This is a genomic window from Mesorhizobium sp. P2_B5 (assembly GCF_056404775.1).
Genome location: NZ_JBFUDJ010000003.1, coordinates 53,293 through 108,885, shown reverse-complemented (window position 1 = coordinate 108,885; position 55,593 = coordinate 53,293). Strand labels below are relative to the sequence as shown.

At 62.0% G+C, this 55,593-nt stretch carries 58 protein-coding genes, 1 tRNA gene and 2 pseudogenes (2 of these 61 cut by a window edge); 18 read left to right on the top strand and 43 right to left on the bottom strand.

From position 1 onward, the window contains the following. The 9 genes and pseudogenes from AC1D1N_RS13245 to AC1D1N_RS13205 all read right to left on the bottom strand — a co-directional run. On the bottom strand, positions 1–615 hold the 5' portion of the coding sequence (locus tag AC1D1N_RS13245) for a TerC family protein (protein ID WP_112561742.1). 45 nt of this gene lie to the left of the window's left edge; 615 of the gene's 660 nt are visible here — the first part of the coding sequence; the start codon lies at positions 613–615; the stop codon falls past the left edge of the window. A 163-nt stretch (positions 616–778) separates the two neighbouring features. Beyond that, positions 779–1,186, bottom strand: a complete 408-nt coding sequence (locus tag AC1D1N_RS13240; protein ID WP_192254106.1) for a DUF930 domain-containing protein — start codon at positions 1,184–1,186, stop codon at positions 779–781. Positions 1,187–1,333: 147 nt separating this feature from the next. Continuing rightward, the gene (locus AC1D1N_RS13235) at positions 1,334–1,780 is read right to left on the bottom strand and encodes a hypothetical protein (protein ID WP_477348993.1); all 447 of its coding nucleotides are present in this window, start codon (positions 1,778–1,780) and stop codon (positions 1,334–1,336) included. A gap of 106 nt (positions 1,781–1,886) precedes the next feature. Next, positions 1,887–2,576 carry a hypothetical protein gene (locus tag AC1D1N_RS13230; protein WP_477348991.1) on the bottom strand — a complete coding sequence of 230 codons (690 nt, stop codon included), beginning with the start codon at positions 2,574–2,576 and terminating at the stop codon, positions 1,887–1,889. Between the two features lie 439 nt (positions 2,577–3,015). Then, positions 3,016–3,225 (bottom strand): Flp family type IVb pilin, encoded by a 210-nt coding sequence (locus AC1D1N_RS13225; protein WP_436260011.1) that lies wholly within the window; start codon positions 3,223–3,225, stop codon positions 3,016–3,018. Between the two features lie 268 nt (positions 3,226–3,493). Beyond that, positions 3,494–3,694, bottom strand: a complete 201-nt coding sequence (locus AC1D1N_RS13220) for a hypothetical protein (RefSeq protein ID WP_436260012.1) — start codon at positions 3,692–3,694, stop codon at positions 3,494–3,496. Positions 3,695–4,589: 895 nt separating this feature from the next. Continuing rightward, a pseudogene (locus AC1D1N_RS13215) lies at positions 4,590–4,978 on the bottom strand (sunset domain-containing protein). Between the two features lie 1,034 nt (positions 4,979–6,012). Then, positions 6,013–6,312, bottom strand: a complete 300-nt coding sequence (locus AC1D1N_RS13210; RefSeq protein WP_477348989.1) for a DUF1330 domain-containing protein — start codon at positions 6,310–6,312, stop codon at positions 6,013–6,015. Positions 6,313–6,329: 17 nt separating this feature from the next. Next, a complete protein-coding gene (locus tag AC1D1N_RS13205) occupies positions 6,330–6,512 on the bottom strand; it encodes a hypothetical protein (protein ID WP_436260014.1) in 183 nt (60 codons plus the stop codon). A 1,745-nt stretch (positions 6,513–8,257) separates the two neighbouring features. On the opposite strand from AC1D1N_RS13205, the gene AC1D1N_RS13200 reads away from it, so the two are divergent. Continuing rightward, complete coding sequence (locus AC1D1N_RS13200) at positions 8,258–8,518, top strand: hypothetical protein (protein WP_436260015.1); 261 nt, start codon at positions 8,258–8,260, stop codon at positions 8,516–8,518. Positions 8,519–8,806: 288 nt separating this feature from the next. On the opposite strand, the gene AC1D1N_RS13195 is transcribed toward AC1D1N_RS13200, so the two are convergent. Continuing rightward, positions 8,807–8,896, bottom strand: a tRNA-Ser gene (locus AC1D1N_RS13195). Between the two features lie 253 nt (positions 8,897–9,149). Between AC1D1N_RS13195 and AC1D1N_RS13190 the strand changes: the two genes are divergently transcribed. From AC1D1N_RS13190 to AC1D1N_RS13155, 8 genes are all read left to right on the top strand, one after another. Beyond that, the gene (locus AC1D1N_RS13190) at positions 9,150–9,242 is read left to right on the top strand and encodes a putative RiPP precursor (RefSeq protein ID WP_352558939.1); all 93 of its coding nucleotides are present in this window, start codon (positions 9,150–9,152) and stop codon (positions 9,240–9,242) included. 201 nt (positions 9,243–9,443) lie between these two features. Beyond that, positions 9,444–10,649, top strand: a complete 1,206-nt coding sequence (locus AC1D1N_RS13185) for a septal ring lytic transglycosylase RlpA family protein (RefSeq protein WP_477348986.1) — start codon at positions 9,444–9,446, stop codon at positions 10,647–10,649. A 93-nt stretch (positions 10,650–10,742) separates the two neighbouring features. Further along, on the top strand, positions 10,743–11,909 hold the full coding sequence (locus AC1D1N_RS13180; protein WP_477348984.1) for a D-alanyl-D-alanine carboxypeptidase family protein: 1,167 nt from the start codon (positions 10,743–10,745) through the stop codon (positions 11,907–11,909). 76 nt (positions 11,910–11,985) lie between these two features. Next, positions 11,986–12,660 carry a dTMP kinase gene (gene tmk / locus AC1D1N_RS13175; RefSeq protein ID WP_436260018.1) on the top strand — a complete coding sequence of 225 codons (675 nt, stop codon included), beginning with the start codon at positions 11,986–11,988 and terminating at the stop codon, positions 12,658–12,660. Next, on the top strand, positions 12,657–13,712 hold the full coding sequence (locus AC1D1N_RS13170) for a DNA polymerase III subunit delta' (protein ID WP_436260019.1): 1,056 nt from the start codon (positions 12,657–12,659) through the stop codon (positions 13,710–13,712). Before tmk ends, AC1D1N_RS13170 begins: the two co-directional genes overlap by 4 nt. A 90-nt stretch (positions 13,713–13,802) precedes the next feature. Continuing rightward, a complete protein-coding gene (gene metG / locus AC1D1N_RS13165) occupies positions 13,803–15,356 on the top strand; it encodes a methionine--tRNA ligase (protein WP_477348982.1) in 1,554 nt (517 codons plus the stop codon). Then, positions 15,356–16,144: a TatD family hydrolase gene (locus AC1D1N_RS13160; RefSeq protein ID WP_477348980.1), complete on the top strand. Its 789-nt coding sequence runs from the start codon at positions 15,356–15,358 to the stop codon at positions 16,142–16,144. Before metG ends, AC1D1N_RS13160 begins: the two co-directional genes overlap by 1 nt. Positions 16,145–16,147: 3 nt before the next feature. Next, positions 16,148–16,966: an MBL fold metallo-hydrolase gene (locus tag AC1D1N_RS13155; protein ID WP_477348978.1), complete on the top strand. Its 819-nt coding sequence runs from the start codon at positions 16,148–16,150 to the stop codon at positions 16,964–16,966. Between the two features lie 13 nt (positions 16,967–16,979). On the opposite strand, the gene AC1D1N_RS13150 is transcribed toward AC1D1N_RS13155, so the two are convergent. Both AC1D1N_RS13150 and AC1D1N_RS13145 read right to left on the bottom strand, forming a co-directional pair. Beyond that, positions 16,980–17,741 carry a GNAT family N-acetyltransferase gene (locus AC1D1N_RS13150; RefSeq protein ID WP_477348976.1) on the bottom strand — a complete coding sequence of 254 codons (762 nt, stop codon included), beginning with the start codon at positions 17,739–17,741 and terminating at the stop codon, positions 16,980–16,982. Between the two features lie 206 nt (positions 17,742–17,947). After that, positions 17,948–18,424 carry a RidA family protein gene (locus tag AC1D1N_RS13145; RefSeq protein ID WP_477348974.1) on the bottom strand — a complete coding sequence of 159 codons (477 nt, stop codon included), beginning with the start codon at positions 18,422–18,424 and terminating at the stop codon, positions 17,948–17,950. Positions 18,425–18,623: 199 nt separating this feature from the next. Here AC1D1N_RS13145 and AC1D1N_RS13140 point away from each other — a divergent pair, with 199 nt between their 5' ends. Then, a complete protein-coding gene (locus tag AC1D1N_RS13140) occupies positions 18,624–19,313 on the top strand; it encodes a TetR/AcrR family transcriptional regulator (RefSeq protein WP_477348972.1) in 690 nt (229 codons plus the stop codon). Positions 19,314–19,338: 25 nt separating this feature from the next. Here the strand turns inward: AC1D1N_RS13140 and AC1D1N_RS13135 are convergent, their stop codons facing one another. The 8 genes and pseudogenes from AC1D1N_RS13135 to AC1D1N_RS13100 all read right to left on the bottom strand — a co-directional run bounded on the left by AC1D1N_RS13135 (position 19,339) and on the right by AC1D1N_RS13100 (position 25,856). Next, positions 19,339–19,665 carry a hypothetical protein gene (locus AC1D1N_RS13135; protein ID WP_477348970.1) on the bottom strand — a complete coding sequence of 109 codons (327 nt, stop codon included), beginning with the start codon at positions 19,663–19,665 and terminating at the stop codon, positions 19,339–19,341. A gap of 92 nt (positions 19,666–19,757) precedes the next feature. After that, positions 19,758–20,537, bottom strand: a complete 780-nt coding sequence (locus tag AC1D1N_RS13130) for a DUF2066 domain-containing protein (RefSeq protein ID WP_477349501.1) — start codon at positions 20,535–20,537, stop codon at positions 19,758–19,760. Between the two features lie 67 nt (positions 20,538–20,604). Further along, positions 20,605–21,507 carry an aldose 1-epimerase family protein gene (locus AC1D1N_RS13125; protein WP_477348968.1) on the bottom strand — a complete coding sequence of 301 codons (903 nt, stop codon included), beginning with the start codon at positions 21,505–21,507 and terminating at the stop codon, positions 20,605–20,607. 180 nt (positions 21,508–21,687) lie between these two features. Next, positions 21,688–22,404: a Bax inhibitor-1/YccA family protein gene (locus AC1D1N_RS13120; protein WP_112561756.1), complete on the bottom strand. Its 717-nt coding sequence runs from the start codon at positions 22,402–22,404 to the stop codon at positions 21,688–21,690. Positions 22,405–22,427: 23 nt separating this feature from the next. Continuing rightward, positions 22,428–23,204 (bottom strand): anti-sigma factor family protein, encoded by a 777-nt coding sequence (locus tag AC1D1N_RS13115; RefSeq protein ID WP_477348965.1) that lies wholly within the window; start codon positions 23,202–23,204, stop codon positions 22,428–22,430. Continuing rightward, the gene (locus AC1D1N_RS13110; RefSeq protein ID WP_477348963.1) at positions 23,201–23,734 is read right to left on the bottom strand and encodes a sigma-70 family RNA polymerase sigma factor; all 534 of its coding nucleotides are present in this window, start codon (positions 23,732–23,734) and stop codon (positions 23,201–23,203) included. Before AC1D1N_RS13110 ends, AC1D1N_RS13115 begins: the two co-directional genes overlap by 4 nt. A gap of 148 nt (positions 23,735–23,882) precedes the next feature. After that, a pseudogene (phnX, locus tag AC1D1N_RS13105) lies at positions 23,883–24,696 on the bottom strand (phosphonoacetaldehyde hydrolase). After that, entirely contained in the window at positions 24,696–25,856 is a 1,161-nt protein-coding gene (locus AC1D1N_RS13100) for a TIGR03364 family FAD-dependent oxidoreductase (protein WP_477348961.1), read from the bottom strand. Before AC1D1N_RS13100 ends, phnX begins: the two are co-directional and overlap by 1 nt. A gap of 191 nt (positions 25,857–26,047) precedes the next feature. Between AC1D1N_RS13100 and AC1D1N_RS13095 the strand changes: the two genes are divergently transcribed. Both AC1D1N_RS13095 and mazG read left to right on the top strand, forming a co-directional pair. Next, positions 26,048–27,232 (top strand): amino acid aminotransferase, encoded by a 1,185-nt coding sequence (locus AC1D1N_RS13095; protein ID WP_477348959.1) that lies wholly within the window; start codon positions 26,048–26,050, stop codon positions 27,230–27,232. An 80-nt stretch (positions 27,233–27,312) separates the two neighbouring features. After that, positions 27,313–28,137, top strand: a complete 825-nt coding sequence (gene mazG / locus AC1D1N_RS13090; protein ID WP_112561764.1) for a nucleoside triphosphate pyrophosphohydrolase — start codon at positions 27,313–27,315, stop codon at positions 28,135–28,137. 6 nt (positions 28,138–28,143) lie between these two features. On the opposite strand, the gene hflX is transcribed toward mazG, so the two are convergent. From hflX to dusB, 8 genes are all read right to left on the bottom strand, one after another. Then, positions 28,144–29,535: a GTPase HflX gene (gene hflX, locus AC1D1N_RS13085; protein WP_477348956.1), complete on the bottom strand. Its 1,392-nt coding sequence runs from the start codon at positions 29,533–29,535 to the stop codon at positions 28,144–28,146. Continuing rightward, positions 29,536–29,781, bottom strand: coding sequence for an RNA chaperone Hfq (hfq, locus tag AC1D1N_RS13080; RefSeq protein ID WP_006202172.1), 246 nt, complete (start codon positions 29,779–29,781; stop codon positions 29,536–29,538). It lies immediately after the preceding gene. Between the two features lie 145 nt (positions 29,782–29,926). Beyond that, positions 29,927–30,787: a D-amino-acid transaminase gene (locus AC1D1N_RS13075; protein WP_477344355.1), complete on the bottom strand. Its 861-nt coding sequence runs from the start codon at positions 30,785–30,787 to the stop codon at positions 29,927–29,929. 103 nt (positions 30,788–30,890) lie between these two features. Next, on the bottom strand, positions 30,891–32,252 hold the full coding sequence (gene ntrX / locus AC1D1N_RS13070) for a nitrogen assimilation response regulator NtrX (protein WP_477348954.1): 1,362 nt from the start codon (positions 32,250–32,252) through the stop codon (positions 30,891–30,893). Next, on the bottom strand, positions 32,242–34,530 hold the full coding sequence (locus tag AC1D1N_RS13065) for a sensor histidine kinase NtrY-like (RefSeq protein ID WP_477348952.1): 2,289 nt from the start codon (positions 34,528–34,530) through the stop codon (positions 32,242–32,244). The genes ntrX and AC1D1N_RS13065 overlap by 11 nt, the downstream gene beginning before the upstream one ends. 143 nt (positions 34,531–34,673) lie before the next feature. Then, on the bottom strand, positions 34,674–36,131 hold the full coding sequence (ntrC, locus tag AC1D1N_RS13060) for a nitrogen regulation protein NR(I) (protein WP_112561769.1): 1,458 nt from the start codon (positions 36,129–36,131) through the stop codon (positions 34,674–34,676). Next, positions 36,128–37,270, bottom strand: a complete 1,143-nt coding sequence (locus AC1D1N_RS13055) for a two-component system sensor histidine kinase NtrB (protein ID WP_112561770.1) — start codon at positions 37,268–37,270, stop codon at positions 36,128–36,130. The genes ntrC and AC1D1N_RS13055 overlap by 4 nt, the downstream gene beginning before the upstream one ends. Continuing rightward, complete coding sequence (dusB, locus tag AC1D1N_RS13050) at positions 37,267–38,295, bottom strand: tRNA dihydrouridine synthase DusB (RefSeq protein WP_477348948.1); 1,029 nt, start codon at positions 38,293–38,295, stop codon at positions 37,267–37,269. The genes AC1D1N_RS13055 and dusB overlap by 4 nt, the downstream gene beginning before the upstream one ends. Before the next feature lie 139 nt (positions 38,296–38,434). Here dusB and AC1D1N_RS13045 point away from each other — a divergent pair, with 139 nt between their 5' ends. After that, positions 38,435–39,658, top strand: a complete 1,224-nt coding sequence (locus tag AC1D1N_RS13045) for a bifunctional 2-C-methyl-D-erythritol 4-phosphate cytidylyltransferase/2-C-methyl-D-erythritol 2,4-cyclodiphosphate synthase (RefSeq protein ID WP_477348946.1) — start codon at positions 38,435–38,437, stop codon at positions 39,656–39,658. Further along, positions 39,655–40,164 (top strand): CinA family protein, encoded by a 510-nt coding sequence (locus tag AC1D1N_RS13040; protein WP_477348944.1) that lies wholly within the window; start codon positions 39,655–39,657, stop codon positions 40,162–40,164. Before AC1D1N_RS13045 ends, AC1D1N_RS13040 begins: the two co-directional genes overlap by 4 nt. Here AC1D1N_RS13040 and AC1D1N_RS13035 read toward each other — a convergent pair. The 10 genes from AC1D1N_RS13035 to AC1D1N_RS12990 all read right to left on the bottom strand — a co-directional run bounded on the left by AC1D1N_RS13035 (position 40,140) and on the right by AC1D1N_RS12990 (position 49,058). Beyond that, on the bottom strand, positions 40,140–40,598 hold the full coding sequence (locus tag AC1D1N_RS13035) for a type II toxin-antitoxin system RatA family toxin (protein WP_112561774.1): 459 nt from the start codon (positions 40,596–40,598) through the stop codon (positions 40,140–40,142). The genes AC1D1N_RS13040 and AC1D1N_RS13035 overlap by 25 nt on opposite strands. Before the next feature lie 10 nt (positions 40,599–40,608). Further along, positions 40,609–41,574 (bottom strand): lipoyl synthase, encoded by a 966-nt coding sequence (gene lipA / locus AC1D1N_RS13030; RefSeq protein ID WP_477348942.1) that lies wholly within the window; start codon positions 41,572–41,574, stop codon positions 40,609–40,611. A gap of 208 nt (positions 41,575–41,782) precedes the next feature. Next, a complete protein-coding gene (locus AC1D1N_RS13025) occupies positions 41,783–42,040 on the bottom strand; it encodes a GlsB/YeaQ/YmgE family stress response membrane protein (protein WP_181056890.1) in 258 nt (85 codons plus the stop codon). A 102-nt stretch (positions 42,041–42,142) separates the two neighbouring features. Then, complete coding sequence (lpdA, locus tag AC1D1N_RS13020; RefSeq protein WP_477348940.1) at positions 42,143–43,591, bottom strand: dihydrolipoyl dehydrogenase; 1,449 nt, start codon at positions 43,589–43,591, stop codon at positions 42,143–42,145. 25 nt (positions 43,592–43,616) lie between these two features. Beyond that, positions 43,617–44,258, bottom strand: coding sequence for an SGNH/GDSL hydrolase family protein (locus tag AC1D1N_RS13015; protein ID WP_477348938.1), 642 nt, complete (start codon positions 44,256–44,258; stop codon positions 43,617–43,619). Then, the gene (locus AC1D1N_RS13010; protein WP_477348936.1) at positions 44,255–44,680 is read right to left on the bottom strand and encodes a hypothetical protein; all 426 of its coding nucleotides are present in this window, start codon (positions 44,678–44,680) and stop codon (positions 44,255–44,257) included. Before AC1D1N_RS13010 ends, AC1D1N_RS13015 begins: the two co-directional genes overlap by 4 nt. 15 nt (positions 44,681–44,695) lie before the next feature. Next, positions 44,696–46,069, bottom strand: coding sequence for a pyruvate dehydrogenase complex dihydrolipoamide acetyltransferase (locus AC1D1N_RS13005; RefSeq protein WP_436260043.1), 1,374 nt, complete (start codon positions 46,067–46,069; stop codon positions 44,696–44,698). Positions 46,070–46,090: 21 nt separating this feature from the next. Further along, complete coding sequence (locus AC1D1N_RS13000; RefSeq protein WP_477348933.1) at positions 46,091–47,476, bottom strand: pyruvate dehydrogenase complex E1 component subunit beta; 1,386 nt, start codon at positions 47,474–47,476, stop codon at positions 46,091–46,093. A gap of 15 nt (positions 47,477–47,491) precedes the next feature. Next, complete coding sequence (pdhA, locus tag AC1D1N_RS12995) at positions 47,492–48,538, bottom strand: pyruvate dehydrogenase (acetyl-transferring) E1 component subunit alpha (protein WP_112561782.1); 1,047 nt, start codon at positions 48,536–48,538, stop codon at positions 47,492–47,494. Between the two features lie 196 nt (positions 48,539–48,734). Beyond that, on the bottom strand, positions 48,735–49,058 hold the full coding sequence (locus AC1D1N_RS12990; protein ID WP_112561783.1) for an FtsB family cell division protein: 324 nt from the start codon (positions 49,056–49,058) through the stop codon (positions 48,735–48,737). Positions 49,059–49,257: 199 nt separating this feature from the next. Here AC1D1N_RS12990 and AC1D1N_RS12985 point away from each other — a divergent pair, with 199 nt between their 5' ends. Both AC1D1N_RS12985 and AC1D1N_RS12980 read left to right on the top strand, forming a co-directional pair. Beyond that, on the top strand, positions 49,258–49,776 hold the full coding sequence (locus tag AC1D1N_RS12985) for a MarR family winged helix-turn-helix transcriptional regulator (RefSeq protein WP_477348931.1): 519 nt from the start codon (positions 49,258–49,260) through the stop codon (positions 49,774–49,776). Then, a complete protein-coding gene (locus tag AC1D1N_RS12980; protein WP_477348929.1) occupies positions 49,773–50,369 on the top strand; it encodes a gamma carbonic anhydrase family protein in 597 nt (198 codons plus the stop codon). Before AC1D1N_RS12985 ends, AC1D1N_RS12980 begins: the two co-directional genes overlap by 4 nt. Positions 50,370–50,462: 93 nt before the next feature. Here the strand turns inward: AC1D1N_RS12980 and eno are convergent, their stop codons facing one another. Next, on the bottom strand, positions 50,463–51,737 hold the full coding sequence (eno, locus tag AC1D1N_RS12975) for a phosphopyruvate hydratase (protein ID WP_112561786.1): 1,275 nt from the start codon (positions 51,735–51,737) through the stop codon (positions 50,463–50,465). Between the two features lie 519 nt (positions 51,738–52,256). On the opposite strand from eno, the gene AC1D1N_RS12970 reads away from it, so the two are divergent. Both AC1D1N_RS12970 and AC1D1N_RS12965 read left to right on the top strand, forming a co-directional pair. After that, the gene (locus AC1D1N_RS12970; RefSeq protein WP_477348927.1) at positions 52,257–53,405 is read left to right on the top strand and encodes a glycoside hydrolase family 19 protein; all 1,149 of its coding nucleotides are present in this window, start codon (positions 52,257–52,259) and stop codon (positions 53,403–53,405) included. Between the two features lie 108 nt (positions 53,406–53,513). Then, positions 53,514–53,636 (top strand): hypothetical protein, encoded by a 123-nt coding sequence (locus AC1D1N_RS12965; protein WP_477348925.1) that lies wholly within the window; start codon positions 53,514–53,516, stop codon positions 53,634–53,636. Between the two features lie 71 nt (positions 53,637–53,707). Here the strand turns inward: AC1D1N_RS12965 and AC1D1N_RS12960 are convergent, their stop codons facing one another. The 4 genes from AC1D1N_RS12960 to AC1D1N_RS12945 form a co-directional block, all read right to left on the bottom strand. Continuing rightward, positions 53,708–54,073, bottom strand: a complete 366-nt coding sequence (locus AC1D1N_RS12960) for a PRC-barrel domain-containing protein (RefSeq protein WP_112562323.1) — start codon at positions 54,071–54,073, stop codon at positions 53,708–53,710. A gap of 86 nt (positions 54,074–54,159) precedes the next feature. Next, on the bottom strand, positions 54,160–54,363 hold the full coding sequence (locus AC1D1N_RS12955) for a dodecin family protein (RefSeq protein WP_436260047.1): 204 nt from the start codon (positions 54,361–54,363) through the stop codon (positions 54,160–54,162). Positions 54,364–54,447: 84 nt separating this feature from the next. Continuing rightward, complete coding sequence (gene kdsA, locus AC1D1N_RS12950) at positions 54,448–55,296, bottom strand: 3-deoxy-8-phosphooctulonate synthase (RefSeq protein ID WP_112562324.1); 849 nt, start codon at positions 55,294–55,296, stop codon at positions 54,448–54,450. Then, positions 55,293–55,593, bottom strand: the end of a protein-coding gene (locus AC1D1N_RS12945) for a VOC family protein (protein ID WP_436260048.1). 572 nt of this gene lie beyond the right edge of the window; 301 of the gene's 873 nt are visible here — the last part of the coding sequence; its start codon lies off the right edge, out of view; the stop codon is at positions 55,293–55,295. Before AC1D1N_RS12945 ends, kdsA begins: the two co-directional genes overlap by 4 nt.

Here is a 55,593-nt window from a genome sequence, read left to right as displayed (position 1 = left end):
GCGATAGACCATGTCGAGCGCGACGTAGAGGATGATCAGCAGGCCGATATAGGCGATCCAGCGATAGCGGTGCAGCAGCCTGGCGATGAAGCTCGCGGCAAGGCCCATCAGCGCAATCGACAGCACGAGGCCGATGACCAGCACCGGGAAATGATCGCGCGCCGCACCGGCGACCGCCAGCACATTGTCGAGCGACATCGAGACATCGGCGACGACGATCTGCAGCGCTGCCTGGCCGAGCGTCTTGCGCGCCTTGCCGGTCGCAATCGTCATGTCGCCGTCGAGATCGGCATCGGCCAGCGCCTCGGTCGCCTCCTGCTCGTCGGCATGGGACGTCCGCAGCTCGCGCCACATCTTCCAGCACACCCACAACAAAAGGATGCCGCCGGCCAGCAGCAGGCCGACGATTGCCAACAGCTTGACGGTGACGGCGGCAAACAGGATGCGCAGCACTGTTGCCGCCAGGACGCCGATGAGGATGGCCTTCTTGCGCTGCTCGACCGGCAGGCCGGCTGCGGCAAGGCCAATGACGATGGCGTTGTCGCCGGCAAGCACCAGATCGATGGCGATGACCTGGAGGAGGGCGGTCATGCTTGCGGCGCTGAAAATGTCCATCGACCGGAGGCCCCTTTTTGTTCGCCGCGTGTTCGTCGTCGGATATGCCGACGCCCTAACGTGTATGCTTCCCGCGCGTCAAGAGAACGCTACGGGTAAGGCCAAAAAACCACAGGGATAGCGAAAGCTCGTTCTGCCAGAGAGAATTGTGGTTTTGGAAAATTCAGTCGTAGAGATTGTACTTCGCCCAGTCGGCTTCCGGGATCTCGTCACCGATGCGGTAACGGAACTGCAGGACCTCCATATGGTCCGGCGCCGTCTCACATTTGAATTTCAGCCGGTACCATTGCCCCTTGCTGCGGAAGGCCGCACCCGGGCTGCGGATGGCATCGGCTTTCATTTCCGGCGTCGCAAAGGCGTAGGCGACGACGCGGTCGGCCTTGTACTTGTGGTCGTCATGGCTGATGCGGTCGAGAACCTCTGCGTCGCATCGCTGTTCCAGCCGCGTCTGCGGATCGAGTTTCAGCAGGCCGGCGCGCAAAGCGGCGTCCATCGCGTGGGCAGGCCAGGCCAGCGTCAGGGACGCCAGGGCCGCAAGGAATAGTTTTTTCATGGGCGGGAGAACCAGCATATTTCGGTTCAAAAATCAACCGGAGTGCCGACCCGGCCGCGTCCAGCCGGACTGGCAATTGAAACCAGAAACGGCGCGCAACGGTGCGACGTTGAAGGCGTAATCTTCCGGCTGGAGCTGCGAGAACCAAGACAAAACGGCATCGCGTTACGGCCCTCGCGCAGACAGCCAGACAGACAGCAGTCCGGTGAGCGAGCCGATGACCCCGATGATCACGCCAGCCCACGTAATGGCGGATTCACGTCGGTCTCTGCGCTCCAGCCGGATCGCTTTTCGAACTTCGGAATAACCGATCGTCGTCAGGTGCCAGGTATGCAGCTGGCGCGACCGTTCCCAAATGGAGCTGGCCTCGCTCGGATATTCATAAGGAACGTCAAGGCTATTCGCTTTGCGCAGGAGCCTCCGCGTTTTGATCGCCTCGATCGCGTCAACGTGTAGCGAAGTTTCCCAGTGACGACCGTTTTCAGCATTCTGGCGGTCGTTTGCAGTTGTGGCCTTTGCCAATTCGACATCGTAAGCGCGGTCGATGCGCCTGATAGCTCGCCGGTTTCTGGCAATTTCGACAGCCTCTGTAATCCGGAGTGGCATCCACATGGTTTGCCTCCTTGGAAGTTGTCAGCGTGAACTTTTCTCGACAGGCGCCGCTCGAAAATCAACATCTTAGGTCCAAGTTAATCGCAGAGTTTTATGGCGAAGAGATTCACCGCCGGGCCTTAGTTTGCGGCTCTAGCGGGTTCGGGATCACTTCTCTGCCTGTAGCAAGCATCGCCAAACCGACAGCATGTTCGAGTTCCCAAACCGTCTGTTCGAGGGCGTTCATGGTCGGTGGCCGGACGAGCTTGTTGCCATCAAGATTCTCCAAAGAGATGTCGTAGCGAACATGAACGTAATCATTTGCCAGGGTGCGAGACCGGATGAATTTCTCGGCATCCTTTGAGACGCGCAGCCCGTGAACTTTGCTCTCGTCGAGCAAGACAGCGAAGTTATGATTGTTGGAGCGAATATCCTCCAGCGTCTTGCGGTCATCAATCAGGAGAAAACAGCGAAGGAAATGCTCCAACGCTTGGAAGTAGTGGAGCCTTCTCGGGTGGTCCGAAAAGCGCGTATGCATTTGGACGGCTTTCTCTAGGGCGTCAGCATTTGCGCGATAGCATTGAGCCAGAAGATAGACCCCAAACGGCGTCACGTCTTTGCCAGGGGCCTTCTTGGTCAAAAGGGTCCTCAGCACCCTTTGCATCTCCAAATGCTCAGGGCTTTTAGTCTGCACCTCCCAAGCCGAGTTTTGGCTGTGCCAGTCGAACTGCTCGGCCCTAAGGGCTTGCCGAAATGCTCTGGGTTTGATGCCTACTGCGTCGGCCATTTCTGTTGCAGTCGTGACCTTGCCGTTCATCTTTTCGCCTTCCGCCATCCGGCCGCGCGAGCCAAGTACGCATTGAGGAGATTACGTCGAGGGTGAAGCGATAGCTTGTGACAGTCTAGCCAATTGGTCGAGAGCCCAAATTGAGGACGTCGAAGTCAAGACCCGCCAGTTGCGCGTAACATTTTACGGTGCTGTATGAGTGCGGATGGCGAGTACAATCTAAACGCATAGCCCGCCGAAGCCAAACTCAGGGCCATCTTAACTGCCGATCAAGGGCGTTACAGGTTTCGGCTATTTAGACGGGAAGGATGTGCGTGTTACGGCGAACGTAGCGCATACCTACAGCTGAAAGCGGCTGCTCTGATTTTTTCGAGCTGACCGTAGGCTGTGTCGTTCGAGGAAGCAAAGGGCCGGCGCTACGAACGCCGGCCCTTCTCAACGATCGAAAGATTTGTGGCCCGCTGACTTATCAGGTGCCGACGCCCGTTCCACCGTTGCAGGTGCCGATCGGCGAGTTGTCCAGCGCGGTGCAGAGACCGGTAAAGCGGCCCGTAACCCAGCCGCCGATAGCCAGAATTGCCATGATCGCAAGCGCGGCGATGATGCCGACCAGGATAGAATATTCAACCATCGCGGCGCCATTCTCGTCGTCGCGGAACTGCTTCAAGAGATTCTTCATGTGATTACCCCTGTTACCCCTACTAACCCAGACAGAGGAGGTTCATAAGCTCATCCCCGGTCCTGAATGATCCTGTGCCAAGGCGGGATGGGGAGTCAACAAATCACTTAACCCGTTGTTAACCTTCGGGAATGAGGTCGCCCGCAATAGTTCGTCGCCAGCTAATATAAGCCAATGATTATATTCGCATATTTCGCGCGCTAACCATCTTGGACGATCGCAAGGACTCGACCTAGCTAACATATAGCCGGCTATATCGGCGAACCCCCTACCGATCAACGACGATGAATCTCGGGCACCCGGCCACCGCATAAGACGGCGTCGTGAACGTCCCTGTTCCGGTGAAATAGCGGCAGGCATAGCCGTCTGCCGCCTTCTCTTGATCAACCAGAACGGCGCTCGACGTCGCGATCAGGGCGCCAGTGGAGAGAAGGCCAAGTAGGCACAGGCCGGCGAGCACTATCCGCATTTTTTCGACCGCTGCTCAGTTCAACGTGACGAGCCCATGAAAGTTCTCAGTTTGCGCAATCGTGTGCGTAAGCTGAGTCGTATAGGCGCCCTTGTTTGCCAGGTTGTCCCAAGTGAAGAACGCGACAACTGCGACGACGATCAACAGAACTGTCCGCATCGGATCACCTGTCAGCCTAAGCCGGCTGAAGCGTTCCGATTGAGTCTTCGCGCATCCTCGATATGAGCAGGCGCGTAGCCACGACCAGGCCCATCACGTTCAGCGCCATCGCTACGTAGACGCAGACCGACAAGAGACAGACATCGCTGTAAGCGCAAACGGATTCCATGACATACCCCTTTCAACCACCCTTACAGGTGGCCTCCTCCGCCCGCTTCCTAAGCATGATCCTGCTTTGGCTCAAACGCAAGCAGTTGCTAATGGAAGAAGGGGAGGTCGGGGGACGACGTCGCGAGCGTCCCGCCAACGACCATGGCGGAAGAGACCGCGATCACCAGTAGGATCAACGCGCACGTCTCGATCGCTCTATGTGACCAAGGCGCGGGCGGCGGTGGGGGTGCAGGAGCCCATAGCCGCTCGCCAAATGGTAACTCCGCAGCGAGCCGCGCAGCCTTTCGCTCTCGTTTCATATCCAGCCTTTGCTGAGTGAATTGCTGCCGGGTCTGTTCGGATGACGAGAGCGAGTTGTCCTGGAGCCAAGCTTTGAATTTGCCGGCGTGAACGCTCACTCTGATAGCGGGAAAGCCTTGGCGGCGTTGCTCAGATTCAGACGCTTTGAAATTCTCCCACCACTCCTCCCACGTGGGCGGCAGATCACCAACTTCCGAAAGCTTGAGTATGAGAGCGTAATCACGAGGGCTGTAGACCGGGGCGGCCGGCCACTGACTGGTGTCCGTCATCGCCTCGCCTTGCGCCAACCTGCCGCGCGTGCCTCTTTCTCGCTGCAAAACCACCGCTCCCGTACTGAGGGCTGATTTTCGTCTCCCAGTAATGCTCCTGGCCAGGCACGTGATAAATCCGCTCTCCGGTGTTGATCGAGATGTTGCCTTTGATGTCGCAACTACCTGCGCTGCCGGCCGCGCTGCTGCCGCTGACAGAGCGCAAAAATCCCGCGACATTGTCGAGGATTTGTGGATTCACTGTGAAAAACGCGGCCAGGGGGACCATCACCAATGAGGCGAACAGAGGTCGCCACAACAAAGCCCGCCGACGCTTCCTTGCGTTCTTACGCCAGCGGTCAGCCTGGTCGGCGCCAATATTCAGCTGCAGACGGTTTTTGCCCACGTCCCTCGCTCCCCGAGGGAGAATGCTTCCAAAGCGGCAGTGATGCGAGGGCTCAAGCGTCCTTACGGTCAGCAGACCGTGTGCGCGGAATATAAGCAGGCTGGAGCCTATCGACCGAGCCTGACATTGCTATCAACCGTGAAGCGGCAAACGCGGCCAAAATTGTGAAAGTTGCCGTCACGCTCATGAAGGCAGACGCCGCAACAATGCTTGCGCTCTGGTCATAACAGCTTGCGAATTCCATGACGCTTTTACCCCTTACCCCTTCTAAACCCACTGCATCATGATCCTGCTGCAGAAGGAATTCAAGCAGTTGCTAAAATACAGGTAAATGTTGACGGGGATTGGCTAACCGGCGATCGCCATTCCGATGCCAACGCCAAGGCCGACTCCAGGGCGGCCCGGCACCCTGGCCGAGGAAGCCAAGTACGCGCCGGGCCTGGCCGGGGTATGGACCTCAAAACCGGCTTGGAATCTATAACGCGCCCAAGCGGGTATGGGCGAAACATACAAACGAAGGACGCGATCTAGCCCGCTATAGCCACGCCGCGCGGCTTGCCAGCGCTGCCACAGGCGGGGCGCCAGGACGCGCGGCAAGCATCGTCGGGCGTAGGAGAGCGGCCGGCAAGAACGCGTGTTGGCACCGCGCTCAAAGTTGCCTGGGGCGGCCATGACGGCTACTGTGGCCTCGCTTTCGGTCGGCGGCCAGGCACCAGCATGACATCCGTGCTAAGTGCCCCAATTCGGAGGAAAAGATGCGACTATTTTTGGTGTTGATTTTGATGGCGCTGGGCGGCTGCGTATCCAATGCTTCCCCGGATAGTGATGGTATACCACGCCGCGCGTCCTGGGCTGGCTTCCGTTAGCCCGCTTAGTTCACGCCGACGCCGCGCTATATCGGCGCAATGGCAAAGGGCTGTCTCTGATCGATGACAGGATGACAGTGACGGCTCACTGTCACAATTTCGCGTGCCACCATAGCCAGGCGCTCGACCTCGCCAAGCTTGGCGCACGGTAAATAGCGCTAGAAAGAGCTATACGCCTTCGACGATAACTGAATCATAATCCGGGGCCGAAGTGCCTCGCGTGTGCCGCAAGGCTAAGTAACCCGCTGCTGCGGCGCGTGCCGCTTCGATGCTCTCGAACTCAATGACCACAATGCGGTTGTGGAACGTGCCTTCGATGGCTTCAGTCCGGCCGCCGTTCACAAGCAACGTGCCGCCGGCCTCCTTCCTAACTTTCACTGCCGCGTTCTTGTATTCCTTCGAAACCGTCTGGATCGGTGACGTTGATACTCGCGACGATGTATGCCTTGGGCATTGTTCGCTCCCCACCCGCGTGATTTTGGGCTTTAGCTGCCACCTGCTTTGCTGAATACAACCGTGCCGTCGTCTTTGCGAACTTCCACCGCCACGATACCGGACTTTCGATCTGAAAAGGTCGACAACGCGTGGTCCCGGGCCGCTTTCTCGGTATCGAAAGGCGTCTTCTCCACGATGCCCTTTTTACCGTACCAAATCACCGTGTAGGTCACAGCCGCGGCGCTCCTTCAACAAGTGGTTTGATCTTGCTGGCAAGCACTTCAATGCAAGCGTCTAAGTCCTTGAGCGAAGCGAAAAGGGCAGCAGTAGCGGGCCGCCAGATGGTCTTCAGGTGTGCCATTGTCGTTCGCTAGATCCGTGCGCTTAGGCAGCGACATGATGAAACGAACTATGCGCCTTGCGGCGTCGTTGTGTCTATCGGGGATATTTGTTCGCCGTATTTATTGAGCCAAACGGTCGACGGCTTGCAGGAAAACTGAAACGTATCAGCCCGCCAGCGCGTGACCGACGACAATGGCGGGCTTCCCGGTGGTTGCGGTGCCGTTAATTCGGCGGATCGGTCCTTTCCACCTTAAAGGCCAAGGGGTGCAATTCTTGGTCGTGTGAAAGCGCCGCCACACAGTCTTCCAGAATTGCCAGGCGAAGCCGAAGCCACTTTAATTCTTGGCCGACTTGCGCCAGCTTTAACATGCCTGCCGAGCACGCAACTCTTCGCCTCTGCTCCTCTTCCAAGGATGCTATCTTCGCGCGCAGTTCCAAGGCTTCCGTGGCCCTCGAGTTCCTAACCAAAGTCCGGGTTCGCATTTCCAACCCCACAGCAAAACGTCGCCATCAATTGCACGACTGCGTTAAACTCTGGCTTTCAAATCATTGAGAAATTTAGCGACTGCTAAAATAGCAGGCGATAGCGAGAAGGAGGGGAGCCGGCGGCGGCTCTCCTTTGTCAGGCCGGCGAAAAAAAGGCCGGCGCCGCTCGCTGGAGGTTGCCTGAAGGCGCCGGCCGGGCGGGATAGAGGGCCGCCGCGGTCAGTAATAGCCGAGTCTTGACGGTAACGTCATGTGTGGGCCTAGCCCGCAAGCGCGCGCCAGACCGCGATGCCAATTCCAATCGCTAATCCCGTCGCGAGCTTTCCGCCAAGATCAACGGCAAACGCACTGACCAAGCCGCGCCAATCCCTGCGGGGCGCCAAGGCCCTGGCGAGTTCATCGAAGGTACGGTCGTGTTTCATGGACGCAGCCCTGTATGCTCAGATGCGTATGGATTCCACAAAATAACAGTGGAGTCCATACGGATTCTTACAAGTACTCTTAGGAATTTTCGCACAATCTAGCTTGACACTAAGGCTATTTCGCCTCGGCCTTGAAGTTGCGTAGACGCCTATTTCTTGAACAAAAAGTGTGAAAACGCCTAGTTGCTTAGGCGAAAGCGCCTTGCCGAGTGGATGGTGAAAATAAATATTGTAAGGGTTCTTGCAGCCCGTCCGATTCTCGGCCATGCTTTAGGGCAAGGGTAAAGGGGTTATCTGGAAAAGGTTGAAGCAGCAGCGGACCAAGATTCCTCTTGGCCGGGGTGGCAAGCCATGTCCAAGGCTAAGCGCCCAAGCGATCTCCAGTCGCCTCTCTCCCCCGGCTGCCGGACCATCCGGCGTGGGCCTGGAGAGGCCAAACTGGAGAAGTGAAATGAACGCTATTGCAGAGGCAGACGGAACCACAGGCTGGCGCTTCAAACTAGGCCAGTGCATTTCACACAAAGACCAGAGCATGCCGTCGCTAGTGATGGGACGGGTCAGGACGACCAAAGGGCGCGAAGTGTACGGACTGCGGTCGTTTATGAACGTGGATCCGAATAGGGGCAGATCCTGGCGGATAGCCTGGTCGACGTCGTGCCAGGCAGCGGGCCATGTCTAGCTTGTTGCATCAGACCGGCTTGTGTCCCGGCGAACGGCGAGACGCTTGAATGAGCGACGAAAACCAAGTGCTGCAGGCCATGATTGAAACCTACACCGAGGCGTCAGAAGACCTAGCGTCGATGGCAAGTCATGTTCGATCAGGGATAGACGCTCACCAAGGAGAGTCTAGCGACGAAGCCCTTGCAACGCTTACGATGACAACAGGCGATTGGAATACACTTATAGGCGTTATGGATGCCTCGGCAGAGCAGTTTCGAGAGTTGGTAGGACTCATCGAGATAGGCATCGTCACCACGATCGGAAGCTGAAGGTGGTGGCAGGAGGGAAAAAACCCGCTGCCTGGGGGAGGGAGGCAGCGGGTTGATTTCAAGCTCCAAGGGGGTGAGCTTGGTACCGCCATCGCTTGGGAGGGAGGAGATGGCTGACAGTCAATAAAATATCGACTGCAGTGCCGCGCCGCAATTGTGCGAAGGTGTCGTCGGACTAAACGAAGGCGCTACCGGATCACATGAAGGTTTAGCCCGCTTCGGCGGGCTTTTCTCTTGGTTATGGCAAGCGGATAAAAAAGCCAAAAAACATAGTAAAATCAACGATTATGGCGGAGGGAGTGGGATTCGAACCCACGGTGGGCTTGCACCCACGCCGGTTTTCAAGACCGGTGCCTTAAACCGCTCGGCCATCCCTCCGTCGTGATTTTTCAATCACTTGGGCGCTCGTCCTGATCGCCGTTCCTAGCTGCCGGAAGCAGCAGCGAAAGGAGATCATGCGCGTTTCATTGCTCTAGTGCGCGCTGCAAAGGCCTGTCAACAGCGCAAAATTGTCGGCATCGAATATCTGCCGAAACATGACAGTGAGCCGCTTGTTCTGACCCGAACATTGACAATGCGGCGAAACACCGGCCAATCTGTGCTTGCCAAATACAGGAGCAAGTGGGGAAACATGAAAAAGACCTACGAGAAGCCGATCCTGGTAAAGCGCCAGAGGCTGTCGCATGTGACAGCGCAGGAAATCCCCTCCATCGAGCCGCAATGACGGATACTGCCTGACATTGACAGCGGTGCAGCCACCGCCACAATCCTGCCCGGTTCCGGACACAATCGATTAATACGCTGATAAACAATTCCTGCGCAAAAAGGGGATGGGGATTGGGCGCGTCGCAGGCATTGCAGTTCTGGCTTCGCCGAAATTCTAAAAGCGGCGCCTGTGTCGACACGGTAGGGGACATCTGAAAACATGCAGACCACGACGCATCGGCGTCTTCGTCGCGCTCCTGCTTTGGTCTTGTGCGCTCTTTCGGCTGCGTTGCTGGCCGCGTGCGCGGCGCCGCAGCCGAAGGCCATGGTCGACACCCGAAAGGCTCGCTCCAAGGAATATTTTGCCGAGACCGAGTATGGCGTGAAGGCCAGCCCGCGCGTCCAATACATGCGGCGCGGCGGCGGCCGCGACCAATTGGGCAAGCCCTATCAGGTGCGCGGCAAGTGGTATTACCCCAAGGAAGACAAGCGCTACGCCAAGGTCGGTCTCGCCTCCTGGTATGGCGACGCCTTCCACGGCCGTCTCACCGCCAATGGCGAAGTGTACGACATGACGCATCTGACGGCAGCGCATCCGACCATGCCGCTGCCGAGCTATGCCCGCGTCACCAACCTCGAAACCGGCAGTTCGGTTATCGTGCGCGTGAACGACCGCGGCCCGTACCATGAAGGCCGCATCATCGACGTCTCGGAGCGTGCCGCGCAGATGCTCGACTACGCCAAGGTCGGCACCGCCAAGGTCAAGGTCGAATATGTCGGCCGCGCGCCGCTCGACGGCGACGATGACCAGTATCTGATGGCTTCCTACCATCCTGGCAACCGCATACCGGACCCGTCGGATGGTTTGCCGGCCGGCGTCATGGTTGCCATGAACGGACCTTCGCCAAGCCTGCCAGTCGGCGCCGCCGCCGTGCCGTTCCCCGGCCAGCTGACCAATTCCGGCACCGAGGCGCAGCCCGTAATGTCGGTGCAGGCGCCGGCTTTCGGCGGCATCACGCTGCCCGAATTCGGGCCGATCGTGCCTCAGCGACCCGAGTCGCCGTTTGCGGTGGCCTCGCTGTCCTACGCGGATGAACGGGTGCAGCGCGCCGACGTGTTTGCAGCGCTGGGCGACCAGGGCATGTCGCCGGCCGACATCCTGCAATCGTGGAAAAAATCCAATCCACAGGCCGCACCGGCAACGTCCGATTATGTCGCCGCCGGCTCCTTCGACGACGCCGCCGAGGCGAGGCGGGTGGCTGAAGCCCTCAAACCCTTCGGCAGAACCGAAATCCAGAGCACCGAACTCGACGGCAATGACTGGTACGCGGTCAATCTCTATCCGGATGGCCACGGCAATGTCGACGACCTCCTGCGCGCGGCATGGTCGCATGGCGCGCCGGATGCGCTGGCTGTGCGCGACTGATCAACAAGCTTTGCCATTGCGCGGTTGATCCGCCGGGAAGAAGCCTGATAGCGTTGCGGCACGTTTCCTGCAGGCCAATGGGTCGAGCCTCTCATGCGATTTCGCCTTGTCCACCCTTTTGCCGGGCTTTTGGGTCTTGGCCTTTTGTTGGCCGCACTGGTTCCGGCCAACGCGCAGCTTTTTGAGACCAAGGCCACGCAGGCTTTCATGATCGATGCCGAAACCGGCACGGTGCTGTTTTCCAAGGATGCCGACCAACCGATCCCGCCGGCCTCGATGGCCAAGCTGATGACCATGGAAATGGTCTTCAACGCCATCAAGTCGAAGCGCATGACCCTCGACGACACCTTCGTGGTCTCGGAAAATGCCTGGCGCAAGGGCGGCGCCCCGTCGGGAACGTCGACCATGTTCGCCAAGCTCAAATCGGCGGTCCGGGTCGAGGACCTCATCCAGGGCGTCACCATACAGGCCGCCAATGACGGCTGCATGGTGCTGGCCGAGGGTATGGCGGGCTCCGAAGAGAATTTCGCCGCGCAGATGAACGATCGCGCCCGCCAGATCGGGCTGGCGAAATCGACATTCGTCAATTCGACCGGCCTGCCGGCCGACGGACAGCAGACGACGGTGCGCGAGCTGGCGCAGCTTGGCTTGCATCTGTGGCGCGAATACCCTGATCTCTACCTCTATTATGGCCGGCCCGATTTCACCTGGAACAAGATAGCGCAAAGGAACCGCAACCCGTTGCTGGCCATGGGCATCGGCGCCGACGGGCTGGCGGTCGGTGCAAGCGAGGCGGGCGGTTTCGGCATTGTCGGCTCTATCAGCCATGACGGCACGCGGGTGATCGCTGCGATGAGCGGATTGGCGAACGATCGCGAGCGCGCCGAGGAAGCGCGAAAGCTGCTCGAATGGGGCGTCCGGTCCTTCGAGAAGACCGAGATTTTCGCCAGCAATGAAGTGGTCGGCGAGGCCCAGGTGTTCGGCGGCGCCAAATCCGGCGTGGCGCTGAAGGCAAAGGCGCCGATCAACGTGCTGTTGCCGATCGCCAACCGCGACAAGCTGACCGCAAAGATTGTCTATCAGGGACCGGTGTCGGCGCCGGTGGAGGAAGGCCAGCCCGTCGGTACGCTGCGCGTCTGGATCGGCGACACGCTGAGCCAGGAGACGCCGCTGTTCGCCGCCGAATCGGTCGGCGTCGGCACGCTGCCGCAACGCGCGTTCGATGCCGCCAAGGAACTGGCCGTCGGCTGGTTGCGTTAAAGCAGCGTCAGAATCGTGGACCTTTGATAAGGTCCGGACTATGACGTCAGCGCAAAACAGGACAAAGGCCTTTCGGTTGGCGCGCGGATTTTTCATCACCTTCGAAGGCGGCGAGGGCGCAGGCAAGTCGACGCAGATCGAGCGGCTGGCCAGGAAGATGCGCGCCAAGAAATATGATGTTCTCGTCACCCGCGAACCCGGGGGATCACCCGGCGCCGAGGCGGTAAGACATGTCCTGCTTTCAGGCGCCGCCGAGCCATTCGGGCCGAAGATGGAGGCGCTGCTGTTCGCCGCCGCGCGTTCCGATCATGTCGAGCAGGTCATCCGGCCGGCGGTCGAGCGCGGCTCCATCGTGCTGTGCGACCGTTTCCTGGATTCGTCCCGCGTCTACCAGGGCGTCACCGGCGGCCTCGATCCGGCCTTCATGGAAGCGCTGGAAGAGGTCGCCATCAACGGCATGATGCCTGACATGACGCTGATCCTCGATATCGATCCCACTGAGGGCTTGCGGCGCGCCACCGCGCGGCGTGGCGCCGGCGACGGCCCGGACCGCTTCGAAAAGGAGACGCTGGAGATCCACCAGCGCCGCCGCGACGCCTTCCTGGCGATTGCCGCCGCAGAGCCGGACCGCTGCATCGTCATCGACGCGTCGGCGCCTCCCGATACGGTGGAGGATGTCATCACCGCGGCCGTGTTCGCCGCACTTGAGCCGAGGGCGCCCGCGCGCAACAGACAGGCGGCGCCCGCATGATCTTCGAACGCATTGCTCCCGAACAGCACGACACGCTGGACGGCGTGCCGGAGCCATCCGAGACGCTGCGCCTGGTCGGCCATGAGCAGGCGGCCGCGATGCTAGCCGCCGCTTATCGCTCGGGAAAACTGCCGCATGCGCTGATCTTTGCCGGACCGGTCGGCATCGGCAAGGCAACGCTCGCCTTTCACCTTGCGCATCATCTGTTGAAGCATCCCGCCTTCGAAACGGCGCCGGAAATATTTGCCGTTCCCGACCCGGCCTCATCGCTGTTTCGCCAGATCGCCACCGGGGCGCATCCCGGCGTGCTGCATCTGACGCGGCCGCTGAACGACAAGACCAAGAGCTTCAAGACGGTCGTCACCGTCGATGAGATACGTAAGGTCAACCGCTTCTTGTCGCTGACCTCGCATGACGGCAGCTACCGGGTGGTGATCGTCGATCCGGCCGACGACATGAACACCAACGCCGCCAATGCCTTGCTGAAGAATCTCGAGGAGCCGCCGACCCGCACACTGTTCATCCTCATCGTCCATGCGCCGGGCAGCCTGTTGCCGACGATCCGTTCGCGCTGCCAGATGGTGCGGTTGGCGCCACTCGATGCCGGCAGCCTGATGACCGTTCTGGAAACTGTGGAGCCGCCGCCGCCAGCCGATCCGGCGGCGCGCGCGGCACTGGCCGAACGGGCAGGGGGCAGCGCCCGCAATGCGATCCTGTTGACACAATATGGCGGGCTTGAGATTGCAAGCACGCTCGACGCCCTGGTGACCGCAGGCAAGACCGACGTCGCCGGCGCCTATCGCCTTGCCGAGGCTGTCGCCGGCCGCGACCAGGCGATCCAGTTCGACATCTTCAACCGCCGCGCGCTGGATCTGCTCTCGGCGGGCGCCAGCGAAGCAGCGCTCGCCGGCGACCTCAAGCGGGCGAAAACGCTGTCCGACACTTGGCACGAGGCGCTGAACGCGATATCTGAGACCGATACCTACAATCTCGACAAGAAGCAGCACGCCTTGACCATGATCGACCGCCTGAATTCCGCAATGCGAATGTGACCGGATCCGGCCTCGGGTCGGGATGGCAATCGCCGTCTCGATGCGATATCCACCCTCACATTCAATTCGGACATTCATGACGGTTCATTCATGTCACGCGACACATTCTACATCACGACCGCGATTTCCTATCCGAACGGCAAGCCGCATATCGGCCATGCCTACGAGGTGATCGCCACCGACGCGCTCGCCCGCTTCCAGCGGCTCGACGGCAAGGATGTTTTTTTCCTGACCGGCACCGACGAGCACGGCATCAAGATGCTGCAGACGGCCAGGCGCGAGGGCATTTCGGCGCGCGAGCTCGCCGACCGCAACGCGGCCGAATTCAGGAAGATGGCGACCGCGCTCAACGCTTCCAATGACGATTTCATCCGCACCACCGAAGAGCGGCATTACGCGTCCTCGCAGGCCATCTGGAAGGCGATGGACGCCAATGGCGACATCTACAAGGGCGGCTACGCCGGCTGGTACTCGGTGCGCGACGAAGCCTATTACGGTGAGGAAGAAACCGAAGTCCGCCCCGACGACATCCGCTACGGGCCGCAGGGAACGCCGGTGGAATGGGTCGAGGAGGAGAGCTATTTCTTCCGCCTCTCGGCCTATCAGGACAAGCTTATCGCGCTCTACGAAAGCCAGCCCGATTTCATCGGACCGGCCGAACGGCGCAATGAGGTGATGAGCTTCGTCAAATCCGGGCTGAAGGATTTGTCGATCTCGCGCACCACCTTCGACTGGGGCGTGCCGGTGCCGGGCGACGAAAAGCATGTGATGTATGTCTGGGTCGACGCCCTGACCAATTACATCACCGGCGTCGGCTATCCCGATGAAAAGGATGAGAAATGGAAGTTCTGGCCAGCCGATGTCCACATCATCGGCAAGGACATTGTGCGCTTCCACGCCATCTATTGGCCGGCCTTCCTGATGTCGGCGGGCATCCCGCTGCCGAAGCGTGTTTTCGGCCACGGCTTCCTGTTCAACCGCGGCGAGAAAATGTCGAAGTCGGTCGGCAACGTCGTCGACCCGTTCACCATGGTCGAGCATTACGGCGTCGACCAGGTGCGATATTTCTTCCTGCGCGAGGTGCCGTTCGGCCAGGACGGCAGCTACAGCCATGAAGCGATCGTCAACCGCACCAATGCCGACCTCGCCAATGGCCTTGGCAATCTGGCGCAGCGCTCGCTGTCGATGATCGCCAAGAACTGCGGCGGCGTGGTGCCACAGCGCGGCGAGCTGACCGAAGCCGACAGCGCGATCCTCGACCAGGCGGTGGAAGCGCTTGGGACGGCGCGCAAGGCGATGGCGGAGCAGGGCATTCATCTGGCGCTGGCCGCGATCTTCGGCGTGGTGGCTGAAGCCGATCGTTACTTCGCCGCGCAGGCGCCATGGGCGCTGAAGAAGACCGATCCGGCGCGCATGGAAACGGTGCTGTGGACGACCGCCGAGATCGTGCGTCGCGTGGCGCTGCTGAGCCAGCCCTACATTCCAGGGTCGGCAACGAAGCTGCTCGACCTGCTGGCGGTGCCGGCGGACACGCGCCAGTTCGCGCATGTCCATGCCGACTATGCCCTTGTTTCTGGCATGGCACTGCCCGTGCCAGAGGGCGTCTTTCCGCGCTACGTCGAAAAGCCGGAGGCGAGCGCCTGATGCTCGTCGACAGCCATTGCCATCTCGACTTTCCGGACTTCGCCGAGGAGCGGGCGGCCATCGTCGCCCGCGCCAAGACCGCCGGCATTGGCCGCATGGTGACCATCTCGACACGTGTGAAGCGATTTCAGCAAGTGCTTGAGATCGCGGAGAGTTTCGAAGAGGTCTACTGCTCGGTCGGCACCCATCCGCACAATGCCGGCGAAGAGCTGGATGTGACGGCCGAGGAGCTTGTGCGCCTGTCCGCGCATCCCAAAGTGGTGGCGATCGGTGAGGCCGGGCTCGACTATTTCTACGACAAGGCGCCGCGCGATGCGCAAGCGCAGGGCTTTCGCACCCACATATCTGCCGCGCGCGAGACGGGCCTGCCGCTGGTCATCCATTCGCGCGATGCCGATGACGACATGGCAGCCATCCTCGAGGACGAAACAGGGAAGGGCGCCTTCCCCTTCATCCTGCATTGTTTTTCCTCCGGACGCCGGCTGGCCGAAGTGGGCGTGGCGCTTGGCGGTTATGTATCCTTCTCGGGCATCCTGACCTTCAAGAACTCGGCCGAATTGCGCGCCATCGCAGCCGATGTGCCGCATGACCGGCTGCTGGTCGAGACCGACGCGCCCTATCTGGCGCCGGTGCCGTTTCGCGGCAAGCGCAACGAGCCGGCCTACGTCGCACATACCGCCAAGGTGCTGGCCGAAACGATCGGCGTTGACGAGGCCGAGATCGCGACGCTGACGACCGCGAATTTCTTCCGGCTGTTCGGCAAGATGCCGCGGCCTGCCGGCCTCTGACGCATGAGCGACCGGCTGCGCCTCACCATTCTCGGCTGCGGCTCGTCGCCCGGCACGCCGCGCATCACCGGCGACTGGGGCAATTGCGACCCCGCCAATCCGAAGAACCGGCGCACACGCTCGGCGGCACTGGTCGAGCGAATTGCGGCAAATGGATCCAAAACCACCGTCGTCATCGACACCGGGCCTGATTTTCGCGAGCAGATGCTGATGGCGGCGGTCAAGCGCATCGACGCCGTCGTCTACACGCATCCGCATGCCGATCACATCCACGGCATCGACGACCTGCGCGGCTACGTGCTCGAACAGCGCCATCTGATCGATGTCCACGCCGACCAGCCGACGATGCTTAGGCTGCGCGAGGCCTTCGGTTACTGCTTCGAGACGCCGCTGGGCAGCTCCTATCCGCCGATCGTCAGGCCGCACATCATCGATCATGCAAGGCCGGTGACGATCGAGGGCGAGGGCGGTGCCCTCACCCTCGAGCCGCTGCCGCAGTTCCATGGCGACATTATTTCGCTCGGCTTTCGCATCGGTGAGCTCGCCTATTGCCCTGATATCAGCGACTTCCCCGACACTACTGCCGAGCGGCTGCGCGGCCTGGAAATGCTGGTCATCGATGCATTGCAGTACAACACCCATCCCAGCCATTTGTCGCTTGGCCAAGCGCTCGGCTGGATTGAAAAACTGGCCCCGAAACAGGCCGTGCTGACGCATATGCATGTGCCGCTCGACTATGCCACGATGATGGCCGAGATGCCGGACACCGTGGTGCCCGCCTATGATGGCATGGTGATTGAAATTCCTTATGAATCAGCGTGATGCGAATAGCCGTTCATGAGGGCGTTCGGCTCTTTGGTCCGAATATCAGCAGCGTTCCAATCCGCTCATAGCCCATGCGGGGATAAAGCAGCGCTCCGGCATGCGTCGCCAACAGCATCGAGCACCGCGATCCGCGCGCCCGGTCGTCATGCAGCATTTTTGACATCAGCGCCTGGCCAATGCCGCGGCGCCGGTGCGAGGGCTCGACATACATGGCCGCGCACCAGGTGGCGCCGACGGCGTCTATGCTGCGCACGCGCCCGACGATAGCGTCACCATCGAGCGCCACATACTGGCGGAACGGCGCCCTGTCGCCGAGCAGATCGGCCGCGATCGGCCGCCTGCGCACGATCTTTGCCAGCTGCGCCGCCCGTTCGACAGTCCGCACACGCTCGATCGAGACAGCAACTGGCGGATCCGGGATCTGACGCAATGGCTGGACGAAGAAACCTTCCGTCCGCAGCAGCCGGTAGCCGAGAGCCTTGTAGGTGGTTCGCACCGGCTGATCCGGTTCGTCACTGGCGATCACGACCGAAACAGCAAAGCTTGACCGCGCGTGCTGCCGCACGATCGCATCGGCTTCCTCGGCAGCGACATCATGGACGACCCATTCTTCGCCGCGATAGTCGCGAGGATTCTTGCGCTCGGCATCGCGCATCAGCCACAACGGTCCGACGCGGCTGGCCTCGTACGGAAAGCTGCCGCTTTTGTCGGTGCTGAAGCCATGCACGAACACTTCGATCGCCGCCTCGATGTCACGCTTTGCTGTTGTCATCCATGCAGCGTAGCGTTGGCCATCAGCTCAAGGCAACACGGATCGATCGTGCCAAGCCTATGAAAATCAGCGGCAATTTCCACCCACAGTCTAACGCATAAGTTCCATAATCTATCTTATGCGACTTTCTGACGTGCGGTTGCTGTAGAGCCGCGGCTGCCTGGTCTCATTCCAATTTGAGCAATAGGCCGGAGCGCCGACCCGCTCTAATCAAGCACGACCACGGCCTCCACCTCGAACAGCATCGGGTCGATCGCAAGCTTGGGAACGGGAACCAGCGTCTGCGCCGGCAGCGCGTCACCGAACATCTCCTTGACGTTGCTGGTCAGCACTTCGAGCTTGGACATGTCGTGGTCGACCACGAAGACGGTGAGCTTGGCGACCTGATCGAGTTTCGCACCGATACCTTCGAGCGCTGCGCGCAGGTTCGCATAGGCCTGCTTCACCTGGACGGCGAAGTCGAGCGACAAGCCTCCCATGCTGTCCTGGCCGCCCTGCCCGGAAATATATGCCACCCGGGCTCCGGGCGGCGTGATCACCGCCGTGCTGTAGCCGTTCGGCGACGGGTCATAGAGGGTCTGCGGATTGACGATGGTCAGCTTGTTCTCGGTGGCCGTCGTCGCTGTGGGAATGTTCATGATGATTAGGCCTCCGATAAGCAGATGCTTGATTGCGCGTGACATGATTTCTTTTGGCTCCGCGGACTGCGAGCGACCCTCGCAACCGGCATGATTGAACTTTGGCCATATTGGCCATATCAGCCATAGCATGACTCATACGATGTACGAGTCATGCTATGGTACAACGTACCAGTCAAGCGGCCAGCGTCGACATTCCTGACGGTGCCTGCCAAAATCGACGCTCAGTCAGCGAGGAAGACGAATGCCAGCCAAACGCGGCGGCGCCCGAAGCAAGCGCTCTGACAGGACAAGCCTTCGGCCCGTGCAGGAGCAGGCCAGCGAACCGCCTCTCTCCCGGGACCGTATCGTCGCGACCGCAGTAGAATTGCTGGACGCTCATGGGCTGGACGGATTGACGATGCGCCGGCTAGCAGATCGCCTCGGCGCTGGCGTGATGAGCCTGTATTGGCACGTCGACAACAAAGAGGATGTCCTGGATCTGGCCCTCGATGCGGTGCTCGACTATCGCGGGCCGCCGCAGTCGGACGATCCTCAAGACTGGCGCACGGAAATCGTTCATATGCTTCAGGACTGGCGTGCCAGCATGCTCCGCCATCCCTGGTCGACATCGCTGTTGCCGCGCCGGGCGCTCGGCCAAAACATCCTCAGTCGCCTGGAACGCATGAGCAAGACCTTGTCCAGGGCCGGCGTCGCGGACGCGGATCTGAACGCGGCAATATGGTCGCTCTGGAACTATGTGATGGGTGCCACCATCACCCGGGCGAGCTTCGACGTCTCGGAGGAAGACAGGGCCGCCGCGCAGCAGCGGCTTGAGCATCTTAGCGGCCCCTACCCGACGATCGGGCGCTCCCACCTGCTGCTGGACGACGATTGGGATGGCGCCTTCCGCAAGGGCCTCGGCTTCCTGCTTGATGGCCTCGCGCCGGGATAAGCGGCCATCGCGAAAGTTGGCGATTTCATCCCGAAAAACTCGCTAGAGTCCCGCTGAAGGCGGCTGCGATTGCAACAAGATGAAAGACACCAAGGGCCAGCCATCTGGAGCTGCTGGCGCCCGCAACAAATGCCCCATAGGCAGGAAACTGCAGCGCAGCCAATCCGATGGAAAGGCCGGTGATGGTTGTGTCGGTCAAAAGCGTTGCCAGCATGGGAATCGGATAGAGAAGTCGCGCCAGCACATAGTCTCCATGCCCTGAGCCGGCTGAATAGAGTGCCAGGAAGAAGGCGATGGGCGTGATGCCGAGGCCGACAAGGAACCCTGCCCGCGAGGAGAATTTCGGCAGCATTGTTCCTCCAGAAGGCAATGCAAGAACCAAATGTGCACTGGCTAACTCATGTCCGCAATGGACCGCCCTTCGCACCGAGGAAAGCGCGTCGATCAGTGCGGCGTGACGGCCTCCGGCTCTCCGTTGCTCGACAGGATTTGCAGCGTCCCGCGCACGGCGTTGCGGAACGCGTCGTCGAAGCTGACGCCGCGCACATGCCAGCGATACTCCTTGCCTTTGAAGCCGAGCCGCCAGTCGCCGACCCAGCCCAGCGCTTCCTGGCGCCATGCCAAAGTGCCGGCAAGCACAGCATCGCCGCCCAGTGTTTGCGTCACGTCGGCAAGCACGACGTCCTGCGGTTTGGGAAGTTCCAGCGGCAAGCCGGTCCGGTTTGCGGCGGCCGCCAGTGCGCCGCGCATATCCGCCTCGAGCTCGCCGCCGCCGTCGCGCGCCAGCGTGAAGCCGTCGCCTTTCATCGGCTTTACGTCGAGCCTTGCGACGATTGCCGGCCGCGGCAACGGCCACGGTTTGCGCCCGAGCGACGCCAGCAAGGCATCGATCTTGTCCGGAGCGAAATCGGCGGTGATGTATTTTGGCCGGTCATGGGTGCCCTGCTCGTCATGTAGCGGACGGTTGTTGAGAAGGTCCCGGTAGTCGATATCAGTGACATAGTCGGCTGCGTGCCGGCTGATCTCCGTCACACGCGGATCACCGATCAGCCGCGGGTCGCCGGAAACCTTGACCAGCACCTCTTCAAGGCACGGCGCCAGGCCCCAGGCCCGGTTCTCCTCGCCAGTGCCGCTGGTCACCGATTGCGCGCGATAAAGGCTGGCCCGATCGATATCGGCTGCTGCAACAGGAAAGACAAACAGCACGGCCAGCGTCGCTGCCACCAACTTCAAGCATCCAGGCATCCGCCGGCCCTCCCGAACGGACTATCCGTCGGAGCTATACTCCTGATCATTCAGGGAATTTCAAGGCGCCTGGAGGCAAGGTAGATGTCAGCTTTACCTGGTAGCTCAGCACACGCTTCTCTCCAGGCGCGATCAGCATCACGCCCGGCTTGTCGGCGAACTCGCCGTCAAAATCGACGGGGCTGGCAAGGCCGTGCCAGGGTTCGATGCACAGAAACGGCGCGCCGCCCGGTTTCGACCAAATGCCCAACTCCTTAAAGCCTTGCCACGCCACCTCGATCGCCGGACCGTGCGCGGCGGCATAATGCACGCTCGCGCTGGCCGGCCGGTCGAGGATCACGGCGTCTGCATCGAACAGCCGTTCGGAGAGCGCCAGCGTCTTGCCTTCGATGGGCGTCGGCTGGGGTGCTGCCAGCATCAGGCCATCCTTCAGCCGGCGGATCGGCGCCGGCTCGTCCTGGGCGAAGGTCAGGTGGTAGTCGGTCTTGGCGAGGTCCGCCTGCAGTGGCCAGTTGAAGGCAGGGTGCGCCCCGACCGAGGCCGGCAGCGTCTCGTCGCCGGTGTTAGTAATGTCGAAGGAAATATCGAGCCGCCGGCGCTCCATCGTGTAGGTGACCGCCAGGCGAAACGCGAAGGGATAGCGCGCACGGGTGTCGGCATCGTCGGTCAGCACCAGGGTGCAAGACCGGGGACCCGTCTCAGCCCAAGCAAACGGCTTGTCTCGAGCGAAGCCGTGCTGGCTCAGCGGATAGAACTGGCCGCGATGGCGCAGTTGGTCGCCCTTCAGCCGGCCGACGATCGGAAACAGCACCGGCGAATGCCGCCGCCATTCCGGTCCGGCCTGCCACAAAAGCTCCAGGCCCTCGGCGTTGCGCAAGGAGACCAGTTCAGCCCCCTGCCCGACGATGGTTGCCGAGATGCCATCGCCGTGAAGCGTTGCTTGTTCCATGCGTCCCCGCGGAGAGCTGCGTGCAGCCGGCAGGCTAGCAAAAGCCCGCGTGGACTCAAAGGGCGGCAGGAACACTGCACTCTTCACAGAGCCGCGATGAATGACTCTACGCAAAACAACAGTGGCCGGAGGGTTCCCCGGCCACTGCGAGATCGAGATTGTTGCCTGCTACGGTCCGGACTATTCGCGTTCGCCGGTGAAATTCAGCAACAGCTGGAAAATGTTGACGAAGTTCAGGTAGAGCGACAGCGCGCCGAAGACGGCGAGTTTCTGCTGCGACTCCGCATCGAAATTCTCCGCATACTGTTCCTTGATCGTCTGCGTGTCCCAGGCGGTCAGGCCGACGAACACGGCGATACCGATCACCGAGATGGCGAACTGCAGCGCAGTCGAGCCGAGGAAGATGTTGACGACGCTGGCGATCACCACGCCGATCAGGCCCATGATCAGGAACGACGAGAACTGGGTCAGGTCACGCTTGGTCGTGTAGCCGTAGAGGCTGGTGGCGCCGAACATGGTGGCGGTGATGAAGAAGGTGCGCGCGATGCTGGTGCCGGTGAAAACCAGGAACACCGAAGCCAGCGACAGGCCCATCACGGCGCAGAAGGCCCAGAACATCGCCTGGGCGCTGGCCGCCGACATCGTCTGCATCTTGAACGAGAACAGCAGCACGAAGGCGAGCGGCGCCAGCATCACCACCCATTTCAACGGGCTGGAAAAGATCGGCACGTAGAGAGCCGGCGTCGAGGCGACCATGAAGGCGACGAGGCCGGTAACGACGAGGCCGATACCCATATAGTTGTAGACGCGCAGCATGTGGCTGCGCAGGCCTTCGTCATAGACGGCGCCGGCGCGGGCGCCAGCGCCCATGCGATAGCCGAGATCAGGGGTATTCATGCGGGTTCTCCTTATATGAAGTCTCAGTAAAGCGTTTTGGCGAGCGTTTCGGCGGCACGGTCGAGGTCATGGACATCGCTGCGCGCAACGACCGCGTAGGCGACCTCGCCGATCTGGAAATAGGCCGAGGAAATGTCGCCCGAGGGCGCTATTGCCGGCTTGACCACGTCGAAGGTTCCGGGACGGATCGCAAACAGCGAGACCAGCCCCATGTCCTTCGTCTCCAGCGCCACCTCGACGCTTGGCCCGAACCGCGACGGATAGATCTGCACGTCGCGGATCTTCCAGTCTTTCGGCAGCGACGGCATGACGATCGCGGTCGCGGCGCGAATCTCATCGGCATTGTAGTTCGGCGCCTCGAGCTGCGAGGGCATCGCCTCGCGCATGAGTGTCGTCCTGTGCGCCCGGATCGCTTCTTCGACATAGGCGGGCGGCGTCGGCGAAGCTACCACCTTGGTCACCAGCAGCGGCCCGAACAGCCCGTTCGCCAGCCAGCCGGCGCCGACAAAGACGGCGACCGCGGCCGCTCGTTGCAGCACGGCGAAGACGCGGCGACTGGCCAGCCCCCTACCCAGCCGGCGCGCGACTTCAGTCGTCGCCGGCCGCGCCATCCCTGTGGAAGCGGCCAGCGCGAGGCGCAACTCGTCGCGCGTCCTCAAATCGGACATCACCCGCGCCGCTGCCTCCGGACGAGCCGACAGAAACGCTTCGACCTCGATGCGGCGGCCGACATCGAGCTGGTCGTCGACATAGGCGTCGAGATCGGTATCGGTCACCGGGTCCCGCAACAGATCGGTCATGACGGGTCTCCCACGATTCTCAGATGGTTCTTGGCCGGCGAAGGGAGAGCGCTCTCCATCGAGCGCAGCGCCGCGCGCGCCCTGCCGATGCGCGACATCAGCGTGCCCAGCGGCACCCCGCTGGCGTCGGCAGCCTCCTGGTAGGAAAGGCCCTCGATGGCGACCAGATGTAGTGCCGAACGCTGTTCTTCCGGCAGGCCGAAAAAAGCTTCGCGCACCTGCGCCAGACGCACGGAATGTTCCTGCGGCGCCGGCGTGCTGGCATCGGTGAGATAGCCGGCCTGCTCGACGCGCGCCGCTTCCGAACGGCGCGAGCGCATCTTGTCGATGAAGGCGTTGTGGACGATCGACAGCAGCCATGCCCGCAAATTGCCGCCGGAACGGAATGTGCCGCGCCGCTCATAGGCGCGCACCAGCGCGTCATGCACCAGGTCCTCGGCGTCACTGCTGTCGCGCGTCAGCGAACGTGCATAGCGCCGCAGCGAACCCAGCTGTCCAACTATATCGAAGCGTGGCATCGATCGTTTCATGCCCTGTTTACGGAACAGGCGCGAACTTTAATCCATTGCCGCAAAAAAACTTTTGGTTGGTCGCATGGGTGCCAAAGTCCGGCCTCGCAACGCCCATCTCCCGACGTCCGCCTGCTGGCGACGGATTGACTGCTTGGCGGCTGCTCCGTCAGGGCCGTTCGCCGCGCCGAAGCCTGCCCTCGATTACCGCAATGACCGGCAGCAGATCGGCAACCCCGTTTACGACATAGTGTGCGCCTGCGGCACTGAGCCTGGCCGAGGCTTCGGCGCGCTTGGTGCGGAAAACTTCCGGCGCCATTGCCTGCGTTTCCGCCAGTGTGTGGCCGAAGACGTTGCCGGTGACCGACACGCCGACTGTCCAGGCTCCGGCGTTGATGCCTTCGGCAATGCCGACCTCGGTGTCGTCGACCTTGACGCTGAGCCATGGGGGATAGACGCCGAGTTCGGTCAGCGCCTTCCACAGCATGAACGGCGTCGGCCTGCCGTCCGGCGTATCGCCGGTGCAAACCAGGCAATCCGGCGCAAAACCGTGCGCGGCCGCCCCCGGCAGGATCTCGGCCATTATGTCGCGTGTGTAGCCGGTGGTCGAGCCGATCTTGAGGCCGTGCGCGCGCAGCGTGGCGACCACGTCGGCGACGCCGGGAATGACATCGGAAAAGCGAGCCGCGACCGCCCGGTTTTTCGGCACGAAGACGTCGTAGACGGCGTCGATGTCGGCCTCGGTCGGCGCATGCCCTTGCTGTTTGGCCCAGGCGGCCGAGATCCTCGGCAGCGCCATCAGCGTGGCAATGTGCGGGCGCTTGGCCATGCCCATCGGTCCGCGCGCCTCCCTCGATACTGATGGCAACGCCGAATTCCTGGAACGATTCGACGAAGACGCCCATCGGCGCCAGCGAGCCATGATCGACAACGGTGCCGGCCCAGTCGAAAACGACGGCGCGAAGCAGGTGCTGGGGGGTCATCAGGCGATCTTTCTGGCGTCTGCAGTGGTTGAACCGAAGAGTTCGTCGATCACCTCTTCGGCGATGGCGAACGACGTCGAGGCGCCGGTGCCGCTGGTGATCATCACCATGCGCACATTCTCCTGTGGACAGTCGGCAAACATCGTTTGGTCGGCGGCCGAGGCATAGATGCCGGTCCAGCGTTCCAGCACCCGCGGCGGCGTACCGCCGAAGACAGCGCTGAACTCTTCCAGGATGATTTCGTCGACCCGCTCCGAGGCGAACGGGTCGGGCGTCGCCGCGTAATGGTGCGAATCGCCGACCACCAAAGTGCCGTCGGCGCTCTGCACGACGATCAGGTGCACGCCATTGTCCAGCGCGTGGCGCTGATCGCTCTCGAGCCGGCGCCGCAAGGCCGTGGCTTCAGGCAGGGCGCCGAAGCCGGAATAGCGCGCAAGCCCGAGATCCGACATCACCGGAGATGGAATCCGGAAGCCGGGATCGGCAAGGCGCATCATCTGCAATTTGCAGCGCCGGACGCCGTAGAGCGCAATACGCTCGGGATAGAGCGTTGCCAGATCGTCGCCGGGGCAGACAATCACCTTGTCCGCGCGAACTGTGCCGCGGCTTGTCTCGATGGCTGGCGGCTCGATGGCGCGCACTGCCGTCTCGCGCCGGAACTCGACGCCGTGCTGTTCGGCGAGGAATGCAGCAAGGCGCGGAATTGCCTCACGCGATTCGACACGTACCTCGTGCGGGCTCCACAGGGCGCCGGCAAAGTCCTGCCCGGCAAGCTGTGGGTATTGGCGGCGCAAATCGTCCGGTTCGAGCAGCGAACATCCCTCGCCCATTTCGGTCTGCAGGAACGCTTCGACGACGCTGCGCGCCTCGGGACGACGCGCGACGACAATCGTGCCGCGCTGGAGGATGTCGATGCCGGCCGGCCCGGCCACTTCCAGCCAGATGTCGCGCGAGCGCATGGCACGCCGCCACACCTGGCCGCGTTCCTGGCCGCTCACCGTGACGAAGCCGAAATTGCGCACCGAGGCGCCGTTGGCCTGCGCGTCACGGTCGATGACGACGACGGAAAGGCCGCGGCGGACGGCAGCGAGCGCATGCGCTAGACCGACAATGCCGGCGCCGACAATGGCGAGATCGAATTTGTCTTGCTGGCTCATCATTGTCCTTTCGCCGCAACGCTTTGTCCGTCCCGGCTAAGCTATTCAAACTACGCCCATGTGACAGGAACGTGTAGGCGCGATTCAGGCGCCGACGATGGTCCTCACCCGGCTTTCCGGTCTGGTGCATAGGAAAGCGCTGGCGAAGCCCGCCCGATTTGCGTATCAATCCGCCGCCACCGGAAACGCTCTCCATGTTCGAAACACTGCAGCCTGCTCCCGCCGATAAGATCATCGCCCTGATCGGCCTCTATCGCGCTGATCCGCGCCCCGGCAAGATCGACCTCGGCGTCGGCGTCTACAAGGACCGCGACGGCAAGACGCCGGTCATGCGCGCTTTGCGCGAGGCCGAGAAGCGGCTGTTGCAGGGCCAGGACACCAAGACCTATCTCGGTCTTCCCGGCGACACCGGCTTCAACACGGCGATGGTCAAGCTGGCCTTCGGCCCCGCAGCCGACATGACGCGCATTCGCGCGGCGCAGGCGCCGGGCGGCTCCGGCGCGCTACGGCTGGTGGCCGAGCTTTTGAAGCGGACCCGCTCCGACGCGACCGTCTGGCTGTCGGACCCGACCTGGCCGAACCACCCGCCGGTGATGCGCGGCGCCGGCCTCAAGGTGCGCGACTATCCGTATTTCGATGCGGCTTCCGGGGCGGTGCGTTTCGACGACATGCTGGCGGCGCTGGGTACAGCCGAGGCCGGCGACATCGTGCTGCTGCACGGCTGCTGTCACAACCCGACCGGCGCCAATCTCGACGCCGCGCAATGGGCCAAGGTCACCGACCTCGTCGTCGAGCGCGGGCTGTTGCCCTTTGTCGACATTGCCTATCAGGGCTTTGGCGAGGGCCTCGATGCCGATGCCGCCGGTCTGCGCCTGCTGGCCTCGAAGGTGCCGGAAATGGTCGTTGCCTCGAGCTGCTCGAAGAACTTTGCCGTCTACCGTGACCGCGTCGGCGCGGCGATGATCCTGGCCAGGAACAGTGCCGAGGCCGATGTGGCGATGAGCCAGATGCTGGCGGCGGCGCGTGCCATGTATTCGATGCCGCCGGACCATGGCGCGGCGGCCGTGCGCATGGTGCTGGAAGACGATGGCCTTCGCGCCGATTGGGAGGCGGAGCTCGAGGAAATGCGGCTGCGCATGCTGAGACTGCGCGTCCAGTTCGCCGAAGCACTGCGCCGGCAATCCAATTCCGACCGCTTCGATTTCATTGCCAGCCATCGCGGCATGTTTTCAAGGCTTGGCCTCACCGAGGCGCAGGTCGAACGGCTGCGGGCCGAGTACGGCGTCTACATGGTTGGCGACAGCCGAATCAACGTCGCCGGCCTGCCCGAGGACGGTATGGACGATCTCGCCAAGGCGGTTGTCTCGGTGCTCGACTGATACGGCTCGGCTGTGGACAAGGCTAGGCTACCGGCTGACAGCGTTGGCCGAGCGACGGGGAGCGGGATAGCATTCGCCGCATGACGCCATCCAAAGACATCTCCCGACTGATCGAGATCATGGCCGCGCTGCGGGCGCCGAAGACCGGCTGTCCCTGGGACATCGAGCAGGATTTCTCGACCATCGCGCCCTATACGATCGAGGAGGCCTACGAAGTCGCCGACGCCATAGCGCGCGGCGACCTCGACGATCTGCGCGATGAACTCGGCGATCTCCTGCTGCAGGTGGTCTACCACGCGCAGATGGCGCAGGAGACGGGCGACTTCGCCTTCGGCGATGTGGTTGAGGCCATCACCACCAAGATGATCCGCCGCCATCCGCATGTCTTCGGCGACGAGGAGGCGCGCAGCGCCGGCATGGCCAAGGGCATGTGGGAAAAGATCAAGGCTGAGGAGAAGGCTGAAAAGCGAAGCGCCCGGCTCGCCCGCGGCCTCGACCCGGAAGACAATGGCAAGGGGTTTCTGGACAGCGTGCCGGTCGCCCTGCCCGCCCTAACCCGGGCCCTGAAACTGCAGGAGAAGGCAGCCCGGGTCGGCTTCGACTGGAGCGAGGCGACCCCCATCCTCGACAAGATCGAGGAAGAGATCGGCGAGTTGCGCGAGGCGCTGGCCAAGGGCGAAACGGCCGAGATCAAGGACGAATTCGGCGACATGCTGTTTGCCGTAGTCAATCTGGGCCGTCACCTCAAGCTAGATTCCGAAGCTGCCCTCAGCGGCACCAATGAAAAATTCCGCTCGCGCTTCCACTATGTCGAGCGCGCGATCGATGCGTCGGGAAGCACGCTGGAAAAGGCCACGCTGGATGAGATGGAAGCGCTCTGGCAGCAGGCCAAGGGCAAGACGTAAGCAGGCTTACGCTCTGTTTTTGCGGTGCAATCGGCTTTCGATCTCTTGCCGGGCTGTGTGCGTGGCCTTGAGCGCGATGGTCGCGCTGCCATCCTCATTGTCTACCCGCGAGACGATATCGCCATTGCGGTAGAGCCAGTCGACGAGGCCGAATTGCGCCGGCTCGACCGTCACCGTCAGCGCTTCCAGTTCGCCCGACATCCTGGTCTCGGTCAGCGCCTTCAGCGCATCGATGCCCTCACCGGTGATGGCCGAGATGGCGATCGGCGGCGCCTTGTTGCTGTCGGCGCCATCGGCAAGCAGGCGCTCACGGTTGCCGTCGTCGAGCAGGTCGACCTTGTTCCACACCTCGACGACACGCTTGGTATCGCCGGCGTCGACGCCGAGATCGGCCAGGATGCGTTCGACATCCTCGGCTTGCGCGGCTGTGTCCGGATCGGAGATATCGCGCAGATGGATGACCAGGTCCGCCTCGACCACCTCTTCCAGCGTGGCGCGGAAGGCGGCGACCAGATGCGTCGGCAGGTCGGAAATGAAGCCGACCGTGTCCGACAGGATGATCGGCGTGCCGTGCGGCAGCCGCACGCGGCGCAGCGTCGGGTCGAGCGTGGCAAACAGCATGTCTTCGGCCAGCACGTCGGCTCCGGTCAGCCGGTTGAACAGCGTCGACTTGCCGGCATTGGTGTAGCCGACGATCGCCACCACCGGGAACGGCACCTTCTTGCGCTTGGCGCGGTGCAGGTCGCGGGTGCGGCGCACCGTTTCCAGCTCATGCTTGAGCTTGATGATCTTTTCCTGCAACTGCCGCCGGTCCGACTCGATCTGGGTTTCGCCGGGGCCGCCGAGGAAGCCGGCGCCACCGCGCTGGCGTTCAAGGTGGGTCCAGCTCCGCACCAGGCGGCCCTTCTGGTAGTTGAGATGGGCAAGCTCGACCTGCAGCGTGCCTTCCTTGGTCCGCGCGCGTTCGCCAAAAATCTCTAGGATCAACCCGGTGCGGTCCAGCACCTTGGCGTTGAATTCCTTCTCGAGATTGCGCTGCTGCACCGGCGTCAGCGGATGGTCGACGATGACCACCTCCGCGTGACCCTCTTTGACGATCTCGGCGAACTCTGCGACCTTGCCGCTGCCGAGCAAGGTTGCCGGGCGCGGGTCGTTGACGGTCACCACCGCCGTGTGGATCAGATCGAGGTTGATGGCGCGGGCAAGGCCGACCGCTTCGTCGTGGCGCGCGTCCGCCGAACGCGTCAGCCGTGGACGGTTTGTTTCGTCATCGCTGCGCTGGTGCCGGGTAAGCACCGGCACAATGACAACCGCCCGGGTCGGACCATTGGCTTCCGTCCCGGGGCGATGCGCTGGTTTCCCGCGGACGCTGCGGCCCGCGTCTTTCTCACGTGCCAATCAGGCGCCCTGGCTTTCCTCGCCATCGAACATCTGAACCGGCTGGCTCGGCATGATCGTGGAAATGGCATGCTTGTAGACGAGCTGGGAGTGGCCGTCGCGGCGCAGCAGAACACAGAAATTGTCGAAGGAAGTGACCACGCCGGTCAGCTTGACGCCGTTGATGAGAAAGATGGTGAGTGGATTTTTGCTCTTGCGAACAGAATTCAGGAACAGGTCCTGAAGGTTTTGCGATCGTTCCGCCATTGTTCTTGTCTTTCGCCGATCCCCTTCGGTTTGCAGGCCAATGCGCCAAATTAGCGGGCACGTGTCAAGCTTGCAAACACCCCCTTGCCGTCAGTAACGACAACCAGAACGAGATATATTGATGTGCAGTCCGTCTGTGCGGTTATCAGGCTGGACTTTTTTCCGCAACGTCAAAAAAGGCTTGCCGCAATGAAAGTGTTATTGAGCCGGGATGGCCATTGGCGACCGCGGCGCCGTCGATTGCCACCACCGGCATGGCGATTGTCGTTGCCGAACTGATGAAAGCTTCGCGCGCCGCCTTGGCCTCGGCGACCGAAAAACCCCGCTCCTCGATCTTCAAACCGAGCTTGGCCGCCACCTCGAACATGGTGGTGCGGGTGATGCCGCGCAGGATGCCGTGCTCGGCCGGCCGGGTCACCAGAACGCCGTCCCGGGTCACGATCCAGGCATTCGACGAGCCGCCTTCCTTGACGTTGCCTTCTGTATCGACGAACCAGGCTTCCTGCGCGCCGGCCTCCTTGGCCTTCTGCTTGGCCAGCACATTGGGCAGCAGGCCGGTGCTCTTGATGTCGACTCTGTCCCAGCGGTTTTCCGGCACGGTGATGACCTTGATGCCGGTCTCAGCCCGCTTTGCGGCTGCCGCCGGGTCGGCTTTTCTGGCCGTAATGACCAGCGACGACAGTGTATCGGCCGGGAAAACGAAGTCGCGGCTGGCAACACCGCGCGTCACCTGGACATAGACCAGGCCGTTGACGACCTGATTGCGCCGCACGACTTCGCGCAGGAGAAGCGGCAGCACGCCCTTGGTAACCGGCCAGTCGATCGACAGTTCGCTGAGCGAGCGGTTCAGCCGTGCAAGATGGCGCGGCATGTCGACGATAAAGCCTTGAGCCACCTCGCAGACCTCGTAGACGCCGTCGGCGAATTGGTAGCCGCGATCCTCGATATGCACGGCAGCGTCGGCATGGGCGACATAGCGCCCGTTCACATAGGCAATGCGCGGCATTCAGTGATCCCTCAGAAAAGTCCCGGTATTTTTAGGCGATTCCGCCGCTGCCGTAACCGGCAATTGCATAGGCCAGAGCGTGCTGGCCCAACAACAATGGGGATCAGACCCCCAGCGACTTCAGCTTGCGGTGCAGCGCGGAGCGCTCCATGCCGATGAATTCCGCCGTCTTCGAGATGTTGCCGCCGAACCGGTTGATCTGGGCGATCAGATAGTCCTTCTCGAACTGTTCGCGGGCTTCGCGCAGCGGCAGCGCCATGATGTGCTGGTCGGACTGGTTCGGCGTACGCGGCATGACATCGCCGATCTCGGATGGCAACAGGTCGGCGGTGATCGGTGAATCGACATCGTCGCCGCGCGCCAGGATCATCAGCCGTTCGACATTGTTGCGCAGCTGGCGGACATTGCCCGGCCAGTTGTGCGCCTGCAGCACGGCAAGCGCGTCGTCGCCGATTCGGCGCGGCTTGATGCCGGCCTGACGCGCAATCTGCTTCATGAAATTGTCGACGAGATAGGGAATGTCCTCACGCCGCTCGGCCAGGCCCGGCACCGTGACCGGAACCACCGCCAGACGGTGATAGAGATCCTCGCGAAAACGACCGTCGGCGATCATCGCTTCCAGGTTCTGCGAGGTCGAGGAAATGATGCGCACATCGACCTTGACCCGCTTGGTGCCGCCGACCCGCTCAAACTGCTGCTCGACCAGCACGCGCAGGATCTTGTTTTGCGTCTCGCGCGGCATGTCGGCGACTTCATCGATGTAGAGAATGCCGCGGTGGGCCTCCTCCAGCGCGCCGACCTTGCGCTCGGTGCCGTTGGATTCGGTGCCGAACAGCTCGATCTCCATGCGTTCGGGCGTGATGTTGGCCGCACTCAGCGTCACGAACGGCGCGCCCTTGCGCGCCGACAGCGTATGGATGGCGCGCGCGGCGAGCTCCTTACCCGAACCGGACGGACCGATGATCATGACGCGGCTGTTGGTCGGCGCGACGCGCTCGATGGTCTGGCGCAACTGGCTCATCGCCGACGACATGCCGATCAGATCGAAGGTCTCGCCGCTGCGCTGCTTGAGGTCGGAGACCTCGCGCCGCAGTTTGGAGGTTTCGAGCGCCCGCTCGGCAATCAGGATCAGGCGGTCGGCCTTGAATGGCTTCTCTATGAAATCATAGGCGCCGCGGCGGATGGCCGACACTGCCGTCTCGATATTGCCGTGGCCGGAGATCATCACCACCGGCAGGCTCGGATGCATCGTCTTGATCTCGTCGAGCAGCGCCAGCCCGTCCAGGCGCGAGCCCTGCAGCCAGATGTCGAGGAAAATCAGCCGCGGCGCCCGGTCGGCGATTGCCGCCAGCGCACTGTCGGCATCGAATGCCGTGCGGGTTTCATGCCCCTCGTCGCTCAGTATGCCCGCGACGAGTTCACGGATGTCTTCCTCGTCATCGACGATGAGAATATCAGACGCCATTACCGACCTTTTCAGTTTCTCGTTCGAGTTCAGTTTCGCCTTGACCGCGTGGCGGCGCGGTTGCGGCAGCGGGTGGCAGGATGATCGAGATCATCGCGCCGCGTCCACCGTGGAAGTCCGCAGGCGCATCGTGCAGTTCGAGCCGCCCGCCATGGTCCTCCACGATCTTCTTGACGATGGCGAGGCCGAGCCCAGTGCCCTTCTCGCGCGTCGTCATATAGGGCTCGAGCAGCCTTTGGCGATTCTCGCGCGGCAGGCCTTTGCCATTGTCGATGACGTCGATTCTGATCGCGCCATTCTGCCGGGCAGCTTGAATCCGGATTATGCCGTGCGAACCGTCTTTTTGTTCCAGTCCGTCAATCGCTTCGGCGGCGTTCTTGATGACGTTGCCGAAAGCTTGCGCCATCAGCCGGCTGTCGAAAGTGCCCTTGAGCGGCTCGTTGCCGAAGACGCGTTCGAAAGCGATGTCGGCACGGCTCACCTCGACCAGGAACGAGGCCTCGCGCAATGATTCGCGCAGATCGATGGCCTTCATCTCGGGCTTCGGCATGCGGGCGAAAGCGGAGAATTCGTCGACCATGCGGCCGATGTCCTCGACCTGCCGGATGATGGTGTCGGTGCACTGATCGAAAATCTCGCGGTCCTCGGTGATGACCTTGCCGAAACGGCGCTTGATGCGCTCGGCCGAGAGCTGGATTGGCGTCAACGGGTTCTTGATTTCATGCGCAATGCGCCGTGCCACGTCCGCCCAGGCCGAGGAGCGCTGCGCCTGGACCAGATCGGTGATGTCGTCGACCGTCACCACGTAGGATTTCTCCTCCGAGCCGTCATCGCCGGCCTCGATGGTAATCTGCACGTTGAAGGTGCGCTCGGCGCCGGTGCGGTAGAAGGTGACCTGCTCGCGATAGACCGGCTTGCCGGATTTGCGGCCGATCTCGAAGACGCGGCCGACATGCGGCAGCACGGCCGACAGGTTCTGCCCGAGCGCTGCCGTGGCCGATATGGCCAACATCGTTTCGGCCGACTTGTTGACGATGGTGACGATGCCATAGGGATCGACGCCGATGACGCCGGCGGTGACGCCGGCCAGCACCGCTTCCGAGAAACGCCGCCGCTCGTCGATCAAATCCTTGGCCGACAGGATCTCGTTGCGCTGCGATTTCAGCTCCAGCAGCATCTTGTTGAACGTATCGCCAAGCGAGGCGACGTCACCGTCGGAAGGCCGCACTGGCACGGCGACGTCGAGATTGCCGGTGGCAACCTCGTCCGCGGCACCGATGAGCTGGCGGATGGGCCGCACCAGGCGATCTGCCACCGCTATACCGGTCCAGATGGCCGACAGGATGATGATCAGCGTCAGCGACAGATAGGGCAGCGCGAACGCCACCTGCGAGGTCCGCCTGTTCGCTTCCAGGCCGCGATATTCCGCGGTGTTGGACTGGACGATCTGCCGCGCCTTGATCACCTCGGGATCGACGAGGCGAATGGTGTAGAGGTAGAGGCCTTCGATCTCCCGCAATTTGACGATGGCGCCCATGATGTTGCGCGTCTTCGGCTCGATCAGCACCGGTTTGCCGTCGGCCGCACTCGCCACGGCCCCTTCCGGCGGCTCCGGCATGGCGAAATTGGTGTCGGTCTTGGCGCTCATGACGAAGGAGCCATCCGGCTTGATCAGCGCCGCGTGCGCCAGGGTCCTGCCCACGGCTTCCTTGTTCATCAGGTCGAGAAAGCCGGTTCGATCGAGGCCGTAAAGCGTGCGTGACGCGTCGAGATCGTAGGCCATCGACAGCGTCGTGCCCTGAAGATTGCGAGCATTTTCCTGCACATAGGCATCGGCGATCGACAGCGACGAGTTGACGATCGTCTTGGTGCGGATCTCGAACCAGCGGTCGAGGCCAATATCGAGCGTGATCGAGGCAATGATGGCCACCATGATGGCGGGGATGGCGGCGACCAGCGCAAACATCGCCACGATGCGCACATGCAGCCGCGATGCCGCCTTGCCGTGCCGGCGCGCCATGACGATGCGATGCACCTCGCGGCCAACCAGGGCGATCAGCGCAAGCACGAACACGGCGTTGACCGCAATCAGCGTCAGCGTCGTGGTTGCGTCCGGTGTGATCGGCGTCGCGCCGACGAGGATCGCAAATGAGATTGCCGCCGTAACCAGCGCACCGGCGATTGCGACAACGCCGGGCAGCGCAAGCAGCCGGCGTCCATCCCTTCCGCCGGGTCTGCTGAAAAGCGGTTCGTTTGATGTAAGAGCCTGCGAAGCCATGTCGCCGTCTAAGAGCCAGTGATTGCGTCGGATGTATGCAACGCATTGTGGCGATTATGCAACAAGTGTGGCCGCGAGGGAAACTTTCGGCAGCCGATCCCCTGAAAAGGGGATGACCACGCGTCACTTCGAGCGGTAGGCGCTCACGATCTCGACGATTTGTAGACGTTGACCCCGAGTTCGCGAATCTTCTTGCGCAGCGTGTTGCGGTTCAAACCCAGCAATTCGGCCGCCTTGATCTGGTTGCCGCGCGTTGCCGTCATGGAAGCCAGCACCAACGGATATTCGACCTCGGACAGGATGCGCTGATAGAGGCCGGCCGGCGGCAATTCGCCGGCGAAAGAGGCAAAATAGCGCTGCAGGAAGTGCTCCACCGCCTGGCCGATGGACAGATCGTCCGGGATCAGGTTGCCGCCGCCGGGAACGACCGGCCTTTCGCCTGTCTTCAGCTCGGCTTCGATGATCTCGGCGGATATTTCGTCCTGCGAGTAGAGCGCGGCAAGCCGGCGCACCAGGTTTTCCAATTCGCGCACATTGCCCGGCCAGGGATAGCGCTTCATCAATTCGATGCCGCCGGTCGAAATGCGCTTGGTCTGCAAGCCTTCGCTGGCGCCGATCTTGAAGAAATGCCGCACCAGATCGGGAATGTCTTCCGACCTCTCACGCAAGCCCGGCAGCCGCAGCGGCACGACGTTCAGGCGATAGAACAGATCCTCGCGGAAAAGCCCCTGGTTGATCAGCGTGCGCAGATCCTTGTTGGTGGCGGCGACGATGCGCACGTCCGTCTTGATCGGCGTACGCCCGCCGACCGTGGTGTATTCGCCCTGCTGCAGCACGCGCAGCAGCCGCGTCTGCGCCTCCATCGGCATGTCGCCGATCTCGTCGAGGAACAGCGTGCCGCCCTCGGCCTGCTCGAAACGGCCGGTCGAGCGGTTCTGCGCGCCGGTGAAGGCGCCCTTCTCGTGACCGAACAGTTCCGATTCGATCAAATCGCGCGGGATCGCCGCCATGTTGATGGCGACGAACGGACCGCCGCGGCGACGGCCGTATTCATGCAGGGCGCGCGCCACCAGTTCCTTGCCGGTGCCGGACTCGCCCGAGATCATGACCGTCAAATCGGTCTGCATCATACGCGCCAGCATGCGGTAGATGTCCTGCATGGCGGCCGAGCGGCCGACCAACGGCATGGCGTCAGGCTGTTCGTCCGGCCGCGTATCGATTTTCGGCCGCCGCGGCTCGGACAGCGCCCGGTTGACGATGCTGAGCAGCTCGGTCAGGTCGAACGGCTTCGGCAGGTACTCGTAAGCTCCTGTTTCGGAAGCTCGAATCGCGGTCATGAAGGTGTTCTGCGCGCTCATCACGATGACCGGAAGTTCCGGTCGCGCCTTCTTGATGCGCGGCAGCATGTCGAAGGCGTTTTCGTCCGGCATGACCACGTCGGTGATGACCAGATCGCCCTCGCCCGCCGCCACCCAGCGCCATAACGTCGAGGCGTTGGAGGTGACGCGCACCTCATGGCCGACGCGCGACAGCGCCTGGTTGAGCACGGTGCGGATGGCCGCATCGTCGTCGGCGACGAGAATATTGCCGCGAACCGTCATTTGCGGTCTCCTTCGCCTTCATCTGCAGTGTCGTTCGGTGCTTCTTTCCAGGCCGGCATCAGGATGCGGAAGGTGGTGCCGCGCGGCGTCGAATCGCATTCGATGATGCCGCCATGCTCGCCGACGATTTTCGCCACAAGCGCCAGGCCGAGCCCCGAGCCGTTCGGCTTGGTGGTGATGAACGGGTCGAACAGGATCGGCAGGATGTCTTCCGAAACACCCGACCCATTGTCGCGCACGCAGAATTCCAGCGGCAGCGACACACGGTCCTGCGTGCCCGGGACGGAAACACGGATGCCGGGCCTGAACGCGGTCGACAGCACGATCTCGCCTTGCGGGTCGCCGCCGATGGCCTCGGCAGCGTTCTTGACCAGGTTGAGAAACACCTGGATCAGTTGATCGCGGTTGGCAAAAACCGGAGGCAATGATGGATCATAGTCCTCCAATATCCTGATTCTTTTGGCAAAACCGTTCTTGGCGATCGCCTTCACATGGTCCAGCACGACATGGATGTTGACGGGGTAGCGGTCGATCGGCCGCTCGTCGGAAAACACCTCCATGCGGTCGACCAGCGACACGATGCGGTCGGTCTCGTCGGTGATGAGCCGGGTCAGCGCGCGATCCTCGTCGGAAGCCGACAGTTCGAGCAACTGCGCCGCACCGCGTATGCCCGACAGCGGATTCTTGATCTCGTGCGCCAGCATGGCGGCAAGGCCGGTGACCGAACGTGCAGCACCCCGATGCGTCATCTGCCGGTCGATCTTGTCGGCCATCGAGCGCTCCTGGAACATCACCACGATCGAGCCCGGGAATTCCGGCACCGGGGCAACGTAGAGATCGACAACCTTCTCGATGCCGAGACGTGGCGACGACACGTCGACACGGTATTCATTGACCGGCGCGCGGCGTTCGCGCACCTGGTCGACCAGTTGTAACAGCGGGCTGCCGAACGGGATGAGCTTGGACAGCGTGTTGCGCGCCAGCATGGTCGCGCTGGAGCGGAAGAAGTCCTCCGCGTCGGCATTGGCGTAGGTGATGAACCCGTCCGGATCGACCATGATCACCGGTCGGCGGATGGTATTGAGCACGATATGGGCGGCGTCCGCCATCTCGGTGCCCGGTGCAGCAGGCGCGTTCATGCGGCACTCCGCAGGGGCGCGGCTTCGCCTTCGCCGGAAAACACCTCACGCAGCAGGGCAATGACGCGGGCAGGCTCGAACGAGGTGAGGATGGCTTTGCGCCGGTCGTCAGTGACGCCGGCGGCGTGGCGGTCGAGATACCAGCCGAGATGCTTGCGCGCCTGGCGCAAGCCGCTTTCAACGCCGTAGAGCGTCAGCATATCCTCGTAATGGGCGGCCATGTAGTCGGCCATGGCTTGCGGGCTTTCCGGCACGCCGGAGGTCGCCTCGCCCGCAGCCGTCGCCGCGATGCGACCCGCCGTCCACGGCGCGCCGTAATGCGCACGGCCGATCATCACCGCATCGGCGCCCGACTGTTCGAGGATTTCGGCAGCCTCTTCCGGCGAGCCGACATCGCCATTGGCGACGACTGGGATCGAAACGGCGTCCTTGATTCGGGCGATCGCACCCCAATCGGCCTTGCCTTGATAGAACTGGCAGCGCGTGCGGCCGTGCACCGTCACCATTTTGACGCCGGTCTCTTCAGCACGGCGCGCCAGAGTGGGCGCGTTCAGCGCATTCTCGTCCCAGCCGAGCCGCATCTTGACCGTGACCGGCAGCTGCACCGCGCCGACCACCGCCTCGATCAACGACAGCGCGTGGTCGAGATCGCGCATCAGCGCCGAACCGGCATAGCCTCCGGTCACCTTCTTGGCCGGGCAGCCCATATTGATGTCGATGATGTCGGCGCCCTCGCCGGCAGCGATGCGCGCCCCCTCGGCCATGTTCACAGCCTCGCGGCCGGCAAGCTGAACCATATGGACAGGCAGCCCGGAATGACGGATGCGCAGGTCGCAGCCAGCCCTGCCCTTGGCAAGCTCGCCGCTCGCCACCATTTCCGACACGACCAGGCCTGCGCCATGCGCGTAGGCGCGCTGCCGGAACGGCTCGTCCGTTATTCCCGACATCGGCGCAAGGAACACGCGGTTGCGGATCGTCACGCCGCCGACATCGAGCGGCAAAGCCAATTTTGTTACTTCAGGCATGCACAAAAACCAAGCATATCGGATTGCTGCACATTCTCTAGCCATAAGAAAGGCATTGTGCAACGCGCAATGACGTCACATTGCGGCGCATTTGGGAAAATGCTGGCCTTAGCCATGAGCCGCGACTAAGCCTCTCGGCATGACAGAAGCAAGCGAAAAACTGGCCGGACCGGCGACAGACAAGGTCGGCGTGGTCATCGTCGCCGCCGGCCGCGGCGCGCGCGCTGGACAGGCCGACGGGCCGAAACAGTATCAGCGCATCGGCGGCCGCGCCGTTATTGCGCGCACGCTGGAGACATTCCTGGCGCATCCTGAGATTGGCCCAATTGTCGTCGCCATCCACGCCGATGACCGCGCGCTGTTCGACAAGGCAGCCGACGTGCATGGCGAGCGGGTCATCGCCGTAGTCGGCGGCGAGTCGCGCCAAGCCTCGGTTCGGCTGGGACTGCTCGAACTGAGGGGGCACGCGCCCGGCCGTGTCCTGGTGCACGATGCGGTGCGGCCGTTTGTCGATGCGGCTCTCATCGACCGGACCATCGCGGCCATTGGCGAGCGCCAGGGTGCGCTGCCAGCGCTGCCCGTCGCCGATACGCTGAAGCGCGAATCGGCCACCGGCATGATCGAGGAGACGGTGCCGAGGGCAGGCCTTCATGCTGCACAAACGCCGCAAGGCTTTCCGTTCTGGCCGCTGCTCGCGGCGCACGAAAAGGCCCATCATCTCGGCAAGACGGATTTCACCGACGATGCCGCGATCGCCGAATGGGCGCATATTCCGGTCAAAATCGTCCAGGGGTCGCCGGACAATGTCAAACTCACCTGGGCAAGGGATATTGCGATGGCCGATCAGCGGCTTACCGGCGAACGTTTTCCCGACATCCGCACCGGCAACGGCTATGACGTGCATGCCTTCGAGCCTGGCGACCATGTCACCTTGTGCGGCGTCGCCATTCCGCACGGCAAAAAGCTGTCGGGACATTCGGATGCTGATGTCGGCCTGCACGCGCTGACCGACGCGCTGCTTGCCACCTGCGGCGCCGGCGACATCGGCACGCATTTCCCGCCCTCCGACCCGCAATGGAAAGGTGCGGCATCGCGCATCTTTGTCGAACATGCGGCAAAGCTGGTGCGCGCGCGCGGCGGGCGCATCGCCAATGCCGACATCACGCTGATCTGCGAAGCGCCGCGCGTCGGTCCGCATCGCGAGGCCATGACGAAAGCGCTGTCGGCAATGCTGGGCATTTCCGGCGATCGCATCTCGATCAAGGCGACCACCAATGAAAAACTCGGCTTTGTCGGCCGCGAGGAAGGCATTGCCGCCATCGCCACCGCCAGCGTCGTCTTCCCCGGGGACGTGCCGGCATGAGCAATAGCGATCTCGCCAACGCCCTGCTCCAGGCCTGCCAGCAGCGCGGCATCATGTTGGCGACCGCCGAAAGCTGCACTGGCGGCATGATCATTGCCGCTCTCACCGACATTGCCGGCTCGTCGGCCGTGGTCGACCGCGGCCTCATCACCTATTCCAACGAAGCCAAGATGGAGATGCTCGGCGTCTCGGCGGCCACGCTTCAAGCGCATGGCGCTGTCTCGCGCGAAACGGTTCTGGAGATGACTGCGGGTGCGCTGGCGCGCTCGCGCGCCGGGCTGGTGCTTGCCGTCACCGGCATAGCCGGCCCGGGCGGCGGCTCGCCGGAAAAGCCGGTCGGTCTGGTCTGGTTCGGGGTGGCGCTCAGGGGGGGGCCGGTGGCTGCAGAGCTCAATATGTTTGCCGACAATGGCCGCGACTTCATCCGCCGCGAGACGGTCAGGCATGCGCTGGAGATCGGCCTGCGTGCGCTCGGCGACACTCACGAGATGGGCGTCGTTCCGTAGATGACGTCGGCGCGCTTCTCGAACGCTTCGGAAAACATGCGGAAGGCGCGGTCGAACATGGTGCCCATCAGTGCACCGAGAATGCGGCTCTTGAATTCATAGTCGATGAAGAAATGAACCTCGCAGCCGCCGTCGGCCGGATCGAAGCGCCAGAGATTGCTGAGATATTTGAACGGCCCATCGATGTATTTGACATCGATGGTGTTCTCGTCCGGCTTCAACAGTACCTGCGTCGTAAAGGTTTCGCGGATCGCCTTGTAGCCGATGCTCATATCGGCAACGAGAATGGTGCGGCCGTCACGCTCCTTGCGTGAGCGCACCGTCAGCGCCTCGCACAGCGGCAGAAATTCAGGATAGGTCTCGATATCGGCCACCAGCGCAAACATCTGTTCCGGCGTGTGGGCAACGCGGCGAGTGGCTTCGAATTTCGGCATTAAAGCAGGATTAGCTGGCTTTTTTGAGCTGCGCCTCGCGCGCCGCCCGCAGCCTGGCGAAATCGTCGCCGGCATGATGCGAGGAGCGCGTCAGCGGGCTCGACGCCACCAGCAGGAAACCCTTGGTCTTGCCGATCGTCGCGAAGGAGTTGAACTCCTCCGGCGTGACGAAGCGGATCACCGGGTGATGCTTCTTCGATGGCTGCAGATACTGACCGATGGTCATGAAGTCGACATTGGCCGAGCGAAGATCGTCCATCAGCTGCAGGATCTCGTTCCGCTCCTCGCCAAGGCCAACCATGATGCCGGACTTGGTGAAGATCGACGGGTCGAGCTCCTTGACCCTCTGCAAGAGCCGGATCGAGTGGAAATAGCGGGCACCCGGCCGCACCGTCAGATAGTTCGACGGCACGGTTTCGAGATTGTGGTTGAAGACATCGGGCTTGGCCGCCACCACAATCTCCAGCGCGCCGTCCTTGCGAAGGAAGTCGGGCGTCAGGATTTCGATCGTGGTCAAGGGCGTTGCCGCGCGGATGGCGCGGATGACCTTGGCAAAGTGCTGTGCGCCGCCATCGGCAAGGTCGTCGCGGTCGACCGAGGTGATGACGACATGGGTCAACCCCATCTGCTTGACGGCATGCGCGACGCGCGCCGGCTCATCGGCATCGAGCGCGGTCGGAATGCCGGTGGCGACATTGCAGAAGGCACAGGCGCGCGTGCAGATCTCGCCCATGATCATGAAGGTGGCGTGCTTCTTTTCCCAGCACTCGCCGATATTGGGGCAGCCGGCCTCTTCGCACACCGTGACCAGCTTGTGCGACTTCACGATTTCGCGGGTTTCGGCATAGCCCTTGGACACCGGCGCCTTGACGCGGATCCAGTCGGGCTTGCGCAGCACCTCCTGGTCGGGCTTGTGCGCCTTTTCGGGGTGCCGCAGACGCGGCGCATTGGCGATCGTGTCGAGAACAGTGACCATCTCAAACCTGACTTGTTGGCGTCCGCCCGTCGGTGTTCGCCGTTAGAACGTCACTTAAGACTTTTCGGTGCAAAGAAAAAGGCCGCGGCGGCGCATGCCGCCACAGCCTTTTTCGCATAGCGGGGATCCAGAGCAATTCCAGGAAAAGTGTGACACGGTTTTCCGTCCGGAATTGCGTCTGAAGAAGGAGATAAAACGGCGAGCCGTTTTATCGGCGAATGAGCCGCCCGGCGAAGATCAGCAGACAGGCGCCGATGAAGCCGGTGATCAGATAAGCGAGCCAGCCGACGCCGAAGGGCTCGATGTTGAGAGCCCTGAGAATGGCGTTGAGCACCACCGCGCCGACAATGCCCATAATGATGTTCATCAAGATGCCGGTGTTGCTCTTCATGACCATCTCGGCCAGCCACCCGGCCAGGCCGCCGATGATGATGGCCGCAATCCAGCCCACGCCATTCACGTCCATATGCCAACTCCTCCAGTGTCAGGTGAAAATGCATCCGGAAACGAACTGCCTTGCCGCGAGGTTCCTCCGGCGCATGCGTCTGAGTCTCGCGGCAACAATTTATCATGCGTTGAGCGCGCGCCCATAGGCGTCGAGCACGCTTTCCTTCATCATCTCCGACAGCGTCGGATGCGGGAAGATGGTGTGCATCAGCTCTTCTTCCGTCGTCTCCAGGTTCATCGCCACGACAAAGCCCTGGATCAGTTCGGTCACCTCGGCGCCGATCATATGGGCCCCAAGCAGCTGGCCGGTCTTCTTGTCGAAGATGGTCTTGATGAAACCCTGGTCCTCGCCGAGCGCGATCGCCTTGCCATTGGCGCCGAACTGGAAACGGCCGACGCGGATGTCCTTGCCTTCGGCCTTGGCCTTGGCTTCGGTCAGGCCGACGGAAGCGACCTGCGGGTTGCAGTAGGTGCAGCCCGGGATCTTCAGCTTGTCGGTGGCATGCACGCCGGGGAAGTTGGCGATCTTTTCGACGCACACCACGCCCTCATGCTCGGCCTTGTGCGCGAGCATCGGCGGTCCGGCGACATCGCCGATGGCGTAAATCCCGGGAACATTGGTCTTGCCGTAGCCATCGACGACGACGCAACCGCGATCCGTCTTCACGCCGAGCGTCTCGAGGCCTAGGTTCTCGATATTGCCCTGCACGCCGACGGCCGAGATCATCCGATCGGCGGTGATTTTTTCGACCTTGCCATCCTTCATCTCGACATGCGCCGTGACGGAATTCGCACCCTTCTCGACCTTGGTCACCTTGGCTTCGAGGATGATTTTCATGCCTTGCTTCTCGAACTGCTTTTGCGCGAATTTCGAGACTTCTGCATCTTCGACCGGCATCACCGCCGGCAACAGCTCGACCACGGTCACTTCCGCGCCCATGGTGCGGTAGAAGGAGGCGAATTCGATGCCGATGGCGCCGGAGCCCATCACCAGCAGCGATTTCGGCATTTCCTTCGGCACCATCGCCTCGAAATAGGTCCAGATCAGTTTGCCGTCCGGCTCAATGCCGGGCAGCGCGCGCGGCCGGGCGCCGGTGGCGAGGATGATGTGCTTGGCGGTGTAGGTGCCCTCGCCTTTGACGCCCTTCGGCGCCGGCGGCTGCGGCTCCATCGGCTTCTTGGCCGTCTTGGAGACGACGATCTCGCCTGGCTTCGAAAGCTTGGCCTCGCCCCAGATGACGTCGACCTTGTTCTTCTTCATCAGGAAGGCGACGCCGCCATTCAGTCGCAGCGACACTTTGCGCGAACGGTCGACCACGGCTGCCGTGTCGGCACTGACCTTGCCGCCTTCAAGCTTCAGCCCGTAGTCCTTCAGATGATCCGAATAATGCATGATCTCGGCCGAGCGCAGCAGCGCCTTGGTCGGGATGCAGCCCCAGTTGAGGCAGATGCCGCCGAGATGCTCGCGCTCGACGATCGCCGTCTTGAAGCCGAGCTGGGCGGAGCGCACCGCCGTGACATAACCGCCGGGGCCGGAGCCGATGATGATGACGTCGTAGGATTCTGTCACGGGGTTTCTCCCTGATTGTCTTTGTCTAGAGTTCCAGCATCACGCGCACCAATGGCGCCAATGCCTCACCTATGTTGCGCGTGTTTTCCGCATCGAGATGGACACCGTCGAGCGGCGTGGTCGTGGCCACGGTTCCGGCATCGAAAAAGCCGCAGCCGGCCTCGTCGGCAAGCGCGGAATATTGCGGCGCCAGCCGCTTCGAGGCCTCATCGCCGCCGGCAAACATTTCCTTGAATTCGGCATTGTCCGTGCGGCTGACCGCCGGCGGTGCAACGAGCAGGATCTGCGGCGCGTTCCAGTCGAACGGATAGTCATGGCCGCGCACGATATCGATCAAGCGCTGCATGCCTTGCTTGGCCGCAACCGGATTGCCGTGGATCCAAGGCTTCATGTCATTGGCGCCGAGCATGATGACGATCAGGTCGAGCGGCGCATGCGTCGTCAGAACCGTCGGCAACAGCCTTGCGCCGTTGCGGTCGGCTCCGGCCAGGTGATCATCGAACGCCGTGGTGCGGCCGTTGAGGCCCTCGGCGATGACTTCGATATCATCGTCGTCCAGCGCCGCCTTGAGCACGCTCGGCCAGCGGTCTGCCAGAGCGTGGCGGCCGAGGCTCGCAGCGTCATAACCCCAGGTCAGGGAATCGCCATAGCAGAGAATTGTCTTCACGCTCTTGCCTCGCCTCTGCCAAAACCCGGCTGCCCGCGCATGACCCGCCAGCTTACGAACAGCCAATGCACCACAATTGTAACCAGGCTCGGCAGAACCAAACCCGCGATGATTGGCAGGTTCCCTCCCCAATCGCGTCCCTCGGGCGGTTGGGAAAAAGTCCAGCCGATCAAGCCGAAACCGATCAGCACGAACAAGGCGAATGTCCCGATCCCCACCCAATTGATGGCCTTGAGCGGATTGGGAAAAAACTGTGCAATGAAAAACAATGTCGTCACGACAGTGGTGACCAACCCGCACGCGAAGAAAACGAGAATGTATTCCTCGTGCGCGTCTGTGTTTATCGCCAGTCCCACCGCAACGATGGCGCCAACAAGCAAGGACAGGGAGAAGGCCATGAAGGAGGTGAAGAATGTCCGCACCGCCCTTTTCCTTCCCTAGACCAGCATGCCCATCGGGTTTTCGATCATGCGCTTGAAAGCGACCAGAAGTTCGGCGCCGAGCGCACCATCGACGGCGCGGTGATCGGTTGACAGCGTCACCGACATGACGTTGGCGATTTTGATCTCGCCGTTCTTGACCACGGCACGCTGCTCGCCGGCACCCACGGCCAGGATCGTCGCATGCGGCGGGTTGATGACGGCGGCAAAGTCCTTGATGCCGAACATGCCGAGATTGGAGACAGCGGTGGTGCCGCCCTGATATTCCTCGGGCTTCAGCTTGCGGCTGCGGGCGCGGCTGGCCAGATCCTTCATCTCGTTGGAGATGGTGGACAGCGTCTTTTCATCGGCGTGGCGGATGATCGGCGTGATCAGGCCACCGGGGATCGACACGGCAACGCCGACATCGGCATGCTTGTGCTTGACCATGGCGGTATCGGTCCAGGAGGCGTTCGCATCCGGCACTGCCATCAGCGCCATCGCCATCGCCTTGATCACCATGTCGTTGACCGAGAGCTTGTAAACGGGCGCCTCGCCCTTGTCGGTCTTCTTCGTCGGCGCGGCGGCATTCAACTGCGTGCGCAGTGCCAGCAGCGCATCGAGCTCGCAGTCGAGCGTCAGGTAGAAATGCGGGATAGTGGACTTCGCCTCGACCAGCCGGCGCGCGATGGTCTTGCGCATATTGTCGTGCGGGACGAGCTCGTATGAGCCTTCCGCGAACAGCTTCAGCACCTGCTCGTCCGACATCGCCTTTGGTGCGGCGCCAGGAGCGGCAGGCGCCGGAGCGCCGGCAGGTGCTGCTTTCGCGGCCGGTGCAGCCTTGGCGCCGCCACCGGCAATCGCTGCCTCGACATCGGCCTTGACGACGCGGCCATGCGGGCCGGTGCCGGTCACGGCGGACACATCGACGCCGGCATCCTTGGCGATGCGCCGAGCAAGCGGCGAGGCGAAAGTGCGCTCGCCTGCGGCGTGACCGTTAGCAACTGGCGCGGCTTCTGCTTTCGTCGGCGCAGGCGCCGCGGCAGCGGTTGCCGGCTTCGGCACTTCGGCCTTTGGCGCATCGGCTTTCGGAGCCTCAGCCTTGGGCGCGGCATCGCCGCCACCCTTCGCCGCAGCCCCGGCATCCTCGCCTTCGCCGGCCAGAATGGCGATCAGCGCATTGACCTTGACGCCTTCGGTGCCGGCCGGAACGACGAGCTTGGCGACCGTGCCCTCATCGACCGCTTCGACTTCCATTGTCGCCTTGTCGGTCTCGATCTCGGCGATCACGTCGCCCGGTGAAACCTTGTCGCCTTCCTTGACCAACCACTTGGAAAGATTGCCCTCTTCCATCGTGGGCGAGAGCGCCGGCATGGTGATGTTGATTGGCATCTGTTTGTCCTCCCGCCGGGCTCAGCGATACGTGACGGCTTTGACCGCCTCGATGACCTCGCCGACATTGGGCAGGGCCAGCTTTTCGAGGTTCGCCGCATAGGGCATCGGTACGTCCTTGCCGGCGATAGTGATGACCGGCGCGTCGAGGAAATCGAAAGCGCGCTGCGACACCTGGTTGGCGATGTGGTCGCCGACCGAGCTCTGCGGGAAACCTTCCTCGACCACGATCAGGCGATTGGTCTTCTTCACCGAGGCAATCACGGTGTCGAGGTCGAGCGGACGGATGGACCTAAGATCGATGATCTCGGCATCGATGCCCATCCCGCGCAGTTCGGCTTCGGCCTTGATCGCGTAGGTCATGCCGATGCCGAACGACACGATGGTGACGTCCTTGCCCTGCTTGTGGATGCGCGCCTTGCCGATCGGCAGCACGAAATCGTCGAGCTTCGGCACGTCGAAGGACTGGCCGTAGAGGATTTCGTTTTCGAGGAAGATGACCGGGTTCGGATCGCGGATCGCCGCCTTGAGCAGGCCCTTGGCGTCCGCCGCCGTATACGGCATCACCACTTTCAGGCCGGGGATATGGCTGTACCAGGCGGCGTAGCACTGCGAGTGCTGGGCGCCGACGCGGGCGGCGGCCCCGTTCGGTCCGCGGAAGACAATCGGCGCGCCCATCTGGCCACCCGACATATAGAGCGTCTTGGCGGCGGAGTTGATGATCTGGTCGATCGCCTGCATGGCGAAGTTGAAGGTCATGAACTCGACGATCGGCTTCAGGCCGGCCATTGCCGCACCGACGCCGACGCCGGCAAAACCGTGTTCGGTGATCGGGGTGTCGACGACGCGGCGTGGCCCGAATTCCTGCAGCAGCCCCTGCGTGATCTTATAGGCGCCCTGGTATTCGGCGACCTCCTCGCCCATGACGAAGACATCACCGTCGCGGCGCATTTCCTCGGCCATGGCGTCGCGCAACGCTTCGCGCACCGTTGTTGAGACCATCTCGGTGCCAGCCGGAACGTCTGGATCGGCGGCGACTTCCGTTTTCGGTGCCGCCGCGACAGGTGTCGCGGCCTCGCTCTTGGCCGCGGCAGGCGCCGGCGCGGCTACTTCAGCCTTGGCGGGCTCCTCGCCGATGCCTTCGCCGGCCGTGTCGACATCTTCGCCGTCGACCGCAAGCACGGCGATCACCGCGTTGACCTTGACGCCTTCGGTGCCGGCCGGAACCACGATCTTGGCCAGCGTGCCTTCATCGACGGCCTCGACTTCCATCGTCGCCTTGTCGGTTTCGATCTCGGCGATGACGTCGCCGGCGACAACCTTGTCGCCCTCGTTCTTCAACCACTTGGAAAGATTGCCCTCTTCCATGGTCGGCGAGAGAGCGGGCATGAGAATTTCGATCGGCATGTCCTTGCCCTCCCGTTACAATACGATATCGGTCCAGAGCTCGGACGGATCCGGCTCGGCGTCGTGCTGGGCGAATTCGGCGGCGTCGGCGACAATGTCGCGAACCTCCTTGTCGATATTCTTGAGCTCGTCCTCGCTTGCCCACTTCTTGGCCGTCAGCCGCGCCTTGACCTGCTCGATCGGATCATGATCCGAGCGCATCTTCTGCACTTCTTCCTTCGAGCGGTATTTTGCCGGGTCCGACATCGAGTGGCCGCGATAGCGATAGGTCTGCATTTCGAGGATGATCGGCCCGTTGCCGGCACGGCACCATTCGGTCGCCTGATCGCCGGCGGATTTGACGGCACGCACATCCATGCCGTCGACCTGGATGCCAGGTATCTTGAACGAGGCGCCGCGGTGCGAAAAATTGGTTTCGGCCGACGAGCGCGACACCGACGTGCCCATGGCGTAGCGGTTGTTCTCTATGATGTAGATCACCGGCAGCTTCCACAGCGAGGCCATGTTGAAGCTTTCATAGACCTGACCCTGGTTGGCCGCGCCGTCGCCGAAATAGGTCAGCGACACATTGTTGTTGTCGCGGTATCGGTTGGCGAAGGCGAGGCCCGTGCCGAGCGACACCTGCGCGCCGACAATGCCGTGGCCGCCGTAAAAATGCTTCTCCTTGGAGAACATGTGCATGGAGCCGCCCTTGCCCCTCGACAGGCCGCCGCGGCGACCGGTCAGTTCGGCCATGACGCCGCGCGGCGACAGCTCCATCGCCAGCATGTGGCCGTGGTCGCGATAGGCGGTGATCATCTGGTCGCCGTCGATCAGCGCCATCTTCATGCCGGTGACGACCGCTTCCTGGCCGATATAGAGGTGACAGAAGCCGCCGATGAAGCCCATGCCGTAGAGCTGGCCGGCCTTTTCCTCGAAGCGGCGGATGAGCAGCATGTGCCGGTAGGCGGCAAGCTCCTCGTCCTTGGTGAATTCGGCTGGTTTGGGGGCGGAAAGCCCCGTGGATTTGGCGGATGTCGATTTGACGGATTTGGCAGGCGCTTTTTTGGCGGCGGTGGCCATGCATCACTCCCTGTTGGCGTCTCTTTGCGGACACGAGAGCAGCACGAAAATCTGCTCCGAGGGAGATCAGCTCTCCCCACCGATTTGAAAGAGGCTAACACGCGAGAAAGCGTTTCGCCATGCTGAAAAATGCATGGCTGTCATGCGTCTAAGCGGTTAAAATCATTGGAAATAACAGTGATTAACTGAATTCAGGTTATTTCGAGTTAGTCGGCAGCATGATGGTAATTTCATCCGCCTGGGACAGATTGAGCGCCCTGCGCGCCTGCTCGTCAAGCATATCCTTCTCAAGCGTGCCCTCATGCATCAGCTGGACGCGCCGCTCCAGATCGACCCGGCGCGCTTTGATGGCATCGTACTTGGCCTGCAATTCGACGGTCTGCGCTTCGAGCTGGTATTTGGAATAGATGCCGAACTCGCCATGATAGGCATGGAAGCCGAAATACGCCAGGAACGCCACGCAAAGCGACGGGATGATCAGCCGGCCGGTGTTTCTCTGCTTGTGCTGGCGTGTCCACATGGTCGCAATCCTTTGACCTCCTTATCTCGCCCGATTGTGCTTAATGGACGGTTACGGACCCTGGGATTTTGCGAGCGGGAAATGACCCACCCGGCAGGTTGCGTCCACCTCGTCGATTTTTCTTCTCCATCCTTTGCGGTCGCAGCTTGCATGCGCGAAAAGCAGTTGACGTTCTCCTGAAGTAATATATGCATACGCTATGCAATTGTTAGACGCCAACAAACTCGGCGCGCTCGGCGCCATGATTCGCGACAGGACGGAAGCGTCCTTGAGAGAGCTTTCACCGAGCGCGGCGGCGGTGCTGTCGATGCTGCACTTCAAACCGGGGTTGACGACGACGGAGCTCGCCGAGGTCGTCGGCGTCAGTCAACCGACTGCCGTGCGTTTGATCGATGGGCTGGAACGGCAGGCGCTGATAGGGCGCGGCAAACCGGAGGGTCGTGTCACTCCGCTGACGCTGACGGAGACTGGCCACGCACAGGTAAGGGAAATGCAAGCTCTCCGGCTCGCCGCGCTCGACGGATTGTTGTCTGTGCTGCAACCGGGTGAGCGGCGGCGCTTTGTTTCCATGCTGGACGAGATTCTTGCGGGCGCGACTACTTCCCGTCCTTTCGCGAGAACAACCTGTCGCCTCTGCGAGCATGATCTTTGCGGACCCAAAATTTGCCCGATCGGCTGCCGAGCGGCTGAGATCGAGAGAAAGGACAGCGAGCGATGATCATTTCCTATGCGGGGCATTCGCCTGCCATCGATGCCGATGCTTGGGCCGCTCCGGATGCCACAATATCCGGCGATGTCGTCATTGGCGCCGGCAGCCGGGTCATGCATGGCGCCCGCCTTGTGGCGGAGTCTGGCGGATCGATCCGCATTGGCCGCAACTGTATCGTGTTGGAAAATGCGGTGATCCGGGCCACAGCAAGTCATCCTTGTACTATCGGGAATTATTGCCTCGTAGGCCCCAACAGCCACATGGTTGGCGCAGAGGTCGGCGATGAAGTTTTTATCGCTACAGGTGCGGCGGTTTTCCATGGTGCGCACATAGGGCGCGGATCGGAAGTCCGCATCAATGGCATCGTTCACCTGCGCACCCGCCTCGAACCTGGCACGGTCGTACCGATCGGCTGGATTGCCGTGGGCGATCCGGCTCAGCTCCTGCCTCCGGACCAGCATGAGGCCATCTGGTCTCGGCAGAAACCGCTCGATTTCCCAGGCTTCGTCTACGGTGTCGACCGAAACGTGCCGGATGTAATGCGGAAAATCACTGCAAATCTCTCGGTGGCGCTAGGCGTACATCGCACGGGAAACGCTTGAGCGCTTTCCGCCGCAGCAGAAAGCGTTCCGATTCAAGCTCGCTGGTGCATGTCGCCCAAATCTTGCCCAAGGGCCTGACCGAGGACGCGCAGATCAGCTTTTCACCACCGACTTGCCGGCGTAACGCGCCTGCTTGCCGAGCTCTTCCTCGATACGGATCAGCTGGTTGTACTTGGCCATGCGGTCTGAGCGCGACAGCGAACCGGTCTTGATCTGCCCGCAATTGGTGGCGACGGCGAGATCGGCGATGGTCGAATCCTCGGTCTCACCCGAGCGATGCGACATCACAGCGGTATAGCCGGCCTTGTGCGCGGTCTCGACGGCGTCGAGCGTCTCGGTCAGCGAGCCGATCTGGTTGACCTTGACCAGGATCGAATTGGCAACGCCCATGCGGATGCCGTCGCGCAGACGCGCCGTGTTGGTGACGAACAAATCGTCGCCAACCAGCTGCGTCTTCTTGCCGATCAGATCGGTCAGATACTTCCAGCCTTCCCAGTCGTCCTCGGCCAGGCCGTCCTCGATCGAGATGATCGGATAGTCGGCGGCAAGCTTGGCCAGATACTTGGCCTGCGCCTTGGGATCGCGGGTCTTCTTCTCGCCTTCATAGACGTAATTGCCGTCCTTGAAGAATTCGGTCGCCGCGCAATCGAGGCCGAGCGCGATCTCTTCGCCCGGCTTGAAGCCGGCCTTCTCGATCGATTCCATGATGAAATCGAGCGCCACCGGCGCGCTCTTCAGGTTCGGGGCAAAACCGCCTTCGTCACCGACATTGGTGTTGTGGCCGGCATCCTTGAGCTTCTTCCTCAGCGTGTGGAAAATTTCCGAACCCCAGCGCACGCCTTCGCGCAGCGTCGGCGCACCGACCGGCAGGATCATGAATTCCTGGAAGTCGATCGGATTGTCGGCGTGCGCGCCGCCATTGATGATGTTCATCATCGGCACCGGCAGGATATGCGCCTTGGTGCCGCCGACATAGCGGTAGAGCGGCAGGCCGGCGGCTTCCGCGGCCGCCTTGGCCACTGCCAGCGACACGCCAAGAATGGCGTTGGCGCCGAGCCGGCTCTTGTTGGGGGTGCCGTCAAGCTCGATCATGGTCTGGTCGATGTGGATCTGGTTTTCGGCTTCCATGCCGCCGATCGCCTCGAACAGCTCGCCATTGACGGCCTCGACTGCCTTGAGCACGCCCTTGCCGAGATAGCGGGCGCCGCCATCGCGCAGTTCGACGGCTTCATGGGCGCCGGTCGAGGCGCCGGACGGCACTGCGGCGCGGCCCATCGAGCCGTCTTCGAGAACGACGTCGACCTCGACGGTCGGATTTCCACGGCTGTCCAGGATTTCACGCCCGATAATGTCGATGATGGCGGTCATTGCGATGTCCCCGATTGATCGATTAAGCGTCGCGCCCCTCTTAGCCAAAGTGCCGTAAAAGGCAATTGGGAATGGCATGAAATAATAGTGACAGTCGCCCATGCCCCCAGGCCTGGGGGCACCGGCGACGCCATCTGAACGCAGCCCGACCCGATGTCATATGTCTGGCGCCATATGAGGCGCGCGCCTCCCCTTTATCGCGGCAATGCCTTCGTCACGAAATGCCAAGCGGCACACAAACTCCAGCCGATGCTTCAAAAGAGTCAGCCACCAACGTGACAAACATCACAATGCAGAGACATCGAAGATGTTAGGGTCGCATCTCCAATGCGCACTGTTTGAATGAAGGAAACAAGACTGTAACTCTTTGGAGAGGTGGGAATGGCAACAATTTCAGGTAATGGCTGGGAACTTCTTATTAGCCGGCAAGTCGAACATATGAGGGGTTCCAGGCGCAGGACGGTTGGAACCTATAAAGTCTTTCACAACGGCACGGCAGTCACGGGTTTATCGGGGTTCGTGTGTGAATCTCGCGGCCCCGGCGACAATTCCAAAGAAGACAACGGCAGGCGCATCGAGCCCGGCACCTACCCGCTGGCGACACAGGCCGGAGGCAAGTATGTGACGATCGGTTACACTGGCGGCAAGACGCCACCCAAACCTGGACTCGAACTGCTTAAGACCAACAAGCGCACCGAAATCCTTATTCATCCAGGCGTCAATTTCCTATCCAGCGTCGGATGCATCAATCCGACGAAGAAGGTGAGCGGCTCGCTTTCCGACATGGACTTCACGGAGAGCCGAACCAGGGTGATCGCTCTCATTGACGATCTGAAAGCCTTTGCCGGCAGTGGTTTCCCGAAAACCAACGGCAAGCCAATTCCCAAAGCTTCGGTCGTCATCGAAGGCGAACCGGTGCTGTCGACCGAGAGCGTCGAGAGCGTGCTCGAAGCGGTTGCGGGCGATCCGAAGAAGGGCTTGCCCGCAGCCGTCTTCCAGAAATTCGCGCCGAGTCCGGCAAGCGGTTCCAGGCGGGCGATCTATGACAGTTACATCGGCGCCTTTACTTCCGACAAAGGCCTCAAAACACTCGGCGATCACGGCGTGTGCAACAACTATGATCGGCTGATGCATTTCTTCGCACAAGCGGCGATGGAAACCGGTGGCTTCACCCTCATTCGCGAGTCCCTGACCTACACGACCGTGGCTGCGATCCGGACGGCGTGGAAATCGCGAGCCGCCAGCAAGACCGATCAGTGGATCAAGGACAATCTGCTGCGCAAGCCGGAAGCGCTGGGCGACTGGGCGTATGGCGGGCGGATGGGCAATGTGAAAGGAACATTGGACGGCTTCAATTTCCGCGGTGGCGGCACGTTCCAGACCACGGGGCGCGACGCGTACACGGCCAAAGGCAAGCTCGCCAAGGTCGACCTCGCCAATCATCCTGAGCTGATCGAGGACCCGCAGATTTCGCTGCTCGCAGCTTGCGCCGAATGGAAAGAGTCAGGCTGCAATGGCTTTGCCGATTCCGGTCTGATCAAAAAGATCTCGCGCGCGATCAACGTCGGCAATGCCAATTCGACCACGCCGGCCAATGGCGAGGCGGACCGGATTGCCTGGCACGAGAAGATTTTCAAGGCGGTGAAGAATGCGGGACTGCTCGGTTGAGCACGCCTTGATCACGTTCGACAACATGGCGTCACGATAATTCACGAGCAACATTCGGGGCGTCGATTAGGATCATGCCGCGCGGGGCGAAACAGGAGGAGTTTCGCCATGTCTGAGTTGAGCGGTATCGTGAGTTTGTTCTTGATCGCGGCGGCGTTCCTGACGTCATGCGACAACCAGCAGCCGCCAAAGGCCGCAACGCAGTTGTCGACGCTTTACGCCGACGAATAGGAACGATCCCGTCCCATTGAAAAGGCCCCCGGTTTCGGGGGCCTTTTCACGTCAGGCGTCGGCGCGCCGGATCAATGCCAATAGGGCGTGACCTTGTAGTAGTCATAGGAAGCGTCACGTGCGGCCTCGCCATCGGCGCCGGCCAGTTCATTGATCGAATAGGACGGAGCCGCTTTCAGCTGGTCCTTGGAAAACGGCACGACATAGCCGCCCTTATCCTCGTCATAGTCGAGGCTTGCCCACGGAATGGCGTGATATTTCTCACCAATACCAAGAAAACCGCCGAAGCCAATCACCGCGAACATGATGCCGTTCGACGTCTTGTCGAGCATGACGTCCTGGATGCTGCCGATGCTCTTACCTTCGGTGTTGTAGACCGACGTGCCGATGACGCGCGAAGCGGCGATGGCTTCGGTGTGGCCTGTCTGAGTGGTCATGTCTGATGCTCCTCTTTGTCGTTGGTCGTGCTTTGACAATGAGGGGCGCGGGCGAAAGTTCCCGACTTTTTTGAAACGTTGGACGGTCAGTCCGCGAGGATGAACGTGACCTTCATGTTGACGCGATAGGCCGCGATCTTGCCGTCCTCGACGACGATCTTCTGGTCCTGGATCCAGGCGCCTTCGACGTTCTTCAGGGTCTTTGCGGCGCGCGCAATTCCCTTCTCGATGGCATCCTGAAAGCTCTTTTTCGAAGACGATGTGATTTCGGTGACGCGGGCGACAGACATGGCTTCCTCCTGCCAAGGCGCTCATTTGCAAGGAGGAGCCTACAGCCGGCCTTTGCCGACTACAAGCTGGCCATCAGTGGCCAGTCAGGCAGCGTTCTTGGCGATGCGGTCGAACGCCATCAGTCTTTCGAGCAAGGCCGGCATGTCCTTCAGCGGCAGCATGTTCGGACCGTCTGAGGAGGTCGAATTGTCCGGATCCTGGTGGGTCTCGATGAAGACGCCGGCGACGCCGACGGCAACGGCTGCGCGGGCAAGTGTTTCGACAAAGCGGCGCTCACCGCCGGAAGAACCGCCCTGCCCGCCCGGTTGCTGCACCGAATGGGTGGCATCGAAAATAACCGGCGCGCCGATCTCGGCCATCACGGGCAAAGCCCGCATGTCCGACACCAGCGTGTTGTAACCGAAGGAAGCGCCACGCTCGGTGGTGAGCACATTGGCGTTGCCGGAGCCGGTGATCTTGGCGACGACGTTCTTCATGTCCCAGGGGGCGAGGAACTGGCCCTTCTTGACGTTGATCACCTTGCCGGTCTTGGCGGCCGCGACCAGCATGTCGGTCTGGCGCGACAGGAAGGCCGGGATCTGCAGCACATCGACATGCGGCGCGACGATCGCGCACTGCTCCTCGGTGTGGACGTCGGTCAGAATGGGAAGCGAAAATTCCTTGCGTAGCTCGTCGAAGACCGGAAGTGCGGCATCCATTCCGGCGCCGCGCGTCGCCGACAGCGAGGTGCGGTTGGCCTTGTCGTAACTGGTCTTGTAGACGAGGCCGATGCCGAGCTTGCCGGTCAGTTCCTTCAGCGCGCCGGCCATGTCAAAGGCGTGCTGGCGCGATTCGAATTGGCATGGGCCGGCAATCAGCGCCAGGGCTGCGTTGTTGTCGAAAACGACGTTGCCGACGGTTACCGCCGAATTGGGCGCCAGGGGCTTGCTCATGGGATCTCCCGGAAGATGAAAGCCGCGCCCTGTCCGGATGCCGGCTGCACGACAATATCATTGCCCGCTATATCGTGCTCGATGGAGTTGTGTGCAAGCAGGCTTGCCGTGGCGTCGGCACTGCGGACCGAAAAGACAATCGCCGCGAAGCGAAGATCGCTCGGCTCACCAGCTGCAAGGCGGAAGCGCGCGGTGAAAGCCGCAGGATCGAGAACGGTCAGACACGCATTCGACAGATCGAAGACCGCGCCGCTCTCCTGCTTCGAGCCAGCCACTGCCGAGATCAGCAGAGCCTGT

Bases quoted from the DNA above. Each gene is read 5' to 3' on its own strand.
- AC1D1N_RS13240 (WP_192254106.1), bottom strand. From the start codon at position 1,186: ATGCTGGTTCTCCCGCCCATGAAAAAACTATTCCTTGCGGCCCTGGCG.
- AC1D1N_RS13235 (WP_477348993.1), bottom strand. From the start codon at position 1,780: ATGTGGATGCCACTCCGGATTACAGAGGCTGTCGAAATTGCCAGAAAC.
- AC1D1N_RS13230 (WP_477348991.1), bottom strand. From the start codon at position 2,576: ATGAACGGCAAGGTCACGACTGCAACAGAAATGGCCGACGCAGTAGGC.
- AC1D1N_RS13225 (WP_436260011.1), bottom strand. From the start codon at position 3,225: ATGAAGAATCTCTTGAAGCAGTTCCGCGACGACGAGAATGGCGCCGCG.
- AC1D1N_RS13220 (WP_436260012.1), bottom strand. From the start codon at position 3,694: ATGCGGATAGTGCTCGCCGGCCTGTGCCTACTTGGCCTTCTCTCCACT.
- AC1D1N_RS13200 (WP_436260015.1), top strand. From the start codon at position 8,258: ATGAGCGACGAAAACCAAGTGCTGCAGGCCATGATTGAAACCTACACC.
- AC1D1N_RS13190 (WP_352558939.1), top strand. From the start codon at position 9,150: ATGAAAAAGACCTACGAGAAGCCGATCCTGGTAAAGCGCCAGAGGCTG.
- AC1D1N_RS13185 (WP_477348986.1), top strand. From the start codon at position 9,444: ATGCAGACCACGACGCATCGGCGTCTTCGTCGCGCTCCTGCTTTGGTC.
- AC1D1N_RS13180 (WP_477348984.1), top strand. From the start codon at position 10,743: ATGCGATTTCGCCTTGTCCACCCTTTTGCCGGGCTTTTGGGTCTTGGC.
- AC1D1N_RS13170 (WP_436260019.1), top strand. From the start codon at position 12,657: ATGATCTTCGAACGCATTGCTCCCGAACAGCACGACACGCTGGACGGC.
- metG (WP_477348982.1), top strand. From the start codon at position 13,803: ATGTCACGCGACACATTCTACATCACGACCGCGATTTCCTATCCGAAC.
- AC1D1N_RS13160 (WP_477348980.1), top strand. From the start codon at position 15,356: ATGCTCGTCGACAGCCATTGCCATCTCGACTTTCCGGACTTCGCCGAG.
- AC1D1N_RS13155 (WP_477348978.1), top strand. From the start codon at position 16,148: ATGAGCGACCGGCTGCGCCTCACCATTCTCGGCTGCGGCTCGTCGCCC.
- AC1D1N_RS13150 (WP_477348976.1), bottom strand. From the start codon at position 17,741: ATGACAACAGCAAAGCGTGACATCGAGGCGGCGATCGAAGTGTTCGTG.
- AC1D1N_RS13145 (WP_477348974.1), bottom strand. From the start codon at position 18,424: ATGTCACGCGCAATCAAGCATCTGCTTATCGGAGGCCTAATCATCATG.
- AC1D1N_RS13140 (WP_477348972.1), top strand. From the start codon at position 18,624: ATGCCAGCCAAACGCGGCGGCGCCCGAAGCAAGCGCTCTGACAGGACA.
- AC1D1N_RS13135 (WP_477348970.1), bottom strand. From the start codon at position 19,665: ATGCTGCCGAAATTCTCCTCGCGGGCAGGGTTCCTTGTCGGCCTCGGC.
- AC1D1N_RS13125 (WP_477348968.1), bottom strand. From the start codon at position 21,507: ATGGAACAAGCAACGCTTCACGGCGATGGCATCTCGGCAACCATCGTC.
- AC1D1N_RS13120 (WP_112561756.1), bottom strand. From the start codon at position 22,404: ATGAATACCCCTGATCTCGGCTATCGCATGGGCGCTGGCGCCCGCGCC.
- AC1D1N_RS13115 (WP_477348965.1), bottom strand. From the start codon at position 23,204: ATGACCGATCTGTTGCGGGACCCGGTGACCGATACCGATCTCGACGCC.
- AC1D1N_RS13110 (WP_477348963.1), bottom strand. From the start codon at position 23,734: ATGAAACGATCGATGCCACGCTTCGATATAGTTGGACAGCTGGGTTCG.
- AC1D1N_RS13100 (WP_477348961.1), bottom strand. From the start codon at position 25,856: ATGATGAGCCAGCAAGACAAATTCGATCTCGCCATTGTCGGCGCCGGC.
- AC1D1N_RS13095 (WP_477348959.1), top strand. From the start codon at position 26,048: ATGTTCGAAACACTGCAGCCTGCTCCCGCCGATAAGATCATCGCCCTG.
- mazG (WP_112561764.1), top strand. From the start codon at position 27,313: ATGACGCCATCCAAAGACATCTCCCGACTGATCGAGATCATGGCCGCG.
- hfq (WP_006202172.1), bottom strand. From the start codon at position 29,781: ATGGCGGAACGATCGCAAAACCTTCAGGACCTGTTCCTGAATTCTGTT.
- AC1D1N_RS13075 (WP_477344355.1), bottom strand. From the start codon at position 30,787: ATGCCGCGCATTGCCTATGTGAACGGGCGCTATGTCGCCCATGCCGAC.
- ntrX (WP_477348954.1), bottom strand. From the start codon at position 32,252: ATGGCGTCTGATATTCTCATCGTCGATGACGAGGAAGACATCCGTGAA.
- AC1D1N_RS13065 (WP_477348952.1), bottom strand. From the start codon at position 34,530: ATGGCTTCGCAGGCTCTTACATCAAACGAACCGCTTTTCAGCAGACCC.
- ntrC (WP_112561769.1), bottom strand. From the start codon at position 36,131: ATGACGGTTCGCGGCAATATTCTCGTCGCCGACGACGATGCGGCCATC.
- AC1D1N_RS13055 (WP_112561770.1), bottom strand. From the start codon at position 37,270: ATGAACGCGCCTGCTGCACCGGGCACCGAGATGGCGGACGCCGCCCAT.
- dusB (WP_477348948.1), bottom strand. From the start codon at position 38,295: ATGCCTGAAGTAACAAAATTGGCTTTGCCGCTCGATGTCGGCGGCGTG.
- AC1D1N_RS13045 (WP_477348946.1), top strand. From the start codon at position 38,435: ATGACAGAAGCAAGCGAAAAACTGGCCGGACCGGCGACAGACAAGGTC.
- AC1D1N_RS13040 (WP_477348944.1), top strand. From the start codon at position 39,655: ATGAGCAATAGCGATCTCGCCAACGCCCTGCTCCAGGCCTGCCAGCAG.
- AC1D1N_RS13035 (WP_112561774.1), bottom strand. From the start codon at position 40,598: ATGCCGAAATTCGAAGCCACTCGCCGCGTTGCCCACACGCCGGAACAG.
- lipA (WP_477348942.1), bottom strand. From the start codon at position 41,574: ATGGTCACTGTTCTCGACACGATCGCCAATGCGCCGCGTCTGCGGCAC.
- AC1D1N_RS13025 (WP_181056890.1), bottom strand. From the start codon at position 42,040: ATGGACGTGAATGGCGTGGGCTGGATTGCGGCCATCATCATCGGCGGC.
- AC1D1N_RS13005 (WP_436260043.1), bottom strand. From the start codon at position 46,069: ATGCCAATCAACATCACCATGCCGGCGCTCTCGCCCACGATGGAAGAG.
- AC1D1N_RS13000 (WP_477348933.1), bottom strand. From the start codon at position 47,476: ATGCCGATCGAAATTCTCATGCCCGCTCTCTCGCCGACCATGGAAGAG.
- pdhA (WP_112561782.1), bottom strand. From the start codon at position 48,538: ATGGCCACCGCCGCCAAAAAAGCGCCTGCCAAATCCGTCAAATCGACA.
- AC1D1N_RS12990 (WP_112561783.1), bottom strand. From the start codon at position 49,058: ATGTGGACACGCCAGCACAAGCAGAGAAACACCGGCCGGCTGATCATC.
- AC1D1N_RS12985 (WP_477348931.1), top strand. From the start codon at position 49,258: ATGCAATTGTTAGACGCCAACAAACTCGGCGCGCTCGGCGCCATGATT.
- AC1D1N_RS12980 (WP_477348929.1), top strand. From the start codon at position 49,773: ATGATCATTTCCTATGCGGGGCATTCGCCTGCCATCGATGCCGATGCT.
- eno (WP_112561786.1), bottom strand. From the start codon at position 51,737: ATGACCGCCATCATCGACATTATCGGGCGTGAAATCCTGGACAGCCGT.
- AC1D1N_RS12965 (WP_477348925.1), top strand. From the start codon at position 53,514: ATGTCTGAGTTGAGCGGTATCGTGAGTTTGTTCTTGATCGCGGCGGCG.
- AC1D1N_RS12960 (WP_112562323.1), bottom strand. From the start codon at position 54,073: ATGACCACTCAGACAGGCCACACCGAAGCCATCGCCGCTTCGCGCGTC.
- AC1D1N_RS12955 (WP_436260047.1), bottom strand. From the start codon at position 54,363: ATGTCTGTCGCCCGCGTCACCGAAATCACATCGTCTTCGAAAAAGAGC.
- kdsA (WP_112562324.1), bottom strand. From the start codon at position 55,296: ATGAGCAAGCCCCTGGCGCCCAATTCGGCGGTAACCGTCGGCAACGTC.